This window comes from Kineococcus sp. NBC_00420 (genome assembly GCF_036021035.1).
GTDB lineage: Bacteria > Actinomycetota > Actinomycetes > Actinomycetales > Kineococcaceae > Kineococcus.
The window spans coordinates 2,928,050-2,982,405 of sequence record NZ_CP107930.1 but is presented as its reverse complement, the minus strand read 5'-3'; the positions used below and the strand labels follow the sequence as shown (position 1 = coordinate 2,982,405).

The following is a 54,356-nucleotide window of genomic DNA, read 5'->3' as shown; positions in this document are numbered from 1 at the left end:
GTTCCAGTTGCTGCTGGGCCTGCCCGGCCCGGCGGGTCAGCAGCAGCAGCGCGGCGAGGGCCGCGCGCGCCGCGCCGGAGACCGCGGCTCCGGCGCGCAGCCGCGGTTCGAGCTGTGGGTCCAGCGTGGCCTCCCACTCCCAGCAGGCGCGCAGCGCGAACGCCTGCGGGTCCTCCCCCGCGCGGGTCAGCGCGGCGTCGGCGCCCGGGAGGTCGCCGCGGTCGTGCCGCAGGTGGGCGAGCTCGACGAAACCCTCGGGCAGACCGCTCTCGCCCGCGGCCGCGAAGGCACCCGCCGCGCCGTCGAGGTCGCCCAGCGACTCCAGCAGGTGGCCGAGGTGGACCCACGCGTCGGTCTCCCCCGCCGCGGCCGCCCGGCGGTACGCCTCCGCCGCCTCGAGCGGCCGGTCCAGTTCCAGGAGCGTGTTGCCGACGTTGCCCCAGACCCAGTCGCCACCGAGTTCCACCGCCCGCTCGAAGCAGACCAGCGCGTCCTCCTGCCGTCCGGCGTCGGCGAGGTCGCAGCCGAGGTCCACGACGGCGTCGACGTCCGCGCCCGCCAGCACCACCCGCATCCGCTCGTCCACCCCTGCAGTCTGCCGATCCCCGTGCGCGGTCGAGCACCGAGCCCCGCGAGAGACTGCGGCGGTGAGACCGAACCCCCCGGACGCCACGTCGGTGGTCCTCGTCCACGGCTACCACGTCGACGCGCTGCAGTGGGAGGAGGTCGTCTGGGGCCGACCCGCGGAGGACCGTCTCGGCCGCGTCCCGCGGGCCGTCCTGCTCGCCCTCGGGCACCCCGACCCCGTCCTGCTCTTCGGCACCGGCGCCGCGGCGCGGGACGGCCTGCTCGAGTCCGAGTACACGCTGGAGTTCGCCCGCTCCCGCCGCCACGAGCTCGAGGACCTCGCCCGCCGGGTCCTCCCGTCCGCCGCGATCGCACGGGTCGGGGAACTGCTGCACGAGCGCAGCCGGTGCGAACGCACCAGCGCCACGACCCGGACCGAGGTGGCCGCCGGGTTCGAGACCGCCCTGTCGCTCGGAGCGCGACACCTCACCCTGGTGTCGTCCCCGACCCACGTCGCACGCTGCCACCAGACGGCGCTGACCCTGCTCGCGACGACCCCGCGCTACGCGCTCCTCGCCCACGGGCTCGCGGCGGTGGCCTCGGACACCACGGTGGCCGGGCGTGGACCGGGCGACGTCGTCGTCCTCGAACCTCGGACCCGTGCGGCCGGGGCCGTCGAGTTCTCCGACGTGGCGCGCGCGGCCCTGCCCCTGCTCGACGTCCCCGAGGCAGCGGCGGCCTACGCGGCCCAGTGGCAGGAACTCACCCGGACCTGGTTGGGCCGTGCGGGCGGGCTCGACGGTCAGGCGGAGGCGACCTCGCGGTAGTGCTCGACGAGCGGGAACGGGTCGTAGAAGTGGTGGAGCAGGGATCGCCACTCCTGGTACCCGGCCGAGCCGCGGAAACCCTCGGTGTGGTCCTCCAGGGTGTCCCAGCGCACCAGCAACAGGTAGGTGTCGGGGCGCTCCACGCAGGAGGACAGGGTCAGCCCCTGGAACCCGGGGACGGCGGAGATGATCAGCTTGGCCCGGGCGAACGCCTCCTCGAACTCGGCGGACCGACCGGGGACGACGCTGAGGACGGCCTGTTCGAGGATCACCGGCCCCATCCTGGCGCACGGGGTTCCGTCCACGCCGGGGTGTCGACGAGGGATCCGATCGAGGAGCCGCTGCACCACGTCTGACGGGTCGGCCTGACGTGTCGCTGCGGGCCCGGCGCGGCTCGTGGGTCCAGGCTGGGCCGATGGAGGACGACCTGCTGGCGAACCCCGCGAACTTCCCCGAACTCATGCTGCTGCCCCACCTCGACGACGAGTGGACCGAAGTGCGCCTGGGTCGGCGCAGCGACGGCGCGTGGGAGGTCTACGTGACCATCCGCGTGGACGACGGGTACCGCAACGAGGCCTCGGCCCAGGCCGTCGCCGACCACTACCGGGAGAACCTCCAGGCCTTCGTGGAACACCGCCGGAAACGTCGGGGTCGCGCCTAACCGAGCAGGGCCGCGGCCGCCGTCCGGGCGCGCTCGAAGACGTCGTCGAGGATGCCGACGCCGTGGGTCACGAGCGCGCCCTCGTGGAGCAGGAACAGTTCCCGGGCGAGGTCCTCCTCGCCCACGGCGGCCCGGAACTGCTGCAGCATCCACCGCTTCTGCTCCACGATGACCGCGTAGGCCGGGTGCGAGGGGTCGTTGATCTCGGCGTGCGCGTTGATCATGGCGCAGCCCTTGGGCCCGTCGGTCGCGGACCACGCCTGCGACGCGGCGAAGACCGCGTCGACCTGTTCCGCAGGGGCGGGACCGGCCGACTCGAGGTGCTCGGCGAGCAGCGTGCGCCACCGCCGGTCGCGGGCGGTGAGGTACTCGACGACGAGTCGTTCCTTGCTGCCGAAGCGGTCGTAGAGCGTCTTCTTGGTGACCCCCGCCCGTTCGGCGATCGCCTCGACCCCGACCGCGTGGATGCCGTGGGCGTAGAAGAGGTCCGAGGCGGCGTCGAGCACGGCGCGCGCCTTGGGGGTCCAGTCGATGGCGTTCTCCACGCGCATCACTATACCGATCGGGTTACTCTCGGGACCATGACTATACCGATCGGTATACCTCGAGTCGCCGTGACCACCGGACTCGCGGCTCTCTTCGTCGTCTGCTGGTCCTCGGGGTTCGTCGGCGCGAAGCTCGGCGCCCAGGCCTACGCCGTGTCGACGGTGCTGGCCTGGCGATTCCTGCCGCTCGCGGGGGTCCTCCTCCTCGTCACCGCGCTGCGCCGGGACCGGACCCGACCGGGCCGGGCAGAACTGCTGCGGCAGAGCGTGATCGGCCTGCTGTCGCAGTCGGGGTACCTGCTCACCGTCTACTGGGCGATCGACCTGGGCGTGAGCACCGGCACGACGGCCCTCGTCGACGGGACCCAGCCCCTCGTCGTCGCCGCCCTCGCCGGGCCACTGCTGGGGGTGGCGTTGCGCGGTCGCCAGCGGGCCGGGTTGCTGCTCGGACTGGTGGCCGTCGGCGCCGTCACCTGGGCCGATGCCGGCGCCCCGGGGACGCACGCGGCACCGTGGGCCTACGTCGTGCCCTTCGCCGGGATGGCGTGCCTGGTCGCGGCCACGTTCCTCGAACGTCGCAGCCCGGGCCCGCCGGCCCCGTGGCGCAACCTGACGATCCACTGCACGACGTCCGCCGTCGTGTTCAGCCTGATCGCCCTGGTCCGCGGAACGGCCGTCCCGCCCCCCGAACCCGCGTTCTGGGTGGCCACCGCGTGGCTGGTCGCCTTCCCCACCTTCGGCGGATACGGCCTGTACTGGCTGCTGCTGCAACGGGTCGGGATCACGACCGTGAACAGCCTGTTGTTCCTCGTCCCGCCGGTGACCACGGCCTGGGGCGCGCTCTGGTTCGGCGAACCCGTCAGCGCGGTGACGATCGTGGGCCTGACGCTGGCCCTCCTCGCCACCTGGCTCGTCACCGCCGAGGGCGGAGGGGCGCGCCGCCGGAAACAGGTTGCCCGGTCGGGCCGACCGTGACGATCATGAACGCCTCGGAGGAGGGGGAACCGTGCCCGCGGACGCCGTCAGCACGAACATGCGCAACTGGGACGAACGTGTCCCCGACCACCTCGTGGCCTACGGGGCCGAGGCGTTCGCCGACGACCGCAGCGCCGTGGGTGTCGAGGTGGAGACCCGGGTCCTCGCGCCGCACCTGCCCGGTGGCACCGTCGCCGGTCTGGACGTGGTGCACCTGCAGTGCCACATCGGCACCGACACCATCAGCCTGGCCCGCCGCGGGGCGCGCGTCGTCGGCACCGACCTGTCCGGGGCCGCGATCGAGGCGGCGGGCAGGCTGGCCGAGCGGGCGGGTGCGCCGGCGACGTTCGTGCAGTGCCGCAACGAGGACGCACCCGACGTCCTGGGCCGCGAGTTCGACGTGGTCCTCACCTCCGTCGGCGTGCTCACCTGGCTGGAGGACCTCGGGAGCTGGGCCCGCGCCGTCGCCCGGCTCCTGCGCCCGGGCGGGGTGTTCCTCGTGCACGACGCCCACCCGGTGCTGAGCGCCCTGCAGCACGACCGCTCCGACGACCTCCTGGTGCTCGGCGAACCGTACTTCGCGGCCGGTGAACCGCGGAGGTTCGACGACGGCGTGACGTACGCCAGCGACACCCGGATGCGCAACACCGTCACCTACCAGTGGCCGCACGACCTGGGCGAGGTCCTCGGGGCCGTTCTCGCGGCCGGGCTGCGCATCGAGGCGTTCCACGAGCACCGCGCCATGCCGTGGAAGGCGCTCCCCTCGATGGTCTCGACGACGCGGGGGTGGGAACTGCCCCCGGGCGCCCCCGAGTGCCCGTTGATGTTCTCGCTGGTGGCGCGCCGTCAGGTCCTGCGAGGTGACACCGGCAGCGCCTCATCCCAGCGCGAGGACGAGACCCGCCGCGACGAGCAGGGCCGCCGTGGCGCCGTGGACGCCGAAGGCGGTGGCGGGCTTGCCGCCGCGGGTGAGCACGACGGCGGCGTCCGCGAGCGGGGTGACGGCCGCGGCCACCAGGCCCCATCCGAGCACGGTGGAACCGCCGGCCGCCCAGACGACCAGCAGCACCACCCCGGAGGTGATGTCGCGGACGCCCTTGATGGCGGTCAGGGCGCGGAGGTCGTCGACGCGTGCCCCGTAGTCGAGCGTCGCGCGCTGCGGCACGAGGAGGAAGCGAGCTCCGACGACGGCGATGGCGACACAGGCGAGGAGGGCGATGACGAGTGCGGTGAGGTGCATGACCGGCCGTTTCTCTGAAGTCTTGCGCTGATAGATAACGACGCTAGCATGATCTCGTGCCTCCTCGTCCAGCCCCGGATCTCGCCTCCCGCCGCGAACTCATCACCCGCACCGCCCGCACCGTCGCCGAGTCCGAAGGCTGGGGCGCGGTCACGATGCGCCGTCTCGCCGGCGAGCTCGGCGTCACCCAACCCGTCCTCTACTCCGCGTTCACCAACCGCCAGGCGCTCGTCGACGCGGTGGCGTTGGACGGCTTCGACGAACTGGCCGCGGCGATGGAGGCGGTGGAGGCCTCCCCGCGGGCGCGGATGAGCGCCTACCTCGACTTCGCCGCCACGCGGCCGCAGGTGTACGAGGCGATGTTCTCGCTGCCCTCGGGACTGACCTTCGCCGTCGGGGACCGTCCAGAACCGCGGCGCGCCTTCGCCGCCCTGGGCGCCGCCTTCCCCACCACCGGCGACGGGACCGACGACGGGACCGACGACGACATCCGGACCGAGGTCGTCTGGTCCCTGCTGCACGGCCTGGCCACCCTCGACGCTGCCGGACGGCTGATGCCCGGGCAGGCCCAGGCCCGACTCGACCTCGCCCACCGCGTGCTCACCCAGCCGTCGACCTCCCAGGAGAACCCCTCGTGAACAGCCCCCTCGCCGGCGTCGACTCCCCCGACCACGCCGCGGCGATCCACCCGAGCAACTCGGTCACCCCGCAGAGACCCGGCTGGGTCGCGACCATCACCGGGGCTGACGACCTCACCCGCGCAGTCGCGGAGGTCAACGCACTCGCGCAGTCCACCGGGGCGGCACTGCAAGTCGTGCCGCAGGCCACCGGCCACGGTGCCGGCGCTCCCGTCGGGGACACCGACGTCCTCCTCGACACCTCACGACTGACCGACGTGGTCATCGACCCCGCCGCACGGACCGCCACCGTCGGGGCCGGCGCGACCTGGTCGGCGATCAACGCCGCGGCCGAACGCCACGGCCTGCTCGGGCTCGCCGGCTCCGCCCCCACCGTCTCCGTCTGCGGGTACACCTTCGGCGGCGGCATCGGCTGGCTGGTCCGCCGCGACGGCCTGGCCAGCGGATCCCTGCGCGCCGTCCACTACGTCGACGGCGACGGCCGCCTCCGCACCGCCACCGACGACGCCCCCGCACAGATCGACCGCGACGCCCTGTGGGCCTTCCGCGGCGCCGGTGGGGTCGGCATCGCCCACACCCTGGAGTTCGACCTCTTCCCCGCCCCCGACCTGCACGCCGGGGCGCTACTGTGGCACGTCGAGGCCCTGCCCGACCTCCTCGCCGCGTGGTCGGGGATCGTCGACACGCTGTCCGGCAGCGTCTCGCACAGCATCTCCGTCCTGCACGTGCCCCCGCTGCCGCTGTTCCCGCCCGCGTTGCACGGCCGGGTCGCCGTCCACCTCGCCATCGCCGACCCCGACGGACCAGGCGCCGCCGGCCCCCTGCTCCACGCCATGCGCAGCGCCGCCACCCCCGTCTCGGACACCTGGGGTCCCAGCGACGCGGCACGACTGGCGAGCATCCACCTCGACCCGCCGGTCGCGACCCCGGCCGTCGGCGACGCGCGCTGGCTGGGCGCCTCGACTCCCGACGTCGCCGCAGCACTGCTGTCCACCGCCGCCGGTCCGGACTCCCCTCTGGTCCTGCTGGAGATCCGCCACACCGCCGGCGCCCCCACCCGCCGCAGCGGTGCCCTCGTCAGCCCACCCGGAGACTTCATCTACCACGCCGTCGGAACCCTCGACCGCTCCACCCACGCGCAGATCCAGGACGGTTTCGCTGCCGCGCAGGACGTGTGGCGCCCGGTCGACACCGGGTACACCCCTGGTTCCTGGATCGACGGCGCCGCCGGCGTTCCCGGCGCGTTGCCGACCGGGACCCGCCGACGCGCCGCGGCCATCGCCGACGCCGTCGACCCGGCCGGCCGGATCCGTCGCTCACGCCTGCTCGGATGAACGCCACACCTGACGATCGAGCACCGACGGGATCGCGCGGTGGGAGTCGGGACGCGAGGCGGTCCTGGACAGAGGCTAGACGACCGGTCTATTGGCGACTAGAGTCGGGCCATGCCCGCCACGGAGGTCGACACCCGCCAGCTCATCCTGGACACCGCTCAGGACTGCATGGCCCACAAAGGTTACGCCGCAGTCGGTCTGACGGAGATCCTCACGGGCGCGGGGGTTCCGAAGGGGTCGTTCTACCACTACTTCCCGTCCAAGGACGCGTTCGGTGAGGCGCTCATGAAGAGCTACTTCACCGACTACCTGTCCACCATGGACACCCTGCTCCACGACACCTCCCGGAACGGCGCCGACCGCGTCATGGAGTACTGGCAGCGGTTCTACGACCTCCAGAGCTTCGACGACTACCAGGGCAAGTGCCTGGTCGTGAAGCTCGCCGCGGAGGTCTCCGACCTGTCCGAGACGATGCGCGTCCAGCTCGACGTCGGCACCACCGGCCTCGTCGCGCGCATCGAGAGACTCATCGAGGGTGGCGTCGCCGACGGCACCCTGTCGGCGGACCTCGACGCCCCGACCCTGGCCGCCACCCTCTACGACCTCTGGGTCGGGGCCAGCGTGATGGCGAAGATCCAGCGCCGCCCGGACGCCCTGGACCGGGCCATGACGAACACGCGCGCCCTGCTCCACCTCTGATCGACCCCACCCGACCACTCGTCACCCTTACTGTCGGTCCGGCTAGACGACCGGTCTACTAATTCGAGGAGAACCATGAACACCGACCTGCTGCACACCGACGCCACCGGACTCGCGGCCCTGATCCGGAACGGAGAGGTGACCTCGGTCGAGGTCGTCCAGGCGCACCTGGACCGCATCGCCGCCGTGAACCCCTCGATCAACGCCATCGTCTCCCTCAACGACGCCGCCCTCGCCGAAGCGCAGGCCGCGGACGACGCCCTGGCCGCGGGCGAACCCGTCGGGCCGCTGCACGGGGTTCCGTTCACCGTGAAGGACTCCCTCGACACCGCGGGGGTCCTGACCCAGCGCGGGTCGCCGATCTTCCGCGGGCGCACCCCGGAGCAGGACGCCACGAGCGTCGCCCGCATGAAGGCCGCCGGCGGGATCCTGCTCGCCAAGACGAACCTCCCGGAGTTCTCCTACTCCACCGAGAGCGACAACCTGCTGACCGGGCGGACGAACAACCCATGGAACCTCGAGCGCACCGCCGGGGGTTCCAGCGGCGGCGAGTCCGCCGCGATCGCGGCGGGGATGAGCCCGATCGGCCTCGGCACCGACCTCGCGATCTCCGTCCGGGGCCCGGCGGCGCAGACGGGCATCGTCGCGCTCAAGCCCACCCACGGGCGCGTCCCGATGACGGGGGTCTGGCCCCGCGCACCGCGACGCGACTGGCACGTCGGCCCCATGGCCCGCACCGTCCGCGACCTCGCCCTGGCCTACGGCGTCCTGAACGGACCCGACGGCCACGACGGCGCCTCCGTCGTACCCGCCGGCCACGACACCGGCGTCGGCGACGCTCCGACGCGGCCCCTGCGGGTGGGCTGGTACACCGACTCCGGGCTCGGCCCCGTCGACCCCGAGGTCGCGGCCACCGTCCGCGCTGCAGCGCAGGCCCTCGCGGACCAGGGGATCGAGGTGCACGAGGTCACGATCCCGGCCCTGCTGCAGGACAACCCGCTCGCCCTGTTCAACCTCCAGCACGTCGTGGAACTCAAACCGGCCATGGCCGAGGCCACCGCCGGTCACGAGGACGAGATGTTCACCATGTCGACGGGCATGCTGGCCACCCCGGACACCTCGACGTCGGACTACGTCGCGGCGGAGCAGGGCTTCGAGAGGATCCGCGACGGCTACGCCGAGTTCTTCTCGACGTTCGACGCGCTGCTGCTGCCGGTGCTGCCGATCCCGGCCCACGAGCACGGCGCGACGGAGTTCGTCATCGACGGGCAGACCGTCGACGCCACGCACGTCCAGACGTTCACCGTGCAGTTCAACATCACCGGCATGCCCGCCCTGTCGATGCGGTTCGGCACCAGTTCCGACGGCCTCCCGATCGGGGTGCAGATCGCCGCCAACCGGTACGCCGAGTCGACCGTCCTGCACGTCGCCGGGCTCCTGGAAGGGGTGAGCCCGGTCAGGGACTCCCACCCCGACCTCTGAGCGAGACCCGGGACCCGGGACCACCGGGTTGACGGAACCCGCGAGGAGCGGGAGGGTGTGGCGTAAGCGCATACATCCTGACCGTCACCGCCGACTCGTCTGGAGTTCCCGATGCACCGCCGATCCCTGCTCACCGCCGCCCTCGCGACCCCCCTCCTCGGTGCCGCCACCGCGCAGTCCGCCCAGGCCGGTGGGGGGTCGCGGCGGGTGCTGCGCCGCTACGCCGCCGCGACCTGGCGGTCGATGGCCGCCATGGTCGACCCGGCGACCGGCCTGGCCGCCGACGACATCGCCGACGACCTGTCGCCCGCCTCCCGCGGGGCCCAGACCTCGCCGACGAACATCGGCGCCTACCTCTGGAGCACCGTCGCCGCCCGCGACACCGGGATCATCGACCGGGGCGAGGCGTGCCGACGGCTCGCGCAGACCCTCGACACCTTGCGCCGACTGGACCGGCACGAGCAGAGCGGGCAGTTCTACAACTGGTACTCCCCGACGACGGGCGAGGTCCTCACGACGTGGCAGGCCAGCGGTGACGTCGTGAAACCCTTCCTGTCCACGGTCGACAACGGCTGGCTCGCGATGGCCCTGCTCCTCACCGCGCGGGCCGAACCCCGTCTCGCCCGGGCCGCCGACGCGCTGCAGACGCCGATGGACTTCGGGTTCTACCACGACGCCGCCGAGAACGGCCCCGGCGGGCAGTTGCGCGGGGGATTCTGGGACGAGGACCCCCATGAGGACGCGGCCGTCGTGGGGAACTACCGCGGCGGGAAACCCGTCTGGTACACCGGCCACCACTACGGGGCCTTCAACACCGAACCCCGGATGGCCTCCTACCTCGGCATCGCCGCGGGTCAGATCCCGGCCGCGCACTACTTCGGGACCCAGCGGACGTTCTCGAACGAGAACTGCGACTACGACTGGACCGAGACGCGACCCGAGGGGTTCTGGGCCGAGCACGAGGGTCAGCGCGTCTTCGAGGGCGCGCTCCCCTACCGCGGGAAGCTCATCGTCCCGACCTGGGGCGGCTCGATGTTCGAGGCCCTCATGGTGCCGTTGTTCGTCCCCGAGGAGAAGTGGGGCAGGCGCTCCTGGGGGGTGAACCACCCGCTCTACGTCCAGGGTCAGATCGAGCACGGCCTGGACGAGGCGAAGTACGGGTACTGGGGTTTCTCCCCCTCGAACGACCCGGCCGGCGGGTACCGCGAGTACGGCGTCGACCAACTCGGCCTGGACGGCCCCGGCTACACCTCCGACGAGGAACGCGCCACCGTGGACCAGGCGTTCGCGGGGTGCCGCGCGGGCGGTGCGGTCCCCACCGGGTACGGCGACGGCGTCGTCACGCCGCACGCCTCGTTCCTCGCGCTGCGCTACGCCCCGGACGCGGCGTTGCGCAACCTCGCCAACCTCGAGGCGGACTTCGACTGCTGGGCCGACGGGGGTTTCCTGGACGCCGTCGCCGTCCGCAGCGGGCGGGTGTCCCGCCGCCACCTCGCCCTGGACCAGGGGATGGTCATGGCCTCGCTCGGGAACGCCCTCGCCGGTGACTCCCTGCGGAAGTACGTGAGCGAGGGCGCCTTCGCCCGAACGCTGAAACCCCTCATGCGGCAGGAGGTCTTCGCGAGCCGAGCGGCGGCGTGAACCGCGGGACGGACGACGCCGTCGGGGAGCGGGCCGAGGCGTCGACGTGCGCGGCTCAACCGAGGTGGGGCTCTGCACCCCGCACCCGGTCGCGCATCGGGGCCTCCGCGAAGTCCCGCACGGCGTCGACGAACGGCACTGCGGCCCGCCAAGGGATCTCGCGCTCCGCCCGGGCGGAGGACGCGGTGAGGTGCCGGACGTCGCCCAGGCGGTACTCCCCGGTCACCACGGGCTCCGGACCACCGCAGACCCGGGCGAGGGTCCGGGCGAACTCGAGGATCGTGCGCGGGGTCCCACTGCCGATGTTGAACGCCCGGAAACCCGGCGTCGTCCGGGTGCACGCCAGCGCGGCGAGGTTCGCCGACGCCACGTCCCGCACGTCGACGAAGTCGCGCAACTGCCCGCCGTCCTCGAAGACCCGCGGGGCGAGACCGGCCGCGAGGGAGCTGCGGAAGAACGAGGCCACCCCGGCGTAGGGGGTTCCCTGCGGCATGCCCGCTCCGAACACGTTGTGATACCGCAGGGCGAGGGCCGATCCACCCGTCTCGCGGACCCAGGCGGCGACGAGGTGTTCCTGGGCGAGCTTCGTGGCGGCGTACACCGTGCGGGGTTCCAACGTCACGTCCTCCTCGATCAGCACCGGTTCCAGCGGGTCGCCCGCCTCGTCCAGCGGTTCGAAGCGCCCGGCGCGCAGGTCCGCCACCGTGCGGGCCGGGGGCCGGACGACCCGGTCGCCGCGGCGGTAGGAACCCTCGCCGTAGACGACCATCGAGGAGGCCAGGACGAGACGGCCCACGCCCCGGCGGGTCATCGCCGCGAGGAGTTCCGCCGTCCCGGTCACGTTGGTGTGCGCGTAGTCCGGTGCGTCGGAGAGGTCGACCCCGAGACCGACCTTCGCCGCCTGGTGGCTCACCGCGTCGACGCCCTCGAGCGCCCGGTCCACCGCGATCGGATCGGTCACGGAACCCCGGACGACGTCGATCCCCTCGACCCGCTCGACCGGTTCGACGTCACCGGCGTGCACGTCGGGGCGCAGGTCGTCGAGCACCCGGACCCGCCACCCGCGGTCGAGGGCGGCCCGCACGACGTGCCCGCCGATGAACCCGGCCCCACCCGTGACCAGCAGGGTGCTCACGCGGCGAGCACCTTCGCCACGGCCGCGGGATCGATGAGTTCCCGTGGCGCGTAGTCCTCCGGCACCGCGGCCACGACGGCGCGCACCGCGGCGAGGATCCGCGGTGCGGCCGCCGCCATCCGCGCCAGCACCAGTGACGCGTCGGCGGTGTCCGGACCGGAACCCGCGTCTCGGTCGGTGATGAACGCGAGGTTCACCAGACCCACGTTGAGTTCCGCGGCGAGCACCGCCTCGGGGTACTGGGTCATGTTCACCAGGTCCGCACCCGCAGACCGGAACCAGGCCGACTCCGCGGCGGTCGAGAAGCGCGGCCCCTGGATGACGACGCTCGTCGCGGGCGACAGCGGCTGCTCCCCGATCCGGGCGAGCGCGTCGAGGGCGAGCGAACGCAGTTCCGGGCAGTAGGGGTCGGCGGCGGGCAGGTGCTGCACGGGCAGGCCGCGACCGTCGAAGAACGTGTCCGGCCGACCGTGGGTGCGGTCGATGAGCTGGTCCGGCACGGCGAACCGTCCCGGCGTGGCGTGCTCGCTCAACCCACCGACGGCGGCGGTCGTCACGACGGCCCGGACGCCCAGCGACGCGAGCGCCCAGAGGTTCGCGCGGTAGTCGATGCGGTGCGGCGGCAACGTGTGACCCTCGCCGTGCCGGGCGAGGAACGCGACCGGACGACCGCCGAGGTCACCGACCCGGACCGCTCCGGACGGCCGACCGTAGGGCGTGGTGACCTCCACACCGCGCACCTGCTCCGCGTCGGAGTCGAAGAACCGGTAGAGACCCGACCCGCCGATGACGGCGACACGAGGGAGTGGGCGGTTCACGAGACGACCTCCAGGGTTCGGTGCGGTGCGAGGGGACGGCGTCGCGCCCGCAGCAGCGAGGCGACGAGGACGAGGACGGCCGCGACCAGGACGACCGTCGGCCACCGGTCGGGCGAGAACACCCGGGCTTCGAGGGCCAGCGGGACGAGGAGCCACTCCGGCCGCCGGCTCAACGCGAGTCCGGGGACGAGCAGCAACGAGTACCACGGGTAGGTCGGGGAGACGATCAGCAGGACGGAACCCGTCAGCACGGTCTGCGCGGTCCACGGCCGGTCGGGGTCCGCGAGGCGCCAGGCCAGCACCGCGGCCAGGGCGAGCAGCAGGAGGGCGACGGTCGTCGCGGCCCCACCCGACAGGAACCCCAGGAGCACGAAGCGCCGTCCGCTGTCGTAGCCCTCCTCCGAGAGGTACCCCGGCAGGAAACCCAGGACCCCCCGGCCGGTCCAGACGACGTAGGGCACGTAGGACAGACCCACCGTCGCCGCGATCGACACGAGCAACGTCACCGGACGTCGACGCAGCAGCGGCGGGACGAGCAGCGCCGGCACGAACTTCGTGACGACCGCCAGCCCGAGCAGGATCCCCCCGAGGACCGTGCGCCGCCGACGGCCCCCCACCGCGAGCACGAGGGTCCCCAGCACTCCCGCCAGGCAGCCGAGGACGTCGACGTGGGCGTTGTTCACCGCCTCCAGCACGACGAACGGCGACCACCCCCAGCACGCGGCCCAACGGGGGTCGGTCCCCCGTCGCCGCATCGCCACGACGAGGACGGCCGTCACCGCTACGACGAGCACGAGCCCGGCGACCTGGAAGGGCAGGAACCGTGCGCTCACGGGGACCAGCGCACGCACCAGGGTGAAGAACCCCTGGGCGAACGGCGGGTAGATCGTCGGAACCCCGACGCGGTTCAACGCCGTGCACAGCGGATCACCGCTGGGAACTCCCGCTCCCGTGACGAACCGGCCACCGGGACACGGGCCCGCGGGGAACAACCAGGACGGTCGCCACCCCGCCAGGTCGTCCGCGGCCGGCACGTGCGCGTAGGGCGAGGTGCCGTGGCCCGCGACGATCCCGTCCCAGGCGTAGCGGGCGGAATCGGTGCTCGTCGTCGGCGCGGTGACGAGCCCGGCGAGGCCCAGCAGCGCAGCACCGCCGACGACGAGCAGACCCGTCCGGCGCAGGCCCCCCGGGAGGATCACCGCGGCGGCCGCCGCGAGAACGCCCCCGACGAGGACCGCGGACACCAGCCACGGCCCGCTGGGAGTCGGACCGAAGTAGCCGGAACGCCGTTCGGCCACCACGAGGGCGACGGCGGCGAGGGCGAGGAGAGTTCCGGACAGGGCGATCCGCACGTCGTCCATGCTGCCCCGCCCGAAGGCTCCACCGCTGAGGACGAGGGGACCTGTTCGCGGACCGTAAGAACTCGGCGCCCGCAGGGGTGAACCGCTGAGGACGATGGAACCCATGTCGAGAAGACTCCGGCTCACCCGGGCCGTCGAGGAACGCAGCGCGTGGATCCAGCGACAGCTGGACGCCCCCGCTCGTGACACCCGCTCGGCGGTCGTGCTCGGACGACTGCTCGGACTGGCGTTCACGATCTGCTTCCTCACGGGCCTCTACAGCCACTTCCTGCAGGACCCGCGACCCTGGATGCGGTTCCCGACGTGGCCGGCGAACCTCTACCAGCTCAGCCAGGGGATCCACATCACGACGGGGATCTCCCTGTTCCCGTTGATCGTGGCGAAGCTGTGGACCGTGTACCCGCGGTTGTTCGTCTGGCCTCCCGTGCACTCGGTGCTGGAACTGCTCGAACGGTTGTCGATCGCCGTCCTCATCGGCGCCGCCGTGGTCGAACCGGTCACCGGCCTGCTGAACACCTTCCAGTGGTACCCGTGGAGGTTCCCCTTCCGCAGCACGCACTACGCGCTGGCCTGGATCGTCGTGGGCAGCACGTTCGTCCACGTCTCCGCGAAGCTCCCCGAGATCGTGGCGCACTGGCGCGGAGGTTCCCGGTGAACGGGGAGGGGACGACGCGACGCGGATTGCTGATCGCCACCGCGACCGCGGTCGGTGCGGTCGTGGCCACCACGGCCGGGCAGAGCTTCGGGTGGTTGTCCGGGCTGAACGTCCTGGGCCCCCGGGTCCGCGGACGTGGCCCGCAGTCCCTGCCGGTCAACACGACGGCGGAGGAGGCCCGCGTCCTCGACGTCGCGAGCGCGGACACCTGGCGGCTGTCCCTCACGGGGCCGACGGGAACCCGGACGTTCAGCCTCGAGGACCTGCGGACCCTTCCGCAGACCGCGGTGGAGGTTCCGCTCGCCTGCGTCGAGGGCTGGTCGTCCAGCGCGGACTGGTCGGGTGTCCGGGTCAGCGACCTCGTGGGACTCGTGGGGGGCTCGACCACGGACTCCGTCCGCTTCCACAGCCTGCAGCAGGGCAGTCGGTACAGCGTCACGACGATGAGACCCGAGTTCGTCCGCGCGGAACGGACGCTCCTGGCTCTCGACCTGTTCGGGGAACCCCTCGACCTGGACCACGGGTTTCCCGCCCGGGTCATCGCCCCGGGGCGACCCGGTGTGCTGCAGACGAAGTGGATCGCTTCGATGGAGGTCCTGCCGTGATGCGTCGTGCCCGTTCCGTCCTGCTCCTGATCGGTCTGAGTCTGCTGGGGGTGGGCGCGCTGCACCTGACCCGGGCGCTGCACACCCCGGCGCAGTGGCTGAACCTGGGGCTGTGGCTGGCGGCGGCGGTCCTGGCCCACGACGCCGTCCTGGCGCCCGCCTTCCACGTGGGCGACCTGGTCCTGCGGCGGACCACGCACCGGGTGGGGGGTGCGGCGCGGACGGTGCTCCGGAGTTCCCTCCTCGCGGCGCTCCTGCTGACCGCGGTGGGGCTGGCGGAACGGCACGCCAGGGAACTCGGCCCGCGCAACCCCAGCGTCCTGCCGCTGGACTACGGCCGGACGCTGGTCGGGGTGTGGGTGCTCACCCTGCTGGTCTGCGCCGCGACCCTGCTCATCGACCGCGGTCGGGCCGGGAGCCGGGACTGAGCAGGGCGAACGAGCGGCCCGCCCCGTTCCAGCTGCGCACCACCCGCAGACCCGCGTCGCGGGCGTGGCGGGAGAGCGCCGGGGCCCCGACGACCGCCCACGGGAACAGCGTGGAGCGACCCCCGTCGTCCTCGAGCAGCACGTCGAGGGACCGGTCGACGGTCGGGTCGGGGGAACACTCCACGAGCACCCGGCCGCCGGGGGCGAGGAGTTCACGACACCGCCCCAGCAGGTCGGCCGGGCGACCACCGATCCCGAGGTTCCCGTCGAGGAGGAGCACGGTGTCCCAGCCGTCGGGCAACGGGCCGAACACGTCGCGGCGCAGCACCGGCAACCCGCCCGCCCGGGCCGCGGCGACGGCCGTCCGGGAGGTGTCCACCCCCAGGGCGGGTCGTCCGGCGCGCAGAGCGGCCTCGACGAGGCGACCCGGTCCGCACCCCAGGTCGAGGACCGTTCCCCGGGTCCGGGCGAGCGCGTCCAGGTCGGTGGCGTCGGCTGCCGCGCAGAACCGGGACACGTCGAGGGTCCCGAGGAGTTCCCCGTCGAACCCTCGCAGCGTCAGCGAACCGTGACGACGCTGCACCGCACGGTCGTAGGGTCCGGCGAAACCGCCGGCCGGCGAGCCGAGGGGTTCGGCGGTCACGACGCCGCCCGCAGGCTCTGCAGCACCGCGGCGAGCCGGGGAGAACCGGCGGCCGCCCGTGCGAGGTCCCCGACGGTGTCGACGTCGGTCATCGGCGGCAGGTCGAGGACCCGCAGCCCGCGCAGCCGGTCGCGCTGGTGCCGTCCCGTGTCCGCGCGGGACATGGGAACCCCCCGGACGAGTGACCCGTCGGGTTCGCGCAGACCGAGGGCCCAGAACCCGCCGTCGGTGGCGGGACCGAACACCGCGTCCACCGCGTCGGGCCACGTCGTGAGGGGTTCGAGAACGCGCGGGTCCAGGTGCGGAGTGTCCATCCCGACCAGCAGCGACGGACCCTGCACGCGGTCGAACAGTTCCGCGAGCCGCTCGTCGAGGTTGCCCGCGGGCTGGGGTTCGACCCGCCACCGCTCGCCCGTCCCGACCGGCGGGCGTCCGTCGAGGAACAGGACGTGGTCGTCGAAGGGCAGCGGAGCCAGCGCGACGAGGGTTTCCGCGAGGCAGGCCGCCGCGATCTCCGCGGCCTCGTGCGGGCTGAACGGTGGGCAGAGCCGCGTCTTGACCCGGCCCGGGAGGCACTCCTTGGCGATGACCACCAAGGTGGTCACCGGTCGGCCTCCGTCAGCCGACGGCTCATGTCGAGAGCGGCGGTCAGCGTTCCGCTCACGGTGCCCGTCACCTTCGACCGTCCGGCCCGAGGGCGGTACGCGACGTCGACCTCACGGACCCGCCACCCGGCCGCACCAGCCCGGAGCAGGAGTTCCAGCGGGTAGCCGCTGCGCCGGTCGCGCACCCCGAGCGCGAGCAGGTCGCGTCGCCGTGCCGCCCGGACCGGGGCGAGGTCGTGGACCGCCAGTCCCGTGCGCGCCCGGACCCGCGCCGCGAGGGCGGCGTTGGCGACCCGCGCGTGCCAGGGCCAGACCCCACGACCGAGCGGACGTCGCCGCCCGACGACGAGGTCGCTCTCCCCGGCCGCCACCGGCAGGACCCACCCGGGGGCGTCAGCGAGGTCGATCGAGCAGTCCGCGTCGCAGACGACGACGAACTCGGCCGTGGCCGCGAGCAGCCCGGCGTGGACCGCGGAGCCGTACCCGCGGACGGGTTCGTCGACGACGAGGGCCCCGAGCGCCCGCGCCACGTCCCCCGAGCCGTCGTTCGAGGCGTTGTCGACGACGACGGCGCGGAAGCCGGCGGGCAGGGCGCCGAGCACCTGCGGCAGGGCCGCGACCTCGTTCCAGCAGGGCAGCACGACGTCGACCTCAGCGGTCGCACGGGGAGACATGCTCAGCACGCTAGGCAGCGCTCGCCGGCCGGGGGGCCGCCAAACCTTACGAACCGGGGACGACCTCGGTTCCGCCCCGCGGAACCGGGGTCGGCACCCGACCCCCGACCTAGCATGACGGGATGGAACCCCGCGACGCCGCCGTCCCCGCCGAGGAGGATCTGCGCGACCGCCGGGTGCTCGTCGTCGAGGACGACCCGACGGTCCGGGAGGTCGCCGAGGAGTACCTGCGTTCAGCCGGACTGCTCGTCGACACCGCACCGGACGGGATCGCGGGGCTGCGCCAGTTCACGCGGACGCCACCGGACCTCGTCGTGCTGGACCGCATGCTGCCCGGACTCGACGGGGCCACCGTGTGCCGGCGGATCCGTGAGACGTCGCGCACCCCGATCATCATGCTCACCGCCCTGGGGGACGTGGAGGACCGCATCGACGGCCTCGAGGCCGGCGCGGACGACTACCTGGCGAAACCGTTCTCCCCGCGGGAACTCGTGCTCCGCGCCCGGTCGTTGCTGCGCCGCAGCGTGGCGCGCAACAGCCCGCAGACCCCGTTCGAGGTCGGCGCCTTCGGGCTCGACGTCTCCCGTCGCACCGCGAGCCGCGACGGAGTTCCCCTGCCGTTGTCGGTCCGGGAGTTCGACCTGCTGGCGTTCCTGCTCAAGCACCCCGACCAGGTGTTCAGCCGGGAGCAACTGCTGCGCGAGGTGTGGCAGTGGAGTTTCGGGGACCTGTCCACGGTGACCGTCCACGTCCGCCGGGTGCGGGAGAAGATCGAGGACGACCCGACGTCGCCGCGCCACCTGCTGACGGTGTGGGGCGTCGGGTACCGCTTCGACGCGGTGGGCGCCGCGTGATCCCGTCCGGCGACCTCGTGCGCATCCTGGTGACGGCGGTGGGCGTCGCCCTGCTGACCGGTGTGGTCACGCTGTTCGCGCTGCACCTGCTGCGTCGCAGTGCCGCGGTGGTGCGGCTCCTGGTCCTGGCGACGGGGTTGGCGGTGTCGACCGCGGCCGCGACGCTCGCCATCGGCGCGCAGATGTACCTCTCCGGCCACGACCTCGTCGTCCTCTGCTGGGTCCTCGGGGCGTCGTCGCTGTCCGGGCTGGCCGTGGCCGCGGTGCTGGGGACGCGCACCGCCCGGGCCACCGACCGGTTCCGCCGCGACCTCCGTGCCGTCGCCGAGGGGCAGGTCGTGACCGCCGAGTACGAGACGGGGGAGTTCTCGAGGTTGTCCGGGGAACTCGCCGAGACGTCCCGGAAGCTCGAGGCCGCCCGCACGGAGGTCGCGGCGCTCGACGCCTCCCGCCGTCGGCTGGTGGCGTGGATCTCCCACGACCTGCGCACCCCGTTGGCCGCGCTGCAGGCGATGGCGGAATCGCTGGAGGACGGCGTCGCCCAGGACCCCGCCCGTTACCACCGTCAGATCCGGGGCCAGGCCGAGGTCCTGACCGGAATGGTGGACGACCTCTTCGAACTCTCCAAGATCCAGTCGGGAACGCTGCGCCTGCGTCCGGAGACGATGTCGCTCTACGACCTGCTCAGCGATTCCGTCGCCGACCTGCACCCCGTCGCCGTGGCCCGCGGGATCACGTTGCGCGAGTCCCGCACCGGCGACCTCACGGTCCGCGGTGATCCGCGCGAACTCTCCCGGGTGCTGAACAACCTGCTGGTGAACGCCATCCAGCACACCGAGGAGGGCGGGGAGATCCTCATCTCCGCCTGCGAGGCCCCCGAGGACCACGTCGTGCTGTCGGTCACCGATTCCGGGGGCGGGATCCCCGAGGAGGACCTGGCCCTGATCTTCGACGCCGGCTGGCGGGGAACCCCCGCCCGCACCCCGACCGGACCGACGTCGGAACTCACCGGCTGGACCAACGGTGCCGGTCTCGGCCTGGCGATCGTCAAGGGCATCGTCACCGCCCACGCCGGCCGCGTCAGCGTGGCGAACGTGCCCGGCGGCTGCCGCTTCGACGTCCTCCTCCCCCGCTGGAGCGACGGGCGAACAGTTTAGTCAACTTAATTGACAGTCAACGTGTTGGACTGTAACCCTGGAGTGCATGACCACCTCATCGCACGACCACCCCCACCCCCACCCGCGGACCGACGAGGCCACGCACGACGACTGGTGGCGGAACGTTTCGACGTCGGCCCTGCTGCGGGCCGGGTTCCGCAGCTACGGCGACGTCGTCCGCACCGCGCTCGCCGAGGCCGGCTTCGACGACCTGCCCCGCAACGGTGCCTACGTCGTCGGCGCAACCGCCAGGGGCTCGCTCACGATCCAGCAGCTGCCGTCGGCGCTCGGGGTGACCAAGCAGGCCCTCAGCCAGTTGCTCGACGCCCTCGTCCTGCGCGGGTACGTGGAGCGAGCGCCCGACCCGAGGGACCGGCGCCGGTTGCTCCTGACCCTGACCGACCGGGGAGTGCAGGTCGCCGAGCTGGTCGAGGAGTGCGGCCGACGCACCGACGCGGCCCTGGTCGACATCGTCGGCGGCACGGAGGCGCTGGACACCGCGCGACGCGTCCTGGGGGCGATGACCACGATCCCCGCCGACCTGCTCACAGCCCGGTGAGGACCGGGCGGCGCCGAGGGGGCGCGCCTGATCCGTCTCGTGGTCCCGCGGGGGCTCCCGGCAAGATCACGGAGGGGGTCAGCGGGCGTCGCGGGTGTCGCGGACGACCTGCGGGGCGGGGGCGGCGGGGGCGGGCTCGGGCAGGGGCGCGGCGGCGGGCTGCTGGGCGGCGGTCTGGAGGAACGGCACGGGGGTCTGCCCGTTGGGCTCCTCGAAGACCTGCACGACCCACAGGCGACCGTCGCCGGACCGCACAGCACCGAGGCCGACGACGCTCACCTCCGGGCGGAGGATGTTCGCGCGGTGGCCCGGGGAGGCCATGAACGCACCCGCGAGCTGGTCGCTGTCGGCGCCGACGCCGACGTTCTCGGCGACGAGGGACCAGCCGTGCAGCTGCGAGGACAGTTCCGGGTTGTGGTGCAGGTTCGCCTCGTCGGCCATCCGGAACGCCCAGTCGGTCGCGACCCGGTTCGCCTCCTCGGTGAGGCCGAGGGCGGGCAGACCGGCCTGCGCACGGGCCGCGTTCACGAGTTCGTAGGAGCGCCAGGCGGAACCCCCGTCACCGGTGACCGACGTCTCCGCCTGTGCGGCACCGGCTCCCGAGACGGCACCGGCGACGGCAGCGATGAGGGCGGTCAAGCCCAGGACGCGGGAGCGGCGGGACGTGCGGGCAGTGGTGTCCACGGGGACCTCCGGGCGGTGAGGGGGCGTCGAGCGGGGGGGTGGCTCCCTCACTGCCTCGGCCGTGACCCCCGAGACCTGTAGCCCGATCGGGCGACCCGTCGTGACGCTCCGTCGACGCTTCAGTCCGCCGTTGAGCCGGCCGATGTCGGCGTGTGCGGGACCGCCCGTCCCTGGTCCGGGATCCCCCGGGCGCGCTGCCGCTCGGCGGTCCCGGCGCTCCAGGTGGCCCCGGCGCTCGCCGCGACGACGAGCACGATCCCCACCGCCCCGGCGGCCGTCACGGCCTGACCGAGCAGCGCCCACCCCGCCAGCGAGGCGATGACGGGTTCGAGGCTGAGCAGGACGCCGAACGTCCGCTGCGGCATCCGGCGCAGGGCCGCGAGCTCCAGCGAGTACGGCACGACGGAGGCCATGACGGCCGTCCCGAGCGCCAGCCACCAGCCGTTCGGCGCGGTCACCGCCTGCACCGCACCGGGGACACCCACCGGAGCGAGGACCAGCGCCGCGACCACCGTGGCCACGGCGAGCCCGCCGTGGCCCGGCACGACCTGCCCCAGCCGCGCGCCGGTCCGGATGTAGGCCGCCCAGAACGCCCCTGCGAGCAACGCGAACCCGACGCCGACGAGGTCCAGACCGCCGCTGTGCGACTCCCCGGCGACCCCGAGGACGCCGACCCCGGCGAGCGCGAGGGCCACCCAGACGAGGTCCCGGGCGCGGCGACTCGTCACGGCGGCGAGGGTCAGCGGGCCGAGGAACTCGATCGTCACCGCGGTCCCGAGGTCGACGCGGGTCAACGCGGTGTAGAACGACAGGTTCATCCCGGCCAGGGCGAGTCCCAGGGCGATGGACGCCTTCCACTGCACCGCGGTCCACCGGCGCACCCGCGGGCGGACGACGAGGAGCAGGACGAGCGCCGCGAGACCGAGCCGCAGGAACGTCGTCCCGGTGCTGCCGCCGAGGGCGAAGAGGTGGACCGCGAGAGCGGCGCCGATCTGCAGCGAGGTGCAGGAGCCGAGGACGAGGAGGACCGAACCCACGGCTCCACTGTCACCGACCTCTGACCGTCCTGTCCAGCGAACCTCTCCGGGCGGTACCGTTCAGTTCTCCTGATGATTGGGGTCGTCGTGCTGGACGTGCACCGGTTGCGCCTGCTGCGCGAACTCGACCGCCGCGGCACGCTCGCCGCCGTCGCCGCAGCCCTGAACTACAGCCCGTCCGCGGTATCGCAACAGCTGTCCCTGCTCGAGGCCGAGGCGGGCGTCGTCCTGCTGGAGAAGCTCGGTCGCGGCGTGACGCTCACCGCGCCGGCCCGCGTGCTGGTCGGGCACGCCGACGCCGTCCTGGCGCAGCTGGAGCGCGCCGAGGCGGACCTCGCCGCCCTGCACGACGACGTGACCGGGACCCTGCGGGTCGCGAGCTTCCAGTCGGTGCTCTTCGCCCTCGTCCCGGCCGCCCTCACCCTGCTGGCGCGGCAGCACCCCGCGCTGCGCGTGGAACTGAGTCAGCAGGAGCCCGAACCGGCGTTCTCCCGGCTGGCCGCGCACGACGTCGACCTGGTCCTCGGGGAGGAGTACCCGGGCTACCCGCAGCGGCGCGGCGGGGACACCGACGACGAGGACCTGCTGCTGGACGAACTCCGGCTGGCCCTCCCCCGCACCGGCCCCTGGTCGCAGGCGCGCCGGCTCGCCGACGTGGCCGACGCCCCGTGGGTCGTCGAACCCCGGGACACCGAGCCCGGGCTGTGGAGCCTCGCGGAGTGCCGGCGCGCGGGTTTCGAGCCGGACGCTCGGATCAGCAGCCCCGACGTCCTGCTGCACGTGCACCTCGTCGAGACGGGTCACGCGGTCGCGCTGCTGCCGGACCTCGCCTGGGCCGGGCGCCGACCGCAGCTGCGTCTGATCGACCTGCCGGGTCACCCCGCGCGACGGTTGTTCACCCGGGTCCGTCGCGGGGCCGCGGGACGACCTGCGGTGCAGGCGTTCCGGCGAACCCTGCGGGAGGCGGCGCTCAGCGCCGCGGGCGGCCCGAGACCCTGACGTCGCCGCCGACGAGCGCGACGTCGTCGACGTCGAGACCGATCGCGTCGGTGATCGTGGTGATCGCCGTCCCGGCGAGGGCGTGGGACCCCGACCCGAGGAGCGTCGGCGCGACGTAGGCCGTGACCCGGTCGACCAGCCCGGCGGCGAGGAAGGCCCCCGCCAGCGTCGGACCGCCCTCGAGCAGCACCGAGACGATCCCCTTGCCGTGCAGGTCGTCGAGGAGTTCCGCGGGGGTCGCGGCGGTGGAGACCAGGGTCGAGGCGGCCGCGTCGTGGACCTTCGCCGTCGCCGGCACCCGTCCGCGGCGGTCGAGCACGACGCGCAGCGGCTGGCGCGGCGACGACGTCCCGTCGGGTTCGCGCGCGGTGAGGTCCGGGTCGTCGGCCAGCACCGTCCCGGAACCGGCGACGATCGCGTCGACGCGGCGGCGCAGGTCGTGGACCTGCTCCCGCGATTCCACGGAGGAGATCCAGCGGCTCGTCCCGTCGACGGCCGCGGAACGCCCGTCCAGGGTCGCGGCGAACTTCCAGGTGACGTGCGGACGGCGCGAACGGGCGGCCGTGAGCCAGGCCTCGTTGACGCGTTCCGCCTCGGCGGCGAGGACCCCACCGGTCACCTCCACGCCGGCCGCGCGCAACCGCTCGGCACCGCCCCCGGCGAGAGCGCCGGGATCCGGGACGGCGAACACGACACGGGCGATCCCCGCGTCCAGCAGCGCCTGCGCGCACGGGCCGGTGCGACCCGTGTGGTTGCAGGGTTCCAGCGTCACGTACGCGGTTCCCCCGCGGGCGCGTTCGCCGGCCGCGGCGAGCGCGTTCACCTCCGCGTGCGGGCCACCCGCCCGTTCGTGCCAGCCCTCGCCGACGACGTTCCCGTCGACGTCGAGGACCACGCACCCGACGACCGGGTTCGGGCTGGTCGTCCCCAGACCCTTCGCCGCGAGTTCCACGGCCCGTCCCACGAACCGCCCGTCGAGGGGCGACATCAACCGGCCAGGTCCAGGGTGTGCGCGGTGTGGTCGCGCTTGGCGCGCAGGTAGCTCGCGTTCGCCGCCGAGAGGTGGACGCCCGTCGGGACGCGGTGTTCCACCGCGATGCCGTGCGCGGCGAGCTGGTCGGCCTTGTCGGGGTTGTTGCTGAGCAGGTTCACCCGGTCGACCCCGAGTGCGCCGAGCATCTGCGCGGCGACGGTGTAGTCGCGCTCGTCCTCGCCGCGACCGAGGGCCAGGTTCGCCTCGTAGGTGTCGAGTCCGCTGTCCTGCAACGCGTACGCGTCGAGCTTCTCGTAGAGACCGATGCCGCGACCCTCCTGGCGCAGGTAGAGCAGGAACCCGCCGGAGGTGGCGATGCGTTCCACGGCCTCGCGCAACTGCGGACCGCAGTCGCACCGCTCGGAACCGAAGACGTCGCCGGTCATGCACTCGCTGTGCGGGCGGACGAGCGGGGTTCCCTCGTGGTAGTTCCCCAGCCCGAGGGCGAGGTGCTCCTTGCCGTCGACCAGACCGGTGAAGGTGTGGACCCGGGCCGTGGTGCGGTACCCGTCCGGGAAGCGCAGCGGGACGACCACAGCGGTGCGGACGGCGGCGAGCTGGGTGTCGTTCATGGTGGTCTCCTCGCCTCAGACGACCTGGAGGGATCGCTTCGCGAAACCCATCTGGAAGTCGTCGATGGTGGTGGTGGGGACGGCGGTCGGGTCGGCCGCGACGCCCAGGGTGATGAAGAGCGGCGTGTAGTGCTCGACGGTCGGGTGCGCGTACGGCATGCCGGGCGCACGGTGGTAGTCCGCGAGGGTGTCGACGTCGCCGCGCGACAGCGCTTCGGCGACCCAGCCGTCGAACTCCCGCGACCAGTTCGGAACCTGGTTGTGCAGGAACATCTCCCGCGTCGCGAACTGCAGACCGTGGGTCATGAACCCTGAACCGACGACGAGAACTCCTTGTTCCCGCAACGGCTTCAGCCGCGCCCCCAGCGCCATCAACCGGACCGGGTCGTGGGTGGGCATGCTCAGCTGCAGGACGGGGACGTCGGCGGCGGGGTACATGACCTTCAGCGGGACCCACGCGCCGTGGTCGAGTCCGCGGCCGCCGGCGACGTGGAGGGGTTCGTCGTCGGGCATGAGCGCCGCGACCTGGTGGGCGAGCGCCGTCGCGTCCGGGGTCTCGTAGGTCATCTGGAAGTAACGCTGGTGGAACCCGCCGAAGTCGTAGACGAGCGGGGTGCCGGCGGCGGGTGAGCTGAGCAGGGCCCGCTCGGACTCCCAGTGGGCGCTGACGATGAGGATCCCCGTCGGACGGGGCAGGGACAGCGCCCAGTCGGAGAGCTGGCGGATCCACAACGGGTCGTCGAACACGGGCGGAGCCCCGTGGCTGAGGTAGAAGGCAGGCATCGGCCCGTCGTCGGGGGTCCAGGACCGCTGGGCGCGGACGGCGTCCGCCGAGCGGATCAGGAAGTCGTCGAACGCACCTCCCGGTACGGCCGGGTTCATGATCGACACGTTGGACTCCCGTTCTCGGTGACTTGATGCTTCAATCGACAGTAGACCGAGGAACTTCAAGCGTCAACAACTGGAGGGTGATGGAACCCGAATGGCTCGACGAGACCGAGCAGCAGGCCTGGCGCCGGCTCGCCGGCCTCTTCACCGTGCTGCCCGCCGCCCTCGACGCCCAGCTGCAGCGCGACGTCGGCCTGACCCACTTCGAGTACGGGGTGCTGTCGGCGCTCTCGGAGGCCCCGGACCGGACCCTGCGGATGGGGTGCCTGGCCGGGATGGCCAACGGATCGCTCTCCCGGCTCTCCCACGTCGCCGGCCGGCTCGAGAAGAAGGGCTGGCTCAGTCGCCGTCCCGACCCCACCAACGGCCGCTACACGCTGGCCACCCTGAGCGAGTCGGGGTGGGAGAAGGTCCTCGAAGCCGCGCCCGGCCACGTCGACGCGGTGCGCCGCGCGGTCTTCGACGCCCTCACGAAAGCGCAGGTCAGCCAGCTCCACGAGATCGGTGAGCGGGTGCTGCGATCGGTGGAAGCCGCGCGCGACTCCTAGCCCGGCGGTAGGTTCGAGGGGTGGGAGTCGCCAAGGGCCGTGCACTGCGGACGATCAGCTACAACCTCCACGAGGGTCGCGCGACGATGGAGCTCTCCGAGCTCGCCGCCACTCACGACGTGGACGCGCTGTGCCTGCAGGAGTGCGACACGCTGCGACTGCCCGAGACGGTGGGGCCGTTGGTGCTGGCCGGCGCCACCCAGCGCAACCGTCTGGGCCTGGCCCTCTACTACCGACCGGATCGGCTGCAGGCCCACGGTCACGAACTGCGCCCGCTGCGCCGCTCGATGCACGACCGCTTCCTGTCCCCCGCGCACGAGCGGCTCCTCGCCGTCCGCTTCGAGGACCTGCACGACGACGGCGCCCTGCTGACCCTCGCCTCCATCCACACCGCCCCCCTCTCGGCGACGAACTCCATGCGCCGGCACCAGATCACCGAGGCCCTCGGCGCCATCCGGGCCGCCGCCCACGGCAGCTCCGCCCTCGTCGTCGGCGACTTCAACTACCCCTGGTTCGCGAGCTCGCTCTCGCGTCGCCTGGGGGAGCAGGGCTTCCAGGTCTCCCACTCCGACCTGCCCACCTACGTGCGCAAGCGCTTCCGCGGGCACTTCGACTTCGCGATCTCCGAGGGCATGGACATCGAGAGCGTCCGGACCCTGCAGCAGGCCGGTTCCGACCACCTCCCCGTGCTCGTGGAGTCGCGGGTGAAGGCGTTCGTGCCGGCCCGGCTCCTCGACCGCGGGTAGCCCGCGGGGCGCGGGCGCCTCATCGCCCACCCGGCACACCCACGGGTGTCACCACGTGGAGTGAGCCGTGGGTGCGCCGATCCGGGTGCCATGACACCCGATCTGTCGCACCGACGCCTCACCTCACGCCTGGCCCGCCGGCCTCGTCGACGGGGCTCCGCGGCCGCCCGGAAACCGGTGGTCACCGGCCCCGGGACGGACGAGAGTGGGTCCGTGCCGAACACGACGGACCTGCAGTGGCGCGGCCCGATCGCCGACGAGGAGGTGCTCGACCTCGTCCGGTCGCACGGCGGGGACCCGCAGGCGGGCTGGTGGCCCCGCATCCGCGACCACAGCCTCGGCTGGGTCTCCGCCCGCGACGAGTCCGGACTGCTCGTGGGGTTCGTGAACGTCGCCTGGGACGGCGGGGACCACGCGTTCCTCCTCGACACCAAGACCCGGGGCAGCCACCAGCGCCGGGGGATCGGCCGGGACCTCGTCCGCGTGGCCGAGGAGCACGCCCGCGCGGCGGGGTGCGAGTGGTTGCACGTCGACCACCTCCCCGAGCTGGCCCCGTTCTACCTCGACGCCTGCGGGTTCCGCCGCACCGACGCCGGGCTCGTGCACCTGACCGGAGGAGAGTGACACCGTGACCGACAAGGGGATCGTCCGGGAGTGGTACGACGAGGAGGGGTGGGGGGTCATCGACAGTCCCGTCACACCCGGCGGGTGCTGGGTGCACCACAGCCACGTCGGAGTTCCCTTCGGGGACGGACCCCGGGCCGGCCAGGAACTCGCCTTCACCTGGGAGGCGGGGGAACAGGACGGTTTCGGGTACCGGGCCACGCGCGCCTGGCCGTGGGGTGGCGAACCCCGCCAGCGCCCCGGGACGACCGTCTTCGGCGACCGCAGCGGCGCGTACTCCAGCACGCTCACGCTCACCTACGACGACTCCCGACCGAGCACGGTCGAGACGTACCCGCCGGCGCCGACCCCGGTCCTCGGCACCGTGACGGTCACCGTGTACGAGACCGTCCCGGGCCGCAACGAGGTCCGCATCGAGAGCACCGGGGCGCTGAGCGAGGACCTCGTGGACACCGCCGTCGCCGAACTCCGGCAGGTGCGGGAGCGGCTCGCCGAGTGAACCACCGACGCGTCCGGCGGAGCCTCAGCCGCCGAGGTGCTCCAGCAGCCGGTCGACGAAGACGACCTGTCCCTTCACCAGCTTGAGCCGCGCCACCTCCGGGGCGAACCAGCCGGCCCGGTCGATCTCGGGGAACTCAGCGGTCCTCCCGGAGCGCGGCGGCCACTCCATCGAGAACGTCCCGGGCCGGATCGAGTCGACGTCGAACTCCCCCGGCCCGGCCCAGATCGACACGACCTTCCCGCCCGACTGACGCACGTCACCCAGCGGAACCAGGTCGGTCGGGGGCAGGGGCCGGCCGAGTTCCTCGGCGAACTCCCGGTGCGCGGCGTCGAGCAGTTCCTCGTCGGGGTTCGGCTCGCCCTTCGGGATCGACCAGCCGTGCTCGTCCTTGGACGCCCACAACGGTCCGCCCATGTGCCCGAGCAGGAGTTCGACCCCACCGCCCGCGTCGTACCGGTACAGCAGGATCCCCGCACTCCTCGTGGCCGCCACCCGAGCAGTCTGGCGCGGGACCCGGGGAGTCGCGCGACGAGCCCCGCGCGGCGGGGGCCCGTCCCGCCCTCAGTCCTCCGGGATGACGCGTTCGAAACGTTCGGCCCGCACGACGTCGGGGTCCGGTCCGCTGCGCACCCCGGTGTCCAGGGCATCGATCCGCCCCAGCTCGTCGGTCGACAGGGCGAAGTCGAAGACCGCGAAGTTCTCCCGGATCCGCTGCGGGTTCGTCGACTTCGGGATGGCCGAGCGGCCCTGCTGCAGGTGCCAGCGCAGCATGACCTGGGCGGGCGACCTCCCGTGGTCGGCGGCGATCGCCGCGATCGTCGGGTCCGCGAGGACGCTGCGCCGTTCCTCGCCCCAGCCGGGGTAGAACGTGATGCCACCGATGGGTGACCAGGCCTGGGTCAGGATGCCGTGCGCGCGGTCGGCGGCCTGCAACTCCGGCTGCACGAAGTAGGGGTGCAGTTCGACCTGGTTCACGGCCGGCACCACGGAGGTCCGTTCGAGCAGCGCGTCGAGGTGGGCCGGGGTGAAGTTGCTGACCCCGATGGAACGCACCCGGCCGTCGGCGAGGAGTTCCTCGAGAGCGAGGTAGGCGGCGACCGTCCGGTCGAAGCGTTCGGGGATCGGCTGGTGCAGGATCAACAGGTCGAGCTGGTCGACGCCGAGCTTGCGGACCGCCTTCTCGAAGGCGTGCAGCGTCTCGTCGTGCCCGTAGTCGGTGACCCAGACCTTGGTCTCGAGGAACACCTCGTCGCGGGCGAGCCCGGATCGACGGAAACCCTCCCCCACCTGGCGTTCGTTGAGGTAGGCGGCGGCCGTGTCGATGTGGCGGTAGCCGACCTCCAGGGCCGTCGCGACGGCGTCCGCGGTGTCCTCGGCGGAACTCTGGAAGACACCGAGGCCCAGGGCCGGCATGCGGACCCCGTTGTTGAGGATGAGTTCTGCGTCCATGCTCCGACGCTACGCAGGTGGCGTCCCGGGAGACAGGCCCCAGCGTTACCCCTCGAGGATCCCGGTCCTGGCCGCGGGCTCCCGGCTCGCCGCCCAGCTGACGAGGAGTTTCAGGCCGTCCGCGGTCGGGGTGTCCGCGGCGGCGGTGTAGATGTTGACCCGCAGCCCCGGTTCGGACGGGAGTTCCACGCTCTCGAAGTCGAGGTCGAGCATCCCGACGGCGGGGTGGTTCAGCCGCTTCTTCCCGCTGCGGTGGAACTTCACGTCGTGGGCGGCCCAGTGCTGACGGAACAGCTCGCTGCGGGTGGAGAGTTCCCCCACGAGGGCGATGAGGTCGGTGTCGTGCGGGTTCGCCCCGGCCTCCAGGCGCAGCATCGCCGCGGCGTCGCGGGCGATCCGGTCGTAGTCCACGAAGAAGTCCCGGGCCGCGGGGTCGAGGTAGACGAAACGGGTGGTGTTCGCCGGCCGCTTCCCCGCCACCCCGGCCTCGGGCGAGGCCAGGACCGGGGAGTAGAGCGCCCGGGCCGTGAAGTTCATCGCGAGGATGTCGTGCCGTGCGTTGCGCACCCAGGCGGGGGCCGCGGTGATGGCGTCCAGCACCTGCTGCACGGCGGGGCGGACGGTGAGCGGGCCGGGCCGGCGGCGACGGGCCTTCGCGGTGATCTGCCCGGCGTGCGCGAGGGCGACGAGGTGTTCGCGTTCGGCCTCGTCGAGCTGCAACGCGTTGGCGAGGGCGTCGAGGACGCCGTCGGAGGCGCCCGCGAGGTCGCCGCGTTCCATCCGCACGTAGTAGTCGACGGACACCCCGGCGAGCATCGCCACCTCCTCGCGACGCAGTCCCGCGACCCGGCGGTTGCCACCGTAGGCGGGCAGACCCGCCCGTTCCGGTGTGATCCGGGCCCGGCGGCTGCTGAGGAACTCCCGCACCTGCGCGCGGTGGGCGAGCCGGGGGTCGGTCGACGGGTCGGGGCTGGCCATGTCCCCACGGTAGGCCCGCGCGCGCGGTGGCGGGAGGCCCTGGCAGTACCCGCCGCCTCCTCGGGCCCGTGGCGGGGTCACCACGGGCGGAAGGCGTGCCCCGGGTGCCCGGGCGGCAACCGGTCGCTGTCGTGACCCAGCACCCGGCGGCGCATGGATCCCGTCCGGGGTTCCTCGGGCAGCAGGCCGCGCTGACGGAGCAGCGGCACGACGTGCTCGATGAACGCGCGGTACGCCCCCGGCCCGCCGTGGGTGTGCTCGACGAGGAAACCGTCGAGGTCGGTCTCCTCGACGATCTCCTGCAGCCGGTCTGCGCACGACTCCGGGGTTCCGGTGATGCGCAGACCGGGGATCGTGGTGGTGAGCTGGTCGAGGATCTCCGCGACCGTCGGGCTCGCGTCGCCCCGCTGGAACACCCCGAGCATCGACTGCCCGATCTCGGTCTGGACCTCCTGCAGGGTGGCGTCGAGGGGGAAGGCCATGAGGTCGACCCCGCTCCACCCGAGGAACAGCGCGGCGGCCGACGCGCGGGAGACGGACGCGTCGACGCTCGCCCGCAACCGGGCGGCCTCCTCCTCGGTGGAACCGACGACCACGGAAGCCGACACGAGAACCTTGAGGTCGTCACCGTCCCGGCCGTTCGCGCGGGCCTTGGCGCGCAGGTCGGCGACGTTCGCCGCGGCGCTGGGCAGGTCGCGGTCCTGGATGAACACGCACTCGGCGAAGCGGCCCGCGAAGGCCCGCCCCGCCGGCGACGTACCGGCCTGCAGCAGGAACGGGGTGCGCTGCGGCGAGGGGATCGCGGTGAAGTACCCGTCGAGGTCGAAGTACTCGCCGTGGTGGGTGGTGCGGTGCACCTTCGACGGGTCGGCGTAGGTCCGGGTGGCCTTGTCGTACACGACGGCGTCGTCCTCCCAGCCGCCCTCCCAGAGCTTCAGGGAGAGTTCGAGGAACTCCGTCGCCCTGCGGTAGCGCTCGTCGTGCGGGGTGACGCCCTGGTGGCCGAGCAACCGCGTCAACGCCGTCTGGTTGTCGGAGGTGACGATGTTCCAGGCGATGCGCCCGTTCGTCAGGTGGTCCAGCGTGGTGAACGCGCGGGCGTTGAGGTTGGGGTGGTGGGCCGTCGTCGAGGTCGTGACGACGAAACCCAGCCGCTCGGTGCTCGCCGCGAGCCCGCTGACGAGCAGCATCGGGTCGTGCACGGGGATCTGCACCGCCTCGCGGACGACGGCCTCGGGCACGCTGCCGTCCTCGCGCATCGGGTACCCGATCGCTTCGGCGAGGAACAGGAAGTCGAACCCGCCCTCGTCGAGTTCCCGCGCCATCTCCTGCCAGTACGGCAGGGTCGCGAAAGCGGACGTGTCGCTGAGCTCGTGGCTCCACGCGTTGCTGATGAAGTTGGGGGTGAACTCCTCGAAGGCCCCGAGGACGATCTGCTTGGTCACGTCGCCTACGATAACCAGTGGTTATTACGAACGTGTTGCGGACGGAGGATCTCGTGGAGGGACCGCAGGGTCAGGTGGGTGCCGCCGTGCGCGCGCACCGCACCGCCAAGGGGTGGTCGATGCGGGAACTCGCCCGTCGTGCCGGGGTGTCGCAGCCCTTCATCACCAAGCTCGAACGCGGGGACCAACTGCCGAGCATCCCCACGTTGTACGACCTGGCCGCGGCCTTCGAGATCCCCCCGTCGGCGCTGCTGCCGACGATCCCCGACATCGCCCCCTCGGGGGGTCTGGAGATGCCGGGCGACCCGGGCGCCACCACGATCCGACTGCTCGCCGGTGGCCCCGGTCGCTCGCTGCACGTCTACGAACTCCGCGTCCCGCCCGGCGGTGGCGACGAGGAGTTCTTCACCCACCCGGGAGAGGAGGTCGCCGTCGTGCTCGAGGGCGCGGTGCACTGCCTGCGCCGGGGCCGGCGCGCGGTCCGCGTTCCCGTCGGCGACTCGCTGACCATCGACCCGAGCCGTGCGCACCGCTGGCGCAACGAGGACTCGACCCCGGCGAGGGTCCTGCTGGTGTGCGACGACCACACCTCGCACGGCGCGGGAGGTAGTAGCTCGGAGAGCTGATTGCGGGTCGTACCGGCCACGAGCGCCAATGGAGGTCCCACCGACGAAAGGAAACCCCGTGCGACGCCTCCTCATCGTGGCCACCGCCGCAGGTGCTGCCCTCGTGCCCGCCGTCATCGGCCTGACCGGCAACCCCGCGCTCAGCCACAGCGTGCCCCTCGAGGTCCCCACCGCGACCTCTTCCCCGAGCACCTCCCCGAGCACTTCCCCGAGCACCTCCTCCCCGAACGTTCCGGCCACCGCACCGAGTCGTGGCGCGGAGCCCGGCGACGACCACGGCGGCCGGGGACGTGGCGGCGACGACGCCACCACCCCGGGCACCTCCCCGACGAGCATCCCCACCACGTCGACGCCGGCGGTGACCCCGCAGCCGTCGCGCAACGCCGAACCCGGCGACGACCGGGGCGGTCGACGCGGCGGTCAGGGCCGCGACGACGGCACCCCGGCCGACCACCGCACCACCCCCTCCGGCGCAGCGACGGCGACGGCGCGACCCACGACGGGCGACGACCACGGCGGTCACGGGCGCGGTCGTGAGGACCGGACCGGGCACGACGGCGATCACGGGGGCCGGGACGACCGGAGCGGCCGCGGCGGCGGTGACGACCACCACTAGGCCGGAGGCGGGGACTCCGCCCGTTCCGCTGACCGGCAGCGGCGCAGCAGGAGACCATGGGCGGGAGCGGTCAGGAGAGGATCCAGTGGTTCGAGACGTCACCCCGTCACCGCCGTGGCGGGTGCTGGCCGACGGCACCCGACGGGCCGCGGCGACCGACGGGCCCAGTCGCCGACGACTGCTGCTGCAGGTCGGAGCCGCGGTCGTCGTCGTCATCGTGGCCGTCGTCGGGGCCAGCCTGCTGCTGGCCCGTCAGATCGCGGAACGCGAGGCGGTCAGCGCCGCGGCCCAGGTCAGCGACCTCCTGGCCGAATCGGTCGTCCAGGGCGCCCTGGACGACGACCTGCTCTCCGCCGACCCGGTCGCCGCCGCAGCGGCACGAGCGCGGGTGCGCGACGTCGTCGGCGACCGTGTGCTGAGCTCCGCAGCGCTCGTGCGGGTGAAGTTGTGGACCTCCGACGGTCGCATCGTGTACTCCGACGAGGACCGCCTCGTCGGACGTTCCTACCCGTTGGAGGCGGAGGAGCTCGAGGCTCTGGACAGCCCGCGCCTGGAGGCGGAGGTCACGGACCTGACCCGCCCCGAGAACGAGCTCGAACGGGACCAGGGGAAGCTCCTGGAGGTGTACCGCCCGGTCTGGACCCCCTCGGGGCAACCGTTGCTCTTCGAGACGTACACGCGCTACTCGCAGGTGAGCAACCGCACCGGTCAGTTGTGGAGCAGTTTCGCCGGTCTCCTCGCGTCGAGCCTGCTGCTGCTGGTCGTCCTGCTGGTCCCCGTGATCTGGGCGCTGCTGGACCGGCTGCGCCGCAGCCAGGACCAGCGCGAAGCCCTGCTCCAGGACGCCGTGGACGCCTCGGCCCGTGAACGCCAGCGGATCGCCGCCAGGCTGCACGACGGTGTCGTGCAGGAACTCGTGGCGGCGTCCTACTCGGTGGCCGCCGCCGCCCAGGAGGCCGAACGGGACCGGGCGACCCCGATGGCGCACCGGTTGGAGCAGGCGGCCGCCACGGTCCGCGGCAGCATCGCCGGCCTCCGGTCGCTGCTGGTCGACATCTACCCGCCGAGCCTGAGCAGCGCCGGGTTGGCCACCGCCGTGGGGGACCTGGCCGGCGCGGCGCGCTCGCACGGCCTGACGCTGGACCTGCGCCTGCCCGGTCCGGGCGAGGAGAGCGGTCTCGACACCACCGGTGAGCGCCTCGTGTTCCAGGTGGCCCAGGAGACCGTCCGCAACGCCGTGGCGCACGCCGATGCGCGCAGCCTCGCCGTCCACCTGCGCTACGACGAGCGGTCGGTGCAGCTGGAGGTCGTCGACGACGGGGCGGGTTTCGACTCGACGGTGGCGCAGGAGGCCGCGGAACACGGGCACTTCGGGCTGCGCCTGCTGCCCGACCTCGCCCGGGACGGCGGCGCGCACCTGTTCCTGTCCACCGCACCCGGGTCCGGTACCCGGTGGCTCCTGGAGGTTCCCCGCTCGTGATCCGTGTCCTCGTGGTCGACGACCACCGTCTCGTGCGGGCCGGGCTGGCCGCCCTGTTGCAGGCCGCCGACGACATCGACGTCGTCGCGGAAGCCGCCGACGGGGCGGAGGCGGTCCGGCGCGCGAGCGAGGCGGAACCCGACGTCGTCCTGATGGACCTGTCCATGCCCGTGATGGACGGGGTCGCCGCGACGACCGCGGTGCTGGCGGCAGTTCCCACCACCGCCGTGGTGGTCCTGACGTCCTTCATCGACCAGTCGCAGGTGCAGCAGGCGCTGGCCGCCGGGGCCGTGGGGTACCTGCTCAAGGACAGCGAGCCGCGCGACGTCCTGGCCGGGGTGCGCGCCGCCGCCGCCGGACACGCACCGCTCGACCCGAGGGTGGCCCGGGCCCTGCTGCCGGGGTCGGCGCCGGCACGGCCGGCGGCCGCCCCCCTCGGCGCCGGTCTGAGCGAGCGCGAACGGGACGTGCTGCGCCTCATCGCCCAGGGTTTGGCCAACAAGCAGATCGCCCGGAGCCTGGGGATCAGCGAGCACACCGTGAAGGTCCACGTCGGCCGGGTCCTGCGGGAACTGGGGGTCAGCGGTCGCACGGCCGCGGCGTTGTGGGCGCAGGAACACCTCGACCGGCCCGGACCGACGTGAGGGACCTCGATCAGCGCGGGAGCGGTTCTCCACGGCGGGCGGGGAGCCGGCCGTCGAGCCAGCGGAAGACCGTCAGCAGGACCAGGGCCAGCACCACGACGAAACCCGTGTTGCGCAGGGCGATCAGGTACCCGACGGCGTCGACGTCCAGGAACGGGTACGGGTACCAGCCGACGACCGCCCCGCGCACCAGCGTGTAGACGACCCAGGCGATGGGCCAGGCCACCGCCCACGCCACCGTGCGTCCGTCGACGCGCGGTCGCGGCCCGAACACCGCCCAGCCGAGGAACGCCATGAACGGCGAGACGTAGTGGAACCCGGCGTTGATCCACCAGCCGATGCCGGTGTGGTGCACGAACGGGGCGAGGACCGCACCGAACACCAGCCCCGTGACCGTGATCCCGAGCAGCCCCGTCAACCGCAGGACGCGCCAGAACCGGCCGTCGCGCGCCGGGTCCAGGACCAGCGAGACCGCCGCGACCAGGACCAGCAGGTTGCTCTGGACCGTGAAGTAGCTGACGAAGCGGACCAGGCTGGTCGCCGTGGAAGCGGTGGCCTGCCCGGAGTTCGCGTCCCGGCCGCCGCCGATCAGGAGGACGACCTGCGCGACCAGCGCCGCGAGCACGACGAGGGCGAGCACCGCGTGCCAGACGCGCGAGGAGGAGGCGAGGGATCTCACGCGTCCATCCTGCCTGCCCACCGCGGTCCCCGCGGAAACAACACTTTCCGCCCTCGCGGAGGGGCGACCGAGGGCGGAAAGTGTTGTTTCCGCGGGGGAGGGGGCGCTCAGGAGGGGTGGGTGACCGGGGCCGTCCACAACCCGACCATCGCGTCGACGACACCGTCGGCGGTCTCGGACCAGCTCGCCCGGGGAGTGCGGCTCCCCTCGGCGAGCGCGGTCTCGCGGTCGGCGAAGACGTGCACCGAGAGCAGCCGCGACATGGCCGCGCGTTCCTCCCGGACGGGTTCCGGCAGGTCGGGCAGGCAGGCCGTGAAACCGGCGACCGTGCGCCTCAACGCCTCCGAGCGCAGGACGTGCTCGACGTAGAGCGCGTGCCGGCGGGGGTCGGCGGCGAGCTGGGCGGACAACCGGGCCCACCACGTGGGGGAGCCGAGGGACTCCAGGTGCTCGGCCATCGGCCGGAAGAGGCAGTCCACCCAGTCCCGGATGTCCGTGGATCCCGCGACGCGGTCGGCCATGGCACCTCGGAGGGTGTCGATCGGCGTGCTGTGGCGCTCGACGATGGCGGTGACGAGGTCGTGGGTCGTCCCGAAGTGGTAGCCGACGGCGGCGTTGTTGCCCTGTCCTGCCTCCGCGCTGATCTGGCGGTGCGACACCCCGTCCAGGCCGTGCTCGGCGAAGAGCCGCTCGGCGGCCTCGATGATCGCCGTCCGCGTGGCCTCGCCCCTCGGAGCGTTCCGCACCGCTGATCCCACTGTCTCCCCCTCTGGTCGCCCCTTGCACCGACCATTGTCCCTGTGCTCAACTAAGTCAAGCATTTGACTTAACTCGACGATTGAAGGACCCCGATGTCCGCAGCAGCACCCGCCCCCGCCTCCCCCGGGCACGCCGAACGCCCCGTCGGCGTGATCGTCGCGATCCTCGCCCTCGGCGGCATCTCCGTCGCCCTCATGCAGACCCTGGTCATCCCGATCGTGGGTCAGCTCCCGGTCTACCTCGGGACCTCGGCGTCCAACGCCTCCTGGGCGATCACCGCCACGCTGCTCGCCGGCGCGGTCGCCACCCCGATCGCCGGCCGCCTCGGCGACATGTTCGGCAAGCGGCCACTGCTGCTCGCGAGCCTCGCCGCGATGGTCATCGGTTCCGTCGTCTGCGCCCTCTCCGACAGCCTCACGCCGATGATCGTCGGCCGGGCCCTCCAGGGTTTCGCCGCCGGCGTGATCCCGCTCGGCATCAGCCTGATGCGTGACATCCTGCCCGCCGAGAAGCTGGGGCCGGCCACCGCGCTCATGAGCGCCTCGCTCGGTGTCGGTGGCGCCCTCGGTCTGCCGGGCGCCGCGCTCATCGCCGACAACCTCGACTGGCACTGGCTGTTCTGGGTCGCGGGCGGGCTCGGCGCGATCGTGTTCGTGCTCGTCCTGACCCTCATCCCGTCCGCGGCCGGTGCCCACGGCGGACGGATCGACCTGCTGGGCGCGGTCGGCCTGTCCGTGACCCTCGTCGCGATCCTGCTCGGTGTCTCCAAGGGCAGGGACTGGGGCTGGGCGAGCGGCGAGACGCTGGCCTGCCTCATCGGCGGCACCGTCCTCGCCGTGCTCTGGGGCTTCTGGGAACTGCGCAGCCGCGAACCCCTCGTGGACCTGCGCACCACCGCCCGTCCGCAGGTCCTGCTGACGAACCTCGCCTCCGTCGCCCTCGGTTTCGCCATGTTCGCGATGTCGCTGGTCATCCCGCAGATCATCCAGCTGCCGACGCAGACCGGTTACGGTCTGGGGAAGTCGATGCTCACCGCCGGCCTCGCGATGCTGCCCGCCGGCCTCGTCATGATGGTGACCGCGCCGATCTCGGCGAACGTGACCCGTCGCCACGGACCCAAGGTCAGCCTGATGATCGGCGGTCTCGTCGTCGCGATCGGCTACGCCGTCGGCGTGTTCTTCACGGACGCGGTCTGGCAGCTCTCGATCGTGACCGGGATCATCGGCGCCGGCGTCGGTTTCGCCTACGGCTCGATGCCCGCGCTCATCATGTCCGCCGTCCCGGTGCGCGAGACGGCCTCCGCGAACAGCTTCAACACCCTGGTCCGCTCGATCGGTTCCTCCGTCGCCAGTGCGGTGTCCGGCGCGGTGCTGGCCTCCTCGGCCGTCGTCGCCGGGGGCGTGGCCATCCCGGCGGAACGGGGTTTCAAGACCATCCTGATCGTCGCGTCGGGTGCCGCGCTGCTGGCCGTGGTCATCGCCGCGCTCATCCCGCGCGCCCAGCCGGCGACGGAGGCACCGGCCGCCGTGGACACCACTCCGACGAAACTCGCGCTCCCGGAACCGTCCTCGGTCCCGCAGCAGCGGCCCAGCCCGACCCTCGCGGTGCGCGGGAACGTCACCACGGGAGGTTCCCGACCGTTGGCCGGGGCCGTCCTGACCCTCACCGACTCCGCCGGCCGCCAGGTCGCGCGCGGAACCTCCACCGAGAACGGCGCCTACGAACTCCCCGTCCCCACCGGTGGCACCTACCTCCTCATCACGGCGGCCGGGCACCTGTCCCCGCACGCGACGCTGGTCGCCGTCGGGAGTTCCGCGCTGACCCACGACGTCACCCTCGCCGGGCGTTCCGCGCTCACCGGCCGGGTGCAGCAGGAGAGGTCCGGGGTCCCCGGCGCCCTCGTCACCCTGACCGACGTCACCGGCCGGGTCGTGGGTTCCACCACGACCGACGCGGAGGGTGGGTACACGTTCGACGGGTTGTCCGGCGGTACCTACGTGCTCACGACCCGCTCCGGTCGGAGCCGACCGACCGCCCGTTCCACCGAGGTCGGGGACGACGAGGCGCTCGTCGTGGACCTGCTCCTCGGCAGCGGCGGCCGGGTGACCGGGACCGTGACCGCCGGCGCGGGTTCCACCGCCCACGCCGGCGCGACGGTGACCCTCGTCGACGCGACCGGCCGGGCCGCGGAGGTCACCACCACCGACGTCGACGGCCGCTACGAGTTCAGCGACGTCGCCGGCGGGAACTACACCGTGACGGCCTCGAGCTGGGAACCCGCCACCCGCGACGTCCGGGTCGACGACGGACTGCCCGCCGACGCCGACCTGCACCTCGGCGGGACCACCGTCCACTCCTGACCCCCACCGACCCGTGATCCCGCTGGGACCACCAGCGGGATCACGCGTCGGGGGTGGCTCGCCAGACGCGGTCGGCGGACATCGGGAGCTCGAACAACCGGACGCCGATCGCGTCCCGGATCGCGTTCGCCAGAGCGGGGGCGACGGGGTTGTAGGGCGCCTCGCTCATCGACTTCGCCCCGAGCGGGCCGATCGTGTCGTAGGTGTCGGCGTAGCGGACCTCGGTGTCGGGCAGGTCGTCGATCCGGGGGACGTAGTACTCCCGCAACGACACCGTCGGGCTGACACCGTCCGGCCCGACGCGGACCTCCTCGAACAGCGAGGACCCGATGGCCTGCGCGACACCGCCCTCGACCTGGCCCCGCAACTGCACCGGGTTCAGGACGGTTCCCGCGTCGACGGCGTGGACGGAGCGGAGGATCCGCACCTCCCCGGAGTCGACGTCCACCGCGACGCGGAAACCCTGGACGTTGAACGCGACGGAGCGCAGCGCCGCGTCCTCGTCGCCGTGAGCCCCGGGCGCTGAACCGTTGCGGCGCAGACCTTCCGCGTGGAGTTCCGGCAGGATCACCGACCGGCCTCCGCCGCTCGCCGCGGCGGGGCCGAGTTCCACCTGCCGCACCCCCACCCCGAGCAGGTCGGCGGCGAGCGTCCGCACCTGGTCCGCGACCTGCTCGCACGCCGACAGCAACGCCTTGCCGGCGACGACGGAGCCGGCCGAGCCGAACGCACCCGTGTCGTGCCGCGTGACGTCGGTGTCGCTCTGGCGCAGGCGGAGACGGTCGGCGGTCGTCCCGAGGGCGGAGACCGCGATCTGCTGGTGGACGGTGCTCGTCCCGTTGCCGAACTCGGCCGTGCCGACGTTCAGCTCCCACGTCCCGTCCGCCAGCAACCGCACGCTCGTGTCGGCGAAGTGCCCCCGGGGCGGGGTGGTCGCGATCATCGACAGCGCCATCCCGGACCCCGTCCGCCACTGCGGACCCTCCGGGGCGGGTTCACCGTCCCGGCTCATGCCCTCCTCGACCAGGTCGAGGCACTGGTCGAGTCCGTAGCTGCCGTAGCGCAGACCGTCGTCGGCCTCGGAACCGTCGGAGGGGTAGGACGTCACCACGAACGGGTCGCCGGGCACCACGACGTTGCGTCGCCGCAACTCGTAGGGGTCCATCCCGAGCTCGCGGGCGAGGTCGTCCATGGCCGACTCGAGGCCGAACACGACCTGCCCGAGTCCGTAACCGCGGAACGCACCGGAGGGGACGGTGTTCGTGTAGACGGCCTGCGCGTCGACCCGCTTGTTCTCGCAGCGGTAGGTCGCCACCGTCTCGTGGCAGCCGTGGAACATCACCCCGGGCGAGTGGTTGCCGTAGGCGCCGGCGTTGGACAGCACCTCCAACGCCAGGGCGGTGAGGGTTCCGTCCAGGGTGGCCCCCAACCGCACGGACACCCGGAACGGGTGGCGGGTCGGCATCGCTGAGAGGGTGTCCCCGCGGGTCGTCTCGTACTGGACGGCGCGTCCCGTCCGCAGGGTCGCCAACCCGACCAGGTCCTCGACGAGGAGTTCCTGCTTGCCGCCGAAACCCCCGCCGACCCGGGCGGCGAGGACCCGGACCCGGTCGGGTTCCACCCCGAGGATGCGGGCGAGTTCGTCGCGCACCAGGAACGGCACCTGGGTGCTGGCCCGGACGACCAACCGGCCGTCCTCGTCCAGCCACGACACCGCCGCGTGGGTCTCGAGGGCGACGTGGGAGACGCGCTGGGTCTGCCAGGTCCCCGACACCGTCACGTCGGCCCGGGCGAGGGCCAGGTCCACGTCGCCGACCCCGCCGTGCAGTTCCGCGACGACGTTGCGCTGCGGGTCGCCGATGCGGGAGGCCGCGGCGTCCTTGTCGCCGTGGACCAGGGGGGCACCGGGTTCGCGGGCGAGGGCCGGGTCGAACACGGCGGGGAGTTCCTCGTACTCCACGACGATGCGGCGCAACGCCTCCTCGGCGGTGGCCAGGTCCTCGGCGACCGCGACCGCGACGCGTTGCCCGACGTGGCGGAGTACCGGGTCGAGGATCAGCGTGTCGTCCGGGTCGTCGAGGCGGTTCTCGTGCCGGCCCGTCGAGAACAGCGTCTGCGGGACGTTCTCGTGGGTCAGTACGAGGTGGACGCCCGCGAGGGCCTCGGCGGCCGCGGGGTCGATGCGGGTGATCCGGGCGTGCGCGTGCGGACTGCGCAGGACGGCGACGTGCAGGACGTCACCGGGCACCTCGTCCGGGCCGTGGTCGAGGGTGTAGCGCTCGCGGCCCGTGACGACGCGGCGACCCGCGGGGGCACCCACCCGCTCCCCCACCTTCCCGCTGGCGGGCAGCGGTTCCAGGTCGCCGCCGGTGATCGCCTCGCGGATCGCGCGGTATCCGGTGCACCTGCAGAGGTTCCCCTTGAGGTGCTCGGCGAGGTCGGCGCGCTGGGTGTCGTCGAACGCCGAGGCCGTCACCACCATGCCCGCGGTGCAGAAACCGCACTGGAAACCCGCGGCGTCGACGAACCGCTGCTGCACGGGGCTGAGCGCCTCCGGCGTTCCCAGTCCGGCGACGGTGGTGATCTCCCGGTCGGCCGCGCGCAGCGCGGGGTAGAGGCAGGAGTGGACCGGGTTCCCCTCGACCAGGACGGTGCAGGCGCCGCAGTCGCCGGAGTCACAGCCCTTCTTCACCTCGACGTGCGAACTCTCCCGCAGGAGCGTCCGCAGGCACTGTCCCGCCCGGGGTTGGACGTCGCGGGTCTCCCCGTTGACCACGATCTTCACGAGAGTTCCTCCACGATCTCGGCGGCGAAGCGCAACGTCGTCGCCCGGCGCCAGTCGGGGGCGCCGTGGACGTCGTCGAACCAGCCCGGCCCGGCCTCGACCCGCTCCTCGACCTCGGCGACGAGGGTCCGCGGGTCCGGGACGGAGGGGTGGGAGAACACCAGCGGGTACGGGGTGGACGCCGTCACCGTGAGGGTGAAACCGCCGTCCTCCTCCCGCCGTCCCACGACCAACGACGCCGAACGGCCGAGCCGGGCCAGCGCCACCCGGCGGAACGCCGTCGTCGCGCGCAACGCGGTGACGGGAAGGTCGATCGCCCGCAGCACCTCGCCGGGTTCCAGCGCGGTGCGGTTGTCGCCGGTCACGAACTCCGCGACCGGCACCCGGCGGATCCCGCCGTCGGCCACCCAGAGTTCCGCGACCCCGTCGAGGGCGGCGGTCAGCGACGTCATCGCCCCGGCCGGGAGGGCGGCGCAGACGTTCCCACCGACGGTCGCGACCGAACGCACCTTGTACGAGGCCAGCAGCGCCCGGGTGCACTGCCGGAACAGCGCCCGCGCGGTCCAGTCGGTCGGGACGGGGATCGACTCCAGGGCCCCGATGGGGCAGGTCGCGGCCAGTCGCAGCCCCGCGTCGGTGACCGTGAAGGGTTCCCAGTCCAGCGTCGTCAGGTCGACGAGGGTCCGCAGGTGCGGCTGCGGGAGCGAGAACAACCACGTGCCACCGGCCAGGACCGACGTCGTCGGATCGCCGTCGTGGGCCCGCCGGAGGGCGTCCCGGTCCCGGACCGGGATGATGGTCTCGATCGTGTTCAGGTCCATGAGCTGCTTCCGGAGGTGCTGGCGTGCGGGTGGCCGACCTCTCCCGGGGCGACCTCGGGTTGCGCTGGCTGGGCGGGTCGCAGGCCTCGCTGGACCGCCCGGTGACCGGGACGACCACCGTCGACCTGCGCGACCCGGGCCGCTACGTCGCCGTCGGCCACCTCGTGCTGACCGGCCTGGCCTGGCGCCGCGACGCCGACGACAGCCCGGCCTTCGTCGCGTCCGTCGAGGCGGCGGGCGCGTGCGCCCTGGCCGTGGGCGAGGGACTGCTCGGCGAGGTGCCCGCGGACGTCGTCGCCGCGGCGGAGGCCGTGGGGCTGCCGGTGTTCGCGGTCCCCGCGCACGTCGCGTTCCACCAGGTCAGCGCCTTCGTCGACGCGACCGTCGGCCCGCGCGACGACACCGTGCAGCGGCTGCTGGCCTCGCTGGCGGCCGGTCGAGCGCTGCGCGAGGTGCTCGCGCAGCTGCCCGGGGTGCGGGTGCTGTCGGCGACCGGGCGCCCGCTCGCGGGCGGGGCGCTCACCGAGGACGACGTCGACGTCCTCTTCGCCCTGGCTCCACCGGGGCGGCCCGTCGGCGAGGGACCCGCGCCGTGGCGGCTGGTCGCCGACGGGCTGCCGGAGGTGACCCTGACGGCGCTGGCCGGGGTGCTCGCCCTGCACCGGCGGCTGCCGGAGAACCCCGCAGCCCCGTCCGGAACCGTGCTGGGGGTCGGGGCCGAGGAACTCGACCTCGTCCTCGACGCCCTCGCCGACGGACCGCACGCGGTCGTGGACGGCGTCGTGCTCACGCAGGACGTCGCTCTGCTCGAACGACGGCTGCACCGGACGGGACGTCCCCTGGTCGTGGGGGTCAGCCGTCCCGTCGACGACCCGACCGAAGCGGTTGCCGGAGCCCGGCGGGCGCTGCGGGCCGCCCGGAGCCGACCGGGCCTCGTCGTGGAGCACGACCGCGACACCGGCGGCGTCGAGGACCTGTTGCGTTCCGTCCCGGCCGAGGAGCGACGGCGGTTCGCCGAACGCGTCCTGGCCGGGGTGCTGGACGATCCCGACCTGCTGCTGACGTTGCGGACGCTGTTGCGGGAGGGCCGCTCGCCCACCCGCACCGCCGCACTGCTGCACGTCCACCAGAACACCGTGCGCTACCGGCTCAGCCGTGTCGAGTCGTTGCTCGACCGCGACCTGCGCGACGTCGACGACGTGGTGGACCTGCAGGTCGCGCTGCGACTGCTGGACCGGAGCTGAGTCAGTAGTCGACACGTTCGACGCTCGCGAGCCAGGCGTCGAAGGGCGCGGGTGAGTTCCCGTCGCGCTGCTGGACGACGGGGACCGCCCACGCGGAGCGCGGGGTGTCGAACAACTCGTAGAACGCACGGTCGTCGAAACCCCCGCGGGCCGCGTCGTCCCGGTCGGCGGCGAAGAGCACGCGGTCCACGCGCGACCACAACGCGGACGCCAGGCACATGGGGCACGGTTCGCAGCTGGAGTACAGCGTGCAGCCGGTGAGGCTGAACGAGCCGAGTTCCTGGCAGGCCGCGCGGATCGCCTGGACCTCGGCGTGCGCGGTCGGGTCGTTGTCACGGGTGACGCGGTTCTGGCCCTGCGCGATGACGACTCCGTCGCGGACGACGACCGCCCCGAAGGGGCCACCCCCGTCGGCGACGTTCTGCACGGCGAGGTCGACCGCCAGGTCGAGGAACTTCTGGTCGTCCATCACCGTTCCCACGCGATCGGTGCGAGCGGGGTGTCGTCGCGGGCCACGACGGCCTGGATCAGGCCGTAGGGGCGGTCGTCGGCGTGGAACACCTCACCGGAGTTCTGGACGCCGAAACGGGCCAGGTCGTAGAGGAAGTGGTGCTTGTTCGGCGCCACCAGCCGGACCTCCGCGACGGCCGGGACGGTCTCGATCGCGGCCTTGCCCATGAGCCACAACGTCTGCTGGAGGGCCTTGGAGTGCACCGTCGCGAACTGGGTGACCATCGCGGCCTTGACGGCGTCGTAGGCGGCATCGAAGTCGAACCCCTCCTGCAGGCAGGTCGCGTCGTAGCGCCAGGTCGCGACCAGCGAGGTCGCCATCACGCGGTCCTCGGTGGGTTCCAGCGTCGTGTACTCGTCGACCATGAAGTCCTTGAACGTCGACCCCGTGGACTTGAGCAGCGTGAACTCCTTGAGCCCGGCGACGACGTGGGTCTCCTGCTCGGAGCCCTTGCCGGACACCGTGATCGCGGCCGTGCGGACCTCGCTGCCGGAGCGCGTCCAGCTGTGGTCGTGCTCCGCGCCGTTCACCGTGGCGCGGGTCCACAGGTAGGAGTCGACGTCGATGCGGGCGCCGCTGACGGGTTCCACGTCGTCGACGAAGTGCCGGGCCAGGTCGAGGGCGTACCCCTCGACGCTGGCGATGCCCTTCTCCTTGGCGTAGGAGTACATCGTGTTCTTCTGCGTGTCCGTGGGCAGGACCTTCGTCTGGTCACCCGTGAGGTACGCGTCGGCGAAGTCGCCGCGCAGGGTGGAGGTGACGTTGAGGTCGACGATCTCGTGGCGCGGGGTGTCGCGCTGGAACCGCACGACGCGGTTCTCCGCCTTGCCGTACTGGTGACCCGCCAGGTAGACGGCCATCGTGTCAGCTCCCTCGGTAGGTGGAGTAGGCGAACGGTGAGAGCAGCAGGGGGACGTGCAGGTGGGCGCGGTCGGCACCGACGGAGAAGGCGACGACGACCTCGGGGTAGAACGTCTCACGACCGGCCGCGGCGAACCAGGGCCCGGTCTGGAACAGGAGCCGGTAGGTCCCCGGCGCGAGTTCCTCGGCCAGGCGGGCCCGGCCGTCGTCGTCGGTGGTCCCGCTCGCGACGGGGGTCCCGTCGGCGTCGGCCAGCACCACCGACATCCCCGCGGACGGGGTCCCGGTGACGGCGTCCAGGACGTGCGTCGAGAGGCTGGTCACGACGCCACCAGCCGGGTCAGCCGGAGCCGGGTGATCGCGGCGAGTTCCCCGCGCAGGACCTTCCGCTCGGTGTCCGGGTCGTTGCCGAGGCGGGAGTCCAGGACCGCGAGGAGTTCCTCGGCGCTCCTGCCCGACGCGCAGACCAGGTAGACGTGCCCGAACTTCTCCTCGTAGGCCCGGTTCCCCGTCGCGAGCGCGTCCAGCACCTCGGAGCCGGCGGCCAGCGCGCCCGCCTGTTCACGTCGGGAGTCGGCGCTCTCGGAGCGTTCCCCGATCCGGGGGTGCGCGGCCAGGGCGACGTCGACATCGGCCTCGGAGGTCGCGGCGAGTTCCTCGTCGGCGATCTCCAGCAGGCTCACCAGCGATCCGAAGGGGCGGCGCGCGGCCGTCCGCGCCGCCCAGGCCGGCGCGTCGCAGCAGGTGCGCAGCAACTCCTCGCAGCGCGCCGTCCCGGCGTCGTCGAGCTCACCGATGCCCACGGACCCTCCCTCTCTCCACGTTCCTGCGACCAGTGTCACCTGCGCGACGCCCGGCGCGCAGCCTCCGGGGCACCAACGTTCCCAGTCCACCGGCACACGGGTTTGGACGAACCTCCAGAACCGACCCCGACCACCCGCGCGGGGAAACCTGACCGAAACATGGTTCGATCCGCGGGTGGGTGTGGTGGGGATCGTGCTGGCCGCGGGGGCGGGCCGGCGGATGGGTGCGCCCAAGGCCCTGCTGCGCCACGTCGACGGCCGGACGTTCGCGGCGGCGACCGCCGAGCTGCTGGTGGCGGCGGGGTGCTCCTCCGTCCTGGTCACCCTGGGCACCGGACAGCAACTGCCCTCCGGGGTCGTCGCGGTCGAGGTCCCGGACGCCTCCCGCGGGCCCGGGGCCGGGTTGGCCCGGGCGTTGCGGCACCCGCTGGCCCGGCGGGCCGAGGCGGTGCTGATCACCCTCGTCGACCTGCCCGGGATCGATGTGGCCGGGGTGCGGGCCGTGCTCGGACTCGCCTCGCCGACCGTGCTCGCGCGGGGGGTCGAGCGCGGACGTCCCGGTCACCCCGTGCTGATCGGCCGCGAGCACGTGGCCCGCGCCCTGGAACTCGCGGACACCGGGTCCGGTCTGAACGCGCTGTTCGGCGAGATCCCGTGGACGGCCGTCGAGGTTCCGGGGGCGGCTGCGGACGTCGACCACCCCGAGGACCTCCCACCCGGAACACGGTCCGCGTAACACACTCTTCACACGCGAGTTCCGTGCAGCCTGTTCCGCCGCCGGTGTTCGCGTGCCAGCGTGCTGTGATGGCGAGCGAACTGCGGGTTCAGCACGGCGTCCATCCGGTCGACGAGGTGCCGCCGCTGCGGAGACTCGCTCCTCTCGGGTTGCAGCACGTCCTCGCGATGTACGCCGGCGCCGTCGCGGTGCCGCTCATCGTCGGCGGGGCGATGATCTCGGCCGGCCGGATGTCGCCCGACGACCTCGCCCACCTCATCGTGGCGGACCTGTTCGTGGCCGGGATCGCGACCATCGTCCAGTCGGTGGGTTTCTGGCGGTTCGGGGTCCGGCTGCCCCTGATGCAGGGCTGCACCTTCGCCGCCGTCGGCCCGATGATCACCATCGGCACCCAGCACGGGGTCGCCGCGATCTACGGTTCGGTCATCGCCTGCGGCGTGTTCATGGTGGTGCTCGCCCCGGTGTTCTCGAAGCTCCTGCGGTTCTTCCCGCCGCTGGTCACCGGCACCGTGATCCTGCTCATCGGGTTGTCGCTCATGAGCGTCGCCGCCGGCTGGGCCGGTGGCGGGACGGGTGCCGCCGACTTCGGCGCCCCGTCGAACCTGCTGCTCGCGCTGTTCACCCTGATCGCGATCCTGCTCATCGAACGCCTCGCCCCGCCCGCCGTCGCCCGAATCGCGATCCTGCTCGGGATCGTCGTGGGAACCGTCGTCGCCGCGGTGGCCGGCAAGGTCGACGTCACGGGGGTCGGCGACCAGGCGTGGTTCGGGATCTCGACACCGTTCGCGTTCGGCGCCCCCTCGTTCCAGGTGGGTTCCGTCATCGCGATGTGCGTCGTCGCGCTGGTCATCATGACCGAGACGACGGGCGACGTACTGGCCATCGGTGAGATCGTCGACCGGCGCCTCGAACCCCGCGACATCGCCGACGGACTGCGCGCCGACGGGTTGTCCACCGTCCTCGGCGGGATCTTCAACACGTTCCCCTACACGGCGTTCGCGCAGAACGTCGGGCTGGTGAGCCTGTCCGGGGTCCGTTCCCGCTACGTCGCGACGTTCGCGGGCGGGATCCTCGTCGTCCTGGGCCTGGTGCCGAAGCTCGGCGCCGTCGTGGGTTCCGTTCCCGTCGCCGTCCTCGGCGGGGCCGGGGTGGCGTTGTTCGGGATGGTCGCGGCGAGCGGCATCCGGACCCTCGCGTCCTGCACGCTGGACAGTCGGGCCCTGCTGATGATCGCCGTCGCCCTCGGCGTCGGGTTGCTGCCGACGGTCAACCCCGGCATCTACGCCCGGACCCCCGACTGGTTCCAGACGATCTTCGACTCCGGGATCTCCTCGGGCGCGATCGTCGCGATCGTGCTGCACCGGATCCTCTGCACGAGCACGCACACCCCCGAGGAACAGGCCCGCGCCGCGGCCGAGGTGGCGGGGGTCGCGACGCGGAGCCACTGACCCTCAGCCCGTTCGGGCCCTCGACAGACGGCCCTGGTGGACGAGCCGGCCCTGCCGGTCGAACGCTGCCCAGGTGGTCTCGTCGAGGTCGGTCGCCTTCACGACGGGCACCGGCGTCCACCAGTACCGGTCGAAGAACGCGGCCTCGAACTCCTTGCCGTCCGGGGTCGACACCACGACGCGGGCGTCGTCGCTCCCCCGGAGTCCGAAGACCGAGGCCGTGGCGGGGTCGGAATCCCCGGCACCGACCCAGCCCCCGAGGACCTGGTCGCCGGGGAAGTCGTCCGAGATCGGCCCGTCCACGGCGCCCCCGTCCAGGGAGACGCAGAATCGCGTCTCACCACCCGCGACCTCGTAGAGCACCCCTCGTCCCGCGGCGCTGGTCGCGCCGGCGAGCGCCGTGACGTCCGTGTACACGCCGCGTCTGTGTGCGCAGTCCTCGGCCAACGGGGTCAGGGTCGACGGGTCCACCACCTGCGCCCGGACCGGACCGGCCGGCTGCACGGAGAGGGGGTTTCCCGAGGGGTTCCACGTCACTGCGATCGCGACGGCCGCCGCGGCGGCGAGACCGGCGACGACACCACCCCCGATCCGGCGCCGACGACGGCGAGCGCCGACGAGTTCCCGGTTGCGCGCCCACTGGTCCTCGGTCGCGGCTTCGATCGGTACGGCGACCGCGTCGAGGAGTTTCTGCAGATCGTTCACGGTCGCTCCTCCAGCAGGTTCGCGAGCGCCGCCTGGGCGCGGGAGATCGTGGACTTGGCGGTGCCGACGGGCACGTCGAGGGCGTCGGCGACCTCGGCGACGGGGAGGTCGAGCCAGTAGCGCAGGACGAGGGCCTCGCGGTGGCGGGCGGACAGCTTCCCCAGCGCGGTGCGGAGTTCGTCGACCTGTTCGGCGGCGACGACGGTCTCCTCGGCGGAGGCCGCGGTGCGGGTCACCTCGCCGGGGGTGCGACGGACGACGCGCAGGTGGCGGAGCCGGGAGGTGGCGAGGTTCGCGGTCGTGCGTCGGACGTGGGCGAGGGCAGCGGCAGGGTCGCGCAGTCGCCGTCGGTGTTCGTGGAGGCGGACGAACGCCTCCTGGGCGACGTCCTCGGCGTCGTCGGCGCCCAGCAGCTGGGCGAGGCGGACGGTCGCGCGGAAGTGCCGGCGGAAGAGGTCCTGGTACTGGGCCTCGGGGTCCCGCTCGACGGTCGCCTCTGCGGGGGCGTCGCTGACTGCTCTCACACCCTCAGGACGCTTCAGGAGGACGAACGTTCCACACCAGCGCTTCAGTAGTCGGTGGAGACGCGCCCCTGGCCGACGAGGCGACCGTAGCGGTCGTAGGCCGTCCACCGGCTGTCGTCGAGGAGGGACTGGTCCGCGACGTGCACGGGGGTCCACCAGTACCGGTCGAGGAAGATCGCCTGGTACTGCTGGCCGTCGGGGGTGGAGACGACGACCCGGGCGTAGCCCGCCTTCCGGGGTCCGAACAGCGAGGCGTCGAAGGAGCCGTCCTGGTTCTTCACCCACCCCCAGAGGACCTGCCGGCCCAGGGAGTCGACCTCGACGCGGTTGTCGACGCTGCCCGCGGCGAAGGCCACGCAGAAGTGCGTCTCGCCGTCGGCGAACCGGTAGAGGGCGGACGTCGCGAGGGAGCCTTCCCCGCCGGCGAGGACGGAGTAGGGGTCCGCCCGCTGCAGTTCCCAGACGCACTGCCCGGCCGTCGTCCGCAGGGTCGCGGGCCTGGCGACCTCGGCCTGGGGCGCTCGCGTCGCCTCGGCGGGGAACGCGTTCCCGAGCGGCGACCACACGGCGACGGCGGCGGCGAGCGGGACCACGGCGGCGCTCACCACCCCACCCAGCCGTCGCCTCACCCGGCAACGGTTCCACACCGGCTCAGGTTCTGGCGCGTCGATGCCGACAACGGGGGCGACTCACCCGTTCGGCCCAGAGGAGCAGCCATGAGCCAGACCACGACGCTCGCCGTGATCGGCGGCGCCGCCGCGCTCGCCTCCGCCGTCCTCGGCCTGGTCCAGCACCACGACACGGCTCCCGCGCAGGCCGCTCCGCGGCCGGTGGCGCCGGTCGTCCTGCACCTGGAGCACCCGCTGTACCTACCGGCGCTCCCCGAGCAGGGCATCCTCGGTCCCGGCGACGTCCTCGGGCCGTGGAACGTCGTCCCCCCGACGGGCGCTGCGCCCTTCGTCGTCGCTCCGCACGCGGTGATCCGTCCGCTCTGAGGGGTTCCGCCCGCCCCGCGGGGAGTCCTAACGTCGTGCCGTGACGACCCTGCCGGACCGCTCCGAGACCGCCCTGCTCGTCATCGACGTCCAGCAGGGGGTGATGAGCGCGAGCGTGGACACCGAGAACGTCGTCGCGAACATCTCGCGCCTGCTCGAGCGCGCCCGCACCGACGGTGTGCCTGTCGTGTGGGTGCAGCACTCCAGCGAGGAACTCCCGCTGGGCTCCGAGGAGTGGCAGTTCGTGCCCGAGCTCGTCCCCGACCCGGCGGAACCGTTGGTGCACAAGCGCTACGGGGACGCCTTCGAGGCCACCGACCTCGAGGCCGTGCTGGCCGAACGGGCCGTCGGCCGGTTGATCGTGACGGGGGCGCAGTCCGACGCCTGCATCCGCTCGACGCTGCACGGCGGTTTCACCCGCGGCTACGACGTGACCCTCGTGGGCGACGCGCACACCACCGAGGACCTCGGCGAGTGGGGCGCGCCCCCGCCGGAGCAGGTCATCGCGCACACGAACCTCTACTGGAGCTTCCAGCGCGCGCCCGGCCGCACGGCCGGGACGGTGTCGACCGCGGACGTGGAGTTCGGCGCGCCCCTCGCCGTCTGACTCAGGCGTCCTCGGCCGGGGTGGCGGCCACCAGCGCGTTCGCGTGGCCGTGGCCCATGCCGTGCTCGGTCTTCAGCCAGGCGACGAGTTCCATGTGCTTGACCCCCGGCTGCTCGGCCCTGCGCTCACGCAGCGCCTCCTGCCAGTGCGCGACGGGGTGGCCGTACTTCGCCTCGATGGCGGGGAAGTAGGACGCGGGGCCCTTGACGGGTTCGGGCACGGTCGGCTCCTGTCGGTTCGTGGTCTCTGCGCTGTGCAGACTCGTCGCCGCACCAGGACTCATCGCCGATGATGCCGTGCGTGTCACGTGGGCGTGGTTGCACCTCTGGGTGTGACGAAGGGTCGCCCCGGCACCGGATGCATCTCACCCACACCTCACTCCACGTGGTGACACCGATGGGTGCGCCCTCCGCGGGACGGGACCGCACGCCGCGGGTCCACCCCGCGGTCGCCCGGGGAACGGAAACCCCTCGACGGGTCGGTACCGGTCTGCTCGAATCTCCGTCGTGCTCATCAGACCCGAGGAACCCCGGGACCACGACGCCGTCCGTGACGTCCACCTCGCCGCGTTCGGCGACCACGGCGCGAAGGTCGCCGACCTGGCCGACGCGTTGCGCGCCGGGAACCCGGTCTCGCTCGTCGCGGAGGTGGACGGCGCGGTGGTGGGTCACGTGATGGTCGGTCGCAACCTGCTCGACGCGCCCCCGCGCCTGGTCGACGTCGGGGTCCTCAGCCCGCTCGGCGTGCTGGCGCAGCACCAGCGGCGGGGGGTCGGGAAGGCCCTGGTGGCGGCGGCGATCGAGGCGACCACGTTCCCGGCGCTCTTCCTCGAGGGGGATCCCCGGTACTACTCGCGGCTGGGGTTCCGCGCAGGTGCGGACCTCGGTTTCCGGCGGCCGTCGCTGCGGATCCCACCGGCCGCGTTCCAGGTCGTGCTGCTGGACGGCCACGAGGAGTGGATGACGGGGACCCTCGTCTACGACGCGGTCTTCTGGCGCCTGGACGCCGTCGGGCTGCGCTGAGCTCAGGCGGCGTGGGCGAGACGGTCGCGACCGGCCCGCTTCGCCTCGTAGAGCGCGGAGTCGGCGCGGGCGTAGAGGTCCTCGGCGCGGGTCACCCCGAGGGTCATCGACGACAGCCCGGCGCTGATCGAGAGCGGCACGACGACCCCGCCGGGCAGCTGGAGGGGCGTGCGGCGGACGACGTCGACGAACGCCTGCGCGCGACGGGCGGCGGTCTCGGCCGTGCAGTCCAGCATCAGGACGGCGAGCTCGTCCCCACCCATCCGGGCCACGACGTCGCCGTCGCGGCAGCAGCCGGTCAGCAGGTTCGCGACGTGGGCGAGCGCCGCGTCCCCGCCGAGGTGGCCGAAGGTGTCGTTGACGGCCTTGAACCGGTCGAGGTCGATGACGACGAGGGCCGTGTTCCCGGTGGCGCGGACGGCGGCCTCGGTGGCGGAGTCCAGGACCCGGCGGGTGACGAGCCCGGTGAGGGGGTCGACGCCGGCCTGGAGCCGCAACTGCTCGACGAGCCGTTCCTGGGTGGCCCCGGCCCGGGTGAGGACACCACCGACCAGCAGCAGCAGGACGGTCAGGTAGGCGAAGTCGGTCACGGCCTGGTCGATGGGCAGGAAGGTGAAGACGACGACCGCCTCGCCCGTGAGGGTGGCGACCGTGACGACGAGCGCGCCCGCGAACCGGAGCTGCGCGGCCGCCCAGACGACCGGGACGACGAAGAAGACCTGGCCGGTGACCCCCGCGTCGTGGCTGAGCACGTCGAGCCACACGACGGCCCCGACCCCGGCGAGGGGAGCGAGGACGACCAGCGGCGCCGTCCGTTCGACCGGCAGGCTCAGCAGCACCGCCGACAGCGCGCCCAGGCCGAGCAGGGCGATGATCTTGGCGGAGTGCAGTCCGCCCATGGTGGTGGCACCGGAGACCAGGCAGGTCACGATCGTGGTCATGAGCGCGACGGCCGCCCACAGGCGGGCCGAGCGCGGGTTCCGGGCACTCAGCGACCACAGCAGGGCACCCTTCCGACCGACGGTGCGGGGAGTTGAGTCCACGTTCCGGTATCGGGCACCGGGTCCGACGTCTCAACCCCCCGGTGACGAACTTCGTCCTTCCGGAGCAGTGGCGCGGCGGAAGAGGGCGGCTCGTCCGGGGGTTGCCCTGGACATGAGCACTCGCCAGCACAAGACCCCCGGACCGGACCACCCCATCACCGTCACCCCGACGTCCGGGCGCGTCGTCGCGCGCGTGGGCGACACCGTGGTCGCCACCTCGACGTCGGCGCAGACGCTGCAGGAGTCGACCTACCCGGCCGTGCAGTACCTGCCGCTGGCCGACGTCGACCCGGCCCTCCTGCGCAAGACCGCCACCACGTCGTGGTGCCCCTACAAGGGTGAGGCGTCGTACTACTCGCTGACCGTGGACGGTGCGGAGCTCACCGACGCGGTCTGGACCTACGAGGACGCCTCCCCCGCGGTGGCCCCGATCACCGGCCACGTGGCGTTCTACCCGGACCGGGTCTCGGTCACCGTCGAGGACTGACCCCGAGGCGTCAGGAGTGGGCGGGGACCTCGCCGCCGAGGGTCTCATCGACCCCGTCGGACACGTCGTCGCTCACCTCGTCGCTGCGTCCGCCGCCGTCACCGCTGGTGAGGTGGTGGGCGGCGACGACGAGCGGGAAGTGGCTGAAGGCCTGCGGGAAGTTGCCGAGCTGACGCTTGGAGACGGGGTCGTACTCCTCGGCCAGCAGCCCGACGTCGTTGCGCAGCGACAGCAGGCGGTTGAACAGCGCCCGCGCCTCCTCGGTCCGGCCGATGCCGTGCAGGGCGTCGACGAGCCAGAACGAGCAGGCCAGGAAGACCCCTTCGGAACCGGGCAACCCGTCGCCGGACTCCTCCGTCCGGTAACGCATCACGAGCCCGTCCTGGGTCAGGTCGCGCTGGATCGCGTCGACCGTCGCCACGACGCGGGGGTCGTCGAAGGGCAGGAAACCGACGCGCGGGATGAGCAGCAGGCTCGCGTCGAGGTTGTCGGAACCGTAGGACTGGGTGAACGTCCCCGTCGTCGGGGAGACCCCGTTCGCGAGGACGTCGGCGCGGATCTCGTCCCGCACGCGGCGCCAGCGCTGCACCGGTCCGGGCAGGCCGAACTCCTCGACGCTGCGCACCATCCGGTCCGCCGCGACCCAGGCCATGACCTTGGAGTGGGTGAAGTGGCGGCGGTCGCCGCGCATCTCCCACAGACCGTTGTCGGCCTCCTGCCACCGCGCCTCGAGGTGGTGCATGAGGGCCTTCTGCAGGTTCCACGAGTCGTCCTCGCGTTCCAGGCCGGCCTGGCGGGCGAGGAAGAGGCTGTCCAGGACCTCGCCCCACACGTCGAGCTGCAGCTGGCCGGCGGCCTCGTTGCCGATGCGGACCGGGGAGGAGCCCTCGTAGCCCTTGAGCCACGGCAGTTCCATCTCGGGCAGGCGCCGGGTGCCGTCGAGGCCGTACATGATCTGCAGGTCGCCGGGGTCGCCGGCGACCGTCCGCAGC

General features: G+C 72.9%; 64 protein-coding genes and 1 pseudogene (2 of these 65 running past the window's edge). 32 read left to right on the top strand and 33 right to left on the bottom strand.

Features of this window, described 5'->3' with window-relative positions:
• Window positions 1-586, bottom strand: the 5' portion of a protein-coding gene (locus OG218_RS14605) for a hypothetical protein (protein ID WP_328293953.1). It extends 251 nt beyond the left edge of the window; the window shows 586 of its 837 coding nt (coding positions 1-586); its start codon is at window positions 584-586; its stop codon lies off the left edge, out of view.
• 61 nt (window positions 587-647) lie between these two features.
• Between OG218_RS14605 and OG218_RS14600 the strand changes: the two genes are divergently transcribed.
• Window positions 648-1,394, top strand: coding sequence for a hypothetical protein (locus OG218_RS14600; protein ID WP_328293952.1), 747 nt, complete (start codon window positions 648-650; stop codon window positions 1,392-1,394).
• Here OG218_RS14600 and OG218_RS14595 read toward each other — a convergent pair.
• Window positions 1,370-1,675 carry an antibiotic biosynthesis monooxygenase family protein gene (locus OG218_RS14595; RefSeq protein WP_328296244.1) on the bottom strand — a complete coding sequence of 102 codons (306 nt, stop codon included), beginning with the start codon at window positions 1,673-1,675 and terminating at the stop codon, window positions 1,370-1,372. The genes OG218_RS14600 and OG218_RS14595 overlap by 25 nt on opposite strands.
• 134 nt (window positions 1,676-1,809) lie before the next feature.
• Here OG218_RS14595 and OG218_RS14590 point away from each other — a divergent pair, with 134 nt between their 5' ends.
• A complete protein-coding gene (locus tag OG218_RS14590) occupies window positions 1,810-2,055 on the top strand; it encodes a hypothetical protein (protein ID WP_328293951.1) in 246 nt (81 codons plus the stop codon).
• Here OG218_RS14590 and OG218_RS14585 read toward each other — a convergent pair.
• Complete coding sequence (locus OG218_RS14585) at window positions 2,052-2,606, bottom strand: TetR/AcrR family transcriptional regulator (RefSeq protein ID WP_328293950.1); 555 nt, start codon at window positions 2,604-2,606, stop codon at window positions 2,052-2,054. The two genes, OG218_RS14590 and OG218_RS14585, sit on opposite strands and share 4 nt — an antisense overlap.
• A 63-nt stretch (window positions 2,607-2,669) precedes the next feature.
• Here OG218_RS14585 and OG218_RS14580 point away from each other — a divergent pair, with 63 nt between their 5' ends.
• The gene (locus tag OG218_RS14580) at window positions 2,670-3,575 is read left to right on the top strand and encodes a DMT family transporter (protein WP_328293949.1); all 906 of its coding nucleotides are present in this window, start codon (window positions 2,670-2,672) and stop codon (window positions 3,573-3,575) included.
• Between the two features lie 58 nt (window positions 3,576-3,633).
• Window positions 3,634-4,083: pseudogene (locus OG218_RS26660) on the top strand (class I SAM-dependent methyltransferase); the annotation flags it as partial.
• Window positions 4,084-4,452: 369 nt separating this feature from the next.
• On the opposite strand, the gene OG218_RS26655 reads toward OG218_RS26660, so the two are convergent.
• Window positions 4,453-4,815 (bottom strand): DUF4267 domain-containing protein, encoded by a 363-nt coding sequence (locus OG218_RS26655; protein ID WP_442906502.1) that lies wholly within the window; start codon window positions 4,813-4,815, stop codon window positions 4,453-4,455.
• 56 nt (window positions 4,816-4,871) lie between these two features.
• Here OG218_RS26655 and OG218_RS14570 point away from each other — a divergent pair, with 56 nt between their 5' ends.
• The 5 genes from OG218_RS14570 (at window position 4,872) to OG218_RS14550 (ending at window position 10,609) form a co-directional block, all read left to right on the top strand.
• Window positions 4,872-5,453: a TetR/AcrR family transcriptional regulator gene (locus OG218_RS14570; protein WP_328293947.1), complete on the top strand. Its 582-nt coding sequence runs from the start codon at window positions 4,872-4,874 to the stop codon at window positions 5,451-5,453.
• Window positions 5,450-6,787: an FAD-binding oxidoreductase gene (locus OG218_RS14565; protein WP_328293946.1), complete on the top strand. Its 1,338-nt coding sequence runs from the start codon at window positions 5,450-5,452 to the stop codon at window positions 6,785-6,787. Before OG218_RS14570 ends, OG218_RS14565 begins: the two co-directional genes overlap by 4 nt.
• A 111-nt stretch (window positions 6,788-6,898) precedes the next feature.
• The gene (locus OG218_RS14560) at window positions 6,899-7,486 is read left to right on the top strand and encodes a TetR/AcrR family transcriptional regulator (RefSeq protein WP_328293945.1); all 588 of its coding nucleotides are present in this window, start codon (window positions 6,899-6,901) and stop codon (window positions 7,484-7,486) included.
• A gap of 75 nt (window positions 7,487-7,561) precedes the next feature.
• Window positions 7,562-8,968 (top strand): amidase, encoded by a 1,407-nt coding sequence (locus OG218_RS14555; RefSeq protein ID WP_328293944.1) that lies wholly within the window; start codon window positions 7,562-7,564, stop codon window positions 8,966-8,968.
• 111 nt (window positions 8,969-9,079) lie between these two features.
• The gene (locus tag OG218_RS14550; RefSeq protein ID WP_328293943.1) at window positions 9,080-10,609 is read left to right on the top strand and encodes a glucoamylase family protein; all 1,530 of its coding nucleotides are present in this window, start codon (window positions 9,080-9,082) and stop codon (window positions 10,607-10,609) included.
• 55 nt (window positions 10,610-10,664) lie between these two features.
• Here OG218_RS14550 and OG218_RS14545 read toward each other — a convergent pair whose 3' ends face one another.
• The 3 genes from OG218_RS14545 to OG218_RS14535 are packed head-to-tail and all read right to left on the bottom strand — an operon-like array spanning window position 10,665 to window position 14,028.
• Complete coding sequence (locus OG218_RS14545) at window positions 10,665-11,744, bottom strand: NAD-dependent epimerase/dehydratase family protein (RefSeq protein ID WP_328293942.1); 1,080 nt, start codon at window positions 11,742-11,744, stop codon at window positions 10,665-10,667.
• Complete coding sequence (locus OG218_RS14540) at window positions 11,741-12,562, bottom strand: S-methyl-5'-thioinosine phosphorylase (RefSeq protein WP_328293941.1); 822 nt, start codon at window positions 12,560-12,562, stop codon at window positions 11,741-11,743. Before OG218_RS14540 ends, OG218_RS14545 begins: the two co-directional genes overlap by 4 nt.
• Complete coding sequence (locus tag OG218_RS14535; RefSeq protein WP_328293940.1) at window positions 12,559-14,028, bottom strand: glycosyltransferase family 87 protein; 1,470 nt, start codon at window positions 14,026-14,028, stop codon at window positions 12,559-12,561. The genes OG218_RS14540 and OG218_RS14535 overlap by 4 nt, the downstream gene beginning before the upstream one ends.
• Between OG218_RS14535 and OG218_RS14530 the strand changes: the two genes are divergently transcribed.
• The 3 genes from OG218_RS14530 to OG218_RS14520 are packed head-to-tail and all read left to right on the top strand — an operon-like array spanning window position 14,027 to window position 15,611.
• Window positions 14,027-14,578, top strand: a complete 552-nt coding sequence (locus tag OG218_RS14530; protein ID WP_328293939.1) for a cytochrome b/b6 domain-containing protein — start codon at window positions 14,027-14,029, stop codon at window positions 14,576-14,578. The two genes, OG218_RS14535 and OG218_RS14530, sit on opposite strands and share 2 nt — an antisense overlap.
• Entirely contained in the window at window positions 14,575-15,183 is a 609-nt protein-coding gene (locus OG218_RS14525; protein ID WP_328293938.1) for a molybdopterin-dependent oxidoreductase, read from the top strand. The genes OG218_RS14530 and OG218_RS14525 overlap by 4 nt, the downstream gene beginning before the upstream one ends.
• Window positions 15,180-15,611 carry a hypothetical protein gene (locus OG218_RS14520; protein ID WP_328293937.1) on the top strand — a complete coding sequence of 144 codons (432 nt, stop codon included), beginning with the start codon at window positions 15,180-15,182 and terminating at the stop codon, window positions 15,609-15,611. The genes OG218_RS14525 and OG218_RS14520 overlap by 4 nt, the downstream gene beginning before the upstream one ends.
• On the opposite strand, the gene OG218_RS14515 is transcribed toward OG218_RS14520, so the two are convergent.
• Genes OG218_RS14515 through OG218_RS14505 form a run of 3 tightly spaced genes read right to left on the bottom strand, consistent with a single transcriptional unit; the run spans window position 15,577 to window position 17,533 of the window.
• Complete coding sequence (locus OG218_RS14515) at window positions 15,577-16,254, bottom strand: class I SAM-dependent methyltransferase (RefSeq protein WP_328293936.1); 678 nt, start codon at window positions 16,252-16,254, stop codon at window positions 15,577-15,579. The two genes, OG218_RS14520 and OG218_RS14515, sit on opposite strands and share 35 nt — an antisense overlap.
• Entirely contained in the window at window positions 16,251-16,859 is a 609-nt protein-coding gene (locus OG218_RS14510; RefSeq protein WP_328293935.1) for a TIGR04282 family arsenosugar biosynthesis glycosyltransferase, read from the bottom strand. The genes OG218_RS14515 and OG218_RS14510 overlap by 4 nt, the downstream gene beginning before the upstream one ends.
• The gene (locus tag OG218_RS14505; protein WP_328293934.1) at window positions 16,856-17,533 is read right to left on the bottom strand and encodes a glycosyltransferase family 2 protein; all 678 of its coding nucleotides are present in this window, start codon (window positions 17,531-17,533) and stop codon (window positions 16,856-16,858) included. Before OG218_RS14505 ends, OG218_RS14510 begins: the two co-directional genes overlap by 4 nt.
• Before the next feature lie 122 nt (window positions 17,534-17,655).
• Here OG218_RS14505 and OG218_RS14500 point away from each other — a divergent pair, with 122 nt between their 5' ends.
• The 3 genes from OG218_RS14500 to OG218_RS14490 are packed head-to-tail and all read left to right on the top strand — an operon-like array spanning window position 17,656 to window position 20,103.
• Window positions 17,656-18,387, top strand: a complete 732-nt coding sequence (locus tag OG218_RS14500; RefSeq protein ID WP_328293933.1) for a response regulator transcription factor — start codon at window positions 17,656-17,658, stop codon at window positions 18,385-18,387.
• Window positions 18,384-19,544 carry a sensor histidine kinase gene (locus OG218_RS14495; RefSeq protein WP_328293932.1) on the top strand — a complete coding sequence of 387 codons (1,161 nt, stop codon included), beginning with the start codon at window positions 18,384-18,386 and terminating at the stop codon, window positions 19,542-19,544. The genes OG218_RS14500 and OG218_RS14495 overlap by 4 nt, the downstream gene beginning before the upstream one ends.
• A 46-nt stretch (window positions 19,545-19,590) precedes the next feature.
• Window positions 19,591-20,103 (top strand): MarR family transcriptional regulator, encoded by a 513-nt coding sequence (locus OG218_RS14490; RefSeq protein WP_328293931.1) that lies wholly within the window; start codon window positions 19,591-19,593, stop codon window positions 20,101-20,103.
• A 78-nt stretch (window positions 20,104-20,181) separates the two neighbouring features.
• Here the strand turns inward: OG218_RS14490 and OG218_RS14485 are convergent, their stop codons facing one another.
• Window positions 20,182-20,787: a CAP domain-containing protein gene (locus OG218_RS14485; protein ID WP_328293930.1), complete on the bottom strand. Its 606-nt coding sequence runs from the start codon at window positions 20,785-20,787 to the stop codon at window positions 20,182-20,184.
• Between the two features lie 119 nt (window positions 20,788-20,906).
• Window positions 20,907-21,824 carry an EamA family transporter gene (locus tag OG218_RS14480; RefSeq protein WP_328293929.1) on the bottom strand — a complete coding sequence of 306 codons (918 nt, stop codon included), beginning with the start codon at window positions 21,822-21,824 and terminating at the stop codon, window positions 20,907-20,909.
• An 87-nt stretch (window positions 21,825-21,911) separates the two neighbouring features.
• Between OG218_RS14480 and OG218_RS14475 the strand changes: the two genes are divergently transcribed.
• On the top strand, window positions 21,912-22,823 hold the full coding sequence (locus tag OG218_RS14475) for a LysR substrate-binding domain-containing protein (RefSeq protein WP_442906501.1): 912 nt from the start codon (window positions 21,912-21,914) through the stop codon (window positions 22,821-22,823).
• Here OG218_RS14475 and ribD read toward each other — a convergent pair.
• Genes ribD through OG218_RS14460 form a run of 3 tightly spaced genes read right to left on the bottom strand, consistent with a single transcriptional unit; the run spans window position 22,795 to window position 25,310 of the window.
• The gene (gene ribD / locus OG218_RS14470) at window positions 22,795-23,811 is read right to left on the bottom strand and encodes a bifunctional diaminohydroxyphosphoribosylaminopyrimidine deaminase/5-amino-6-(5-phosphoribosylamino)uracil reductase RibD (RefSeq protein WP_328293927.1); all 1,017 of its coding nucleotides are present in this window, start codon (window positions 23,809-23,811) and stop codon (window positions 22,795-22,797) included. The genes OG218_RS14475 and ribD overlap by 29 nt on opposite strands.
• Window positions 23,811-24,428 carry a GTP cyclohydrolase II gene (locus OG218_RS14465; RefSeq protein ID WP_328293926.1) on the bottom strand — a complete coding sequence of 206 codons (618 nt, stop codon included), beginning with the start codon at window positions 24,426-24,428 and terminating at the stop codon, window positions 23,811-23,813. The genes ribD and OG218_RS14465 overlap by 1 nt, the downstream gene beginning before the upstream one ends.
• Window positions 24,429-24,443: 15 nt before the next feature.
• A complete protein-coding gene (locus tag OG218_RS14460; RefSeq protein ID WP_328296243.1) occupies window positions 24,444-25,310 on the bottom strand; it encodes a dioxygenase family protein in 867 nt (288 codons plus the stop codon).
• An 89-nt stretch (window positions 25,311-25,399) separates the two neighbouring features.
• Between OG218_RS14460 and OG218_RS14455 the strand changes: the two genes are divergently transcribed.
• From OG218_RS14455 to OG218_RS14440, 4 genes are all read left to right on the top strand, one after another.
• Window positions 25,400-25,864, top strand: a complete 465-nt coding sequence (locus OG218_RS14455; RefSeq protein ID WP_328296242.1) for a MarR family winged helix-turn-helix transcriptional regulator — start codon at window positions 25,400-25,402, stop codon at window positions 25,862-25,864.
• 20 nt (window positions 25,865-25,884) lie between these two features.
• A complete protein-coding gene (locus tag OG218_RS14450) occupies window positions 25,885-26,610 on the top strand; it encodes an endonuclease/exonuclease/phosphatase family protein (protein ID WP_328293925.1) in 726 nt (241 codons plus the stop codon).
• Window positions 26,611-26,823: 213 nt separating this feature from the next.
• Complete coding sequence (locus OG218_RS14445) at window positions 26,824-27,234, top strand: GNAT family N-acetyltransferase (protein ID WP_328293924.1); 411 nt, start codon at window positions 26,824-26,826, stop codon at window positions 27,232-27,234.
• A 4-nt stretch (window positions 27,235-27,238) separates the two neighbouring features.
• The gene (locus OG218_RS14440) at window positions 27,239-27,733 is read left to right on the top strand and encodes a hypothetical protein (RefSeq protein WP_328293923.1); all 495 of its coding nucleotides are present in this window, start codon (window positions 27,239-27,241) and stop codon (window positions 27,731-27,733) included.
• 24 nt (window positions 27,734-27,757) lie between these two features.
• Here OG218_RS14440 and OG218_RS14435 read toward each other — a convergent pair whose 3' ends face one another.
• The 4 genes from OG218_RS14435 to OG218_RS14420 form a co-directional block, all read right to left on the bottom strand.
• On the bottom strand, window positions 27,758-28,228 hold the full coding sequence (locus tag OG218_RS14435; RefSeq protein WP_328293922.1) for an NUDIX domain-containing protein: 471 nt from the start codon (window positions 28,226-28,228) through the stop codon (window positions 27,758-27,760).
• 69 nt (window positions 28,229-28,297) lie between these two features.
• Window positions 28,298-29,185, bottom strand: coding sequence for an aldo/keto reductase (locus OG218_RS14430; RefSeq protein ID WP_328293921.1), 888 nt, complete (start codon window positions 29,183-29,185; stop codon window positions 28,298-28,300).
• 45 nt (window positions 29,186-29,230) lie between these two features.
• Window positions 29,231-30,163, bottom strand: coding sequence for a helix-turn-helix transcriptional regulator (locus tag OG218_RS14425; RefSeq protein WP_328293920.1), 933 nt, complete (start codon window positions 30,161-30,163; stop codon window positions 29,231-29,233).
• Window positions 30,164-30,240: 77 nt separating this feature from the next.
• On the bottom strand, window positions 30,241-31,608 hold the full coding sequence (locus OG218_RS14420) for an NtaA/DmoA family FMN-dependent monooxygenase (protein ID WP_328293919.1): 1,368 nt from the start codon (window positions 31,606-31,608) through the stop codon (window positions 30,241-30,243).
• A gap of 53 nt (window positions 31,609-31,661) precedes the next feature.
• Between OG218_RS14420 and OG218_RS14415 the strand changes: the two genes are divergently transcribed.
• The 4 genes from OG218_RS14415 to OG218_RS14400 all read left to right on the top strand — a co-directional run bounded on the left by OG218_RS14415 (window position 31,662) and on the right by OG218_RS14400 (window position 34,974).
• Window positions 31,662-32,234, top strand: coding sequence for a helix-turn-helix domain-containing protein (locus tag OG218_RS14415; RefSeq protein ID WP_328293918.1), 573 nt, complete (start codon window positions 31,662-31,664; stop codon window positions 32,232-32,234).
• Between the two features lie 58 nt (window positions 32,235-32,292).
• A complete protein-coding gene (locus OG218_RS14410) occupies window positions 32,293-32,850 on the top strand; it encodes a hypothetical protein (protein WP_328293917.1) in 558 nt (185 codons plus the stop codon).
• Window positions 32,851-32,935: 85 nt separating this feature from the next.
• Window positions 32,936-34,330: a sensor histidine kinase gene (locus OG218_RS14405; protein ID WP_328293916.1), complete on the top strand. Its 1,395-nt coding sequence runs from the start codon at window positions 32,936-32,938 to the stop codon at window positions 34,328-34,330.
• Window positions 34,327-34,974, top strand: coding sequence for a response regulator transcription factor (locus tag OG218_RS14400; RefSeq protein WP_328293915.1), 648 nt, complete (start codon window positions 34,327-34,329; stop codon window positions 34,972-34,974). Before OG218_RS14405 ends, OG218_RS14400 begins: the two co-directional genes overlap by 4 nt.
• 10 nt (window positions 34,975-34,984) lie before the next feature.
• Here the strand turns inward: OG218_RS14400 and OG218_RS14395 are convergent, their stop codons facing one another.
• Together OG218_RS14395 and OG218_RS14390 are read right to left on the bottom strand one after the other, a co-directional pair.
• Window positions 34,985-35,653 (bottom strand): Pr6Pr family membrane protein, encoded by a 669-nt coding sequence (locus tag OG218_RS14395; protein ID WP_328293914.1) that lies wholly within the window; start codon window positions 35,651-35,653, stop codon window positions 34,985-34,987.
• Window positions 35,654-35,760: 107 nt separating this feature from the next.
• Window positions 35,761-36,399, bottom strand: coding sequence for a TetR/AcrR family transcriptional regulator (locus tag OG218_RS14390; RefSeq protein ID WP_328293913.1), 639 nt, complete (start codon window positions 36,397-36,399; stop codon window positions 35,761-35,763).
• A gap of 105 nt (window positions 36,400-36,504) precedes the next feature.
• Between OG218_RS14390 and OG218_RS14385 the strand changes: the two genes are divergently transcribed.
• Window positions 36,505-38,772 carry an MFS transporter gene (locus OG218_RS14385; protein WP_328293912.1) on the top strand — a complete coding sequence of 756 codons (2,268 nt, stop codon included), beginning with the start codon at window positions 36,505-36,507 and terminating at the stop codon, window positions 38,770-38,772.
• A 40-nt stretch (window positions 38,773-38,812) separates the two neighbouring features.
• Here the strand turns inward: OG218_RS14385 and OG218_RS14380 are convergent, their stop codons facing one another.
• Together OG218_RS14380 and OG218_RS14375 are read right to left on the bottom strand one after the other, a co-directional pair.
• The gene (locus OG218_RS14380) at window positions 38,813-41,557 is read right to left on the bottom strand and encodes a molybdopterin-dependent oxidoreductase (protein ID WP_328293911.1); all 2,745 of its coding nucleotides are present in this window, start codon (window positions 41,555-41,557) and stop codon (window positions 38,813-38,815) included.
• A complete protein-coding gene (locus OG218_RS14375) occupies window positions 41,554-42,378 on the bottom strand; it encodes an FAD binding domain-containing protein (protein WP_328293910.1) in 825 nt (274 codons plus the stop codon). Before OG218_RS14375 ends, OG218_RS14380 begins: the two co-directional genes overlap by 4 nt.
• A gap of 23 nt (window positions 42,379-42,401) precedes the next feature.
• Between OG218_RS14375 and OG218_RS14370 the strand changes: the two genes are divergently transcribed.
• A complete protein-coding gene (locus OG218_RS14370) occupies window positions 42,402-43,622 on the top strand; it encodes a helix-turn-helix domain-containing protein (RefSeq protein ID WP_328293909.1) in 1,221 nt (406 codons plus the stop codon).
• A gap of 1 nt (window position 43,623) precedes the next feature.
• On the opposite strand, the gene OG218_RS14365 is transcribed toward OG218_RS14370, so the two are convergent.
• The 4 genes from OG218_RS14365 to uraD are packed head-to-tail and all read right to left on the bottom strand — an operon-like array spanning window position 43,624 to window position 45,797.
• Window positions 43,624-44,091 (bottom strand): nucleoside deaminase, encoded by a 468-nt coding sequence (locus OG218_RS14365; protein WP_328293908.1) that lies wholly within the window; start codon window positions 44,089-44,091, stop codon window positions 43,624-43,626.
• Entirely contained in the window at window positions 44,091-44,993 is a 903-nt protein-coding gene (pucL, locus tag OG218_RS14360) for a factor-independent urate hydroxylase (protein WP_328293907.1), read from the bottom strand. The genes OG218_RS14365 and pucL overlap by 1 nt, the downstream gene beginning before the upstream one ends.
• A 4-nt stretch (window positions 44,994-44,997) precedes the next feature.
• Entirely contained in the window at window positions 44,998-45,318 is a 321-nt protein-coding gene (uraH, locus tag OG218_RS14355) for a hydroxyisourate hydrolase (RefSeq protein WP_328293906.1), read from the bottom strand.
• Window positions 45,315-45,797: a 2-oxo-4-hydroxy-4-carboxy-5-ureidoimidazoline decarboxylase gene (uraD, locus tag OG218_RS14350; protein ID WP_328293905.1), complete on the bottom strand. Its 483-nt coding sequence runs from the start codon at window positions 45,795-45,797 to the stop codon at window positions 45,315-45,317. The genes uraH and uraD overlap by 4 nt, the downstream gene beginning before the upstream one ends.
• Before the next feature lie 175 nt (window positions 45,798-45,972).
• Between uraD and OG218_RS14345 the strand changes: the two genes are divergently transcribed.
• Both OG218_RS14345 and OG218_RS14340 read left to right on the top strand, forming a co-directional pair.
• Complete coding sequence (locus OG218_RS14345; RefSeq protein ID WP_328293904.1) at window positions 45,973-46,533, top strand: nucleotidyltransferase family protein; 561 nt, start codon at window positions 45,973-45,975, stop codon at window positions 46,531-46,533.
• A 68-nt stretch (window positions 46,534-46,601) separates the two neighbouring features.
• The gene (locus tag OG218_RS14340; RefSeq protein WP_328293903.1) at window positions 46,602-47,981 is read left to right on the top strand and encodes a nucleobase:cation symporter-2 family protein; all 1,380 of its coding nucleotides are present in this window, start codon (window positions 46,602-46,604) and stop codon (window positions 47,979-47,981) included.
• A gap of 3 nt (window positions 47,982-47,984) precedes the next feature.
• Here OG218_RS14340 and OG218_RS14335 read toward each other — a convergent pair whose 3' ends face one another.
• From OG218_RS14335 to OG218_RS14325, 3 genes are read right to left on the bottom strand one after another with little or no spacing between them, the layout of a single operon-like run.
• Window positions 47,985-48,686: a hypothetical protein gene (locus tag OG218_RS14335; RefSeq protein WP_328293902.1), complete on the bottom strand. Its 702-nt coding sequence runs from the start codon at window positions 48,684-48,686 to the stop codon at window positions 47,985-47,987.
• Complete coding sequence (locus tag OG218_RS14330; protein ID WP_328293901.1) at window positions 48,683-49,210, bottom strand: RNA polymerase sigma factor; 528 nt, start codon at window positions 49,208-49,210, stop codon at window positions 48,683-48,685. The genes OG218_RS14335 and OG218_RS14330 overlap by 4 nt, the downstream gene beginning before the upstream one ends.
• A 44-nt stretch (window positions 49,211-49,254) precedes the next feature.
• The gene (locus OG218_RS14325) at window positions 49,255-49,815 is read right to left on the bottom strand and encodes a hypothetical protein (RefSeq protein ID WP_328293900.1); all 561 of its coding nucleotides are present in this window, start codon (window positions 49,813-49,815) and stop codon (window positions 49,255-49,257) included.
• 111 nt (window positions 49,816-49,926) lie between these two features.
• Here OG218_RS14325 and OG218_RS14320 point away from each other — a divergent pair, with 111 nt between their 5' ends.
• Together OG218_RS14320 and OG218_RS14315 are read left to right on the top strand one after the other, a co-directional pair.
• Window positions 49,927-50,205 (top strand): hypothetical protein, encoded by a 279-nt coding sequence (locus tag OG218_RS14320; RefSeq protein ID WP_328293899.1) that lies wholly within the window; start codon window positions 49,927-49,929, stop codon window positions 50,203-50,205.
• A gap of 40 nt (window positions 50,206-50,245) precedes the next feature.
• Window positions 50,246-50,812 (top strand): isochorismatase family protein, encoded by a 567-nt coding sequence (locus tag OG218_RS14315; RefSeq protein WP_328293898.1) that lies wholly within the window; start codon window positions 50,246-50,248, stop codon window positions 50,810-50,812.
• 1 nt (window position 50,813) lies between these two features.
• Here the strand turns inward: OG218_RS14315 and OG218_RS14310 are convergent, their stop codons facing one another.
• Complete coding sequence (locus OG218_RS14310) at window positions 50,814-51,032, bottom strand: DUF4287 domain-containing protein (protein WP_328293897.1); 219 nt, start codon at window positions 51,030-51,032, stop codon at window positions 50,814-50,816.
• Between the two features lie 286 nt (window positions 51,033-51,318).
• Between OG218_RS14310 and OG218_RS14305 the strand changes: the two genes are divergently transcribed.
• Window positions 51,319-51,834 (top strand): GNAT family N-acetyltransferase, encoded by a 516-nt coding sequence (locus OG218_RS14305; RefSeq protein WP_328293896.1) that lies wholly within the window; start codon window positions 51,319-51,321, stop codon window positions 51,832-51,834.
• Between the two features lie 2 nt (window positions 51,835-51,836).
• Here OG218_RS14305 and OG218_RS14300 read toward each other — a convergent pair whose 3' ends face one another.
• A complete protein-coding gene (locus OG218_RS14300) occupies window positions 51,837-52,877 on the bottom strand; it encodes a GGDEF domain-containing protein (protein WP_328293895.1) in 1,041 nt (346 codons plus the stop codon).
• Between the two features lie 112 nt (window positions 52,878-52,989).
• Here OG218_RS14300 and OG218_RS14295 point away from each other — a divergent pair, with 112 nt between their 5' ends.
• Entirely contained in the window at window positions 52,990-53,364 is a 375-nt protein-coding gene (locus OG218_RS14295) for a DUF427 domain-containing protein (protein ID WP_328293894.1), read from the top strand.
• Window positions 53,365-53,374: 10 nt separating this feature from the next.
• Here OG218_RS14295 and OG218_RS14290 read toward each other — a convergent pair whose 3' ends face one another.
• Window positions 53,375-54,356, bottom strand: the 3' portion of a protein-coding gene (locus tag OG218_RS14290; protein ID WP_328293893.1) for a glycoside hydrolase family 15 protein. The gene runs 863 nt beyond the window's last position; the window shows 982 of its 1,845 coding nt (coding positions 864-1,845); the start codon falls outside the window, past its right edge; the stop codon is at window positions 53,375-53,377.

Excerpts from the sequence above, each read along its gene's own strand:
- OG218_RS14555 (WP_328293944.1), top strand. The coding sequence starts at position 7,562 with ATGAACACCGACCTGCTGCACACCGACGCCACCGGACTCGCGGCCCTG.
- OG218_RS14505 (WP_328293934.1), bottom strand. The coding sequence starts at position 17,533 with ATGTCTCCCCGTGCGACCGCTGAGGTCGACGTCGTGCTGCCCTGCTGG.
- OG218_RS14535 (WP_328293940.1), bottom strand. The coding sequence starts at position 14,028 with ATGGGTTCCATCGTCCTCAGCGGTTCACCCCTGCGGGCGCCGAGTTCT.
- OG218_RS14490 (WP_328293931.1), top strand. The coding sequence starts at position 19,591 with ATGACCACCTCATCGCACGACCACCCCCACCCCCACCCGCGGACCGAC.
- OG218_RS14425 (WP_328293920.1), bottom strand. The coding sequence starts at position 30,163 with ATGGCCAGCCCCGACCCGTCGACCGACCCCCGGCTCGCCCACCGCGCG.
- OG218_RS14500 (WP_328293933.1), top strand. The coding sequence starts at position 17,656 with ATGGAACCCCGCGACGCCGCCGTCCCCGCCGAGGAGGATCTGCGCGAC.
- OG218_RS14375 (WP_328293910.1), bottom strand. The coding sequence starts at position 42,378 with ATGGACCTGAACACGATCGAGACCATCATCCCGGTCCGGGACCGGGAC.
- pucL (WP_328293907.1), bottom strand. The coding sequence starts at position 44,993 with ATGGCCGTCTACCTGGCGGGTCACCAGTACGGCAAGGCGGAGAACCGC.
- OG218_RS14550 (WP_328293943.1), top strand. The coding sequence starts at position 9,080 with ATGCACCGCCGATCCCTGCTCACCGCCGCCCTCGCGACCCCCCTCCTC.
- OG218_RS14590 (WP_328293951.1), top strand. The coding sequence starts at position 1,810 with ATGGAGGACGACCTGCTGGCGAACCCCGCGAACTTCCCCGAACTCATG.
- OG218_RS14385 (WP_328293912.1), top strand. The coding sequence starts at position 36,505 with ATGTCCGCAGCAGCACCCGCCCCCGCCTCCCCCGGGCACGCCGAACGC.
- OG218_RS14295 (WP_328293894.1), top strand. The coding sequence starts at position 52,990 with ATGAGCACTCGCCAGCACAAGACCCCCGGACCGGACCACCCCATCACC.
- OG218_RS14560 (WP_328293945.1), top strand. The coding sequence starts at position 6,899 with ATGCCCGCCACGGAGGTCGACACCCGCCAGCTCATCCTGGACACCGCT.
- OG218_RS14460 (WP_328296243.1), bottom strand. The coding sequence starts at position 25,310 with ATGAACCCGGCCGTACCGGGAGGTGCGTTCGACGACTTCCTGATCCGC.
- OG218_RS14585 (WP_328293950.1), bottom strand. The coding sequence starts at position 2,606 with ATGCGCGTGGAGAACGCCATCGACTGGACCCCCAAGGCGCGCGCCGTG.
- OG218_RS14340 (WP_328293903.1), top strand. The coding sequence starts at position 46,602 with ATGGCGAGCGAACTGCGGGTTCAGCACGGCGTCCATCCGGTCGACGAG.
- OG218_RS14530 (WP_328293939.1), top strand. The coding sequence starts at position 14,027 with ATGTCGAGAAGACTCCGGCTCACCCGGGCCGTCGAGGAACGCAGCGCG.
- OG218_RS14430 (WP_328293921.1), bottom strand. The coding sequence starts at position 29,185 with ATGGACGCAGAACTCATCCTCAACAACGGGGTCCGCATGCCGGCCCTG.
- OG218_RS14320 (WP_328293899.1), top strand. The coding sequence starts at position 49,927 with ATGAGCCAGACCACGACGCTCGCCGTGATCGGCGGCGCCGCCGCGCTC.
- OG218_RS26655 (WP_442906502.1), bottom strand. The coding sequence starts at position 4,815 with ATGCACCTCACCGCACTCGTCATCGCCCTCCTCGCCTGTGTCGCCATC.
- OG218_RS14595 (WP_328296244.1), bottom strand. The coding sequence starts at position 1,675 with ATGGGGCCGGTGATCCTCGAACAGGCCGTCCTCAGCGTCGTCCCCGGT.
- OG218_RS14365 (WP_328293908.1), bottom strand. The coding sequence starts at position 44,091 with ATGGACGACCAGAAGTTCCTCGACCTGGCGGTCGACCTCGCCGTGCAG.
- OG218_RS14455 (WP_328296242.1), top strand. The coding sequence starts at position 25,400 with ATGGAACCCGAATGGCTCGACGAGACCGAGCAGCAGGCCTGGCGCCGG.
- OG218_RS14465 (WP_328293926.1), bottom strand. The coding sequence starts at position 24,428 with ATGAACGACACCCAGCTCGCCGCCGTCCGCACCGCTGTGGTCGTCCCG.
- ribD (WP_328293927.1), bottom strand. The coding sequence starts at position 23,811 with ATGTCGCCCCTCGACGGGCGGTTCGTGGGACGGGCCGTGGAACTCGCG.